Raw genomic sequence first — 57,671 nt, forward strand, 5'->3', positions numbered from 1 at the left:
TTTCATTCATCGCATTTGTCAAAGAGGCGGCAGCAAAAACAGTTATTTTCTCTGCTGCAACCGTATGGCTTGCCATAGAAAGTGTCATCGTGACACCCGCCAACAACGTGATCAAATTTTTTTTCATTTCAGTCCACCCTAATATTAGTTATCACGCTATATATAACAGGATATAACGATAACTTAAAGTCATCGCGTGCAGAAAAGTGTGCTAGCGCAATGAATTGCATCAAAACTTATACCAGAAGCAGAAAAGTGAGGGGAGACTTGCTTTAAAAGCGTATCAACCAAAGACAAATAGATAGAGTTGCCTGTTTCTCAGTATACCACTAAAAAACAGGCGAACTTAAATAGGGAGGAGGGTTATTCCTTCTCTGTATGATGGTGCGGAACGTGAGCTTTAGATAGCAGATTAAAGAAAGCCCCGAGGCCGTAAATTAGCCCCATAATCAAAAACATCACAACGGGAACCATCAACAGGGCAAAGCCCATGCTTTTTAAAATTTCTAACATTAAAGCCTCTTCAGTGATACTGTGCCCACCAGCCAACTGATGCGCTGACGAGGGAAAATAAAGCTGAATTTAAATAATAACGTATATAATAGCGGGATAGCTGTCACTATTGTAGACAAATTCTATTTCTAACGACACACTAAACGTGCTTTTTTATTAAGCGTCGCGATGACAGTTTATTTATATACTCTCACTAATACAAAGTACAACTTGAGTATATTCAATCTGATAGGAAGGGTTATATTTATGCAAGCAGAAATCTTACTGACACTAAAGCTACAAGGGAGTTTATTTGCAGACCCTCGCCGAATTTCATTGCTCAAGCAAATCAAAGCAACAGGCTCTATTAGCCAAGGTGCTAAATTGGCTGGGATCAGCTATAAAAGCGCCTGGGATGCTATCAATGAAATGAACCAGCTTGCTGACGATATTTTAGTGGATAGAGCCACTGGCGGTAAAGGTGGTGGTGGCACAACATTGACCCACTATGGGGAAAGACTGCTACAGCTATACGACTTACTGGCACAAATTCAGCAAAAAGCCTTTGATGTTCTCAAAGAAGACACATTACCTCTTGATAGTCTTCTAGCCGCGATTTCCCGTTTTTCATTGCAAACCAGCGCGCGTAATCAGTTTTTTGGTACTCTGATTGCTCGTGACCATAACCAAGTTCAACAACATGTCCAAGTGTTATTGTCCGACAATAAAACCATCATTAATGCCGCTCTTACAGAACAGAGTGCCAACCGTCTACGCCTTACTGAAGGTAAGGAAGTACTCGCTCTGATTAAAGCACCTTGGATAAAATTGACGAAGCAACCAATAAAAAATAGTGAATTTGACAATCAACTCGCTGGGAAGATAACCGCACTTGAACGTGGTCAAGAAAACAGCGAAGTGATCGTGACCCTATTAGGTGGTGAGAGCCTATGCTCTACCCTCAGTAACCAAGAAGTCGATAGCCAACAATTGCAGCTCAACGATAATGTCACAGCGCTATTTAATGCCGATCAAGTGATTATTGCCACACTATGCTAACCACGTGCACTTATCTAAATACGCCATTTCCTCACCAATAGATAAGTGCAAGCTTGTTTTTTGTGCGCCTTTCTCCAGTGAATGATTGACTTTATCTGTAATCATGATTATTTGTTGAGGTGACAGGTAAATAACGACAAAAATAATGACAAAAATAAGGAAGTGGCATGAAAGCAATCACCCTTCGTCACAGCAGCTTTAAGCTCAGTGACACACAAACACTGGATATTCCTGAATTAGCCATTAATCAGCATGAAAGTTGGGCGTTTATTGGGGCCAATGGTAGTGGTAAGTCATCACTTGCAAAAGCGTTATCAGGGGAACTAAAACCACTCTCAGGTATTGTGGAAAATAGCTTTGTATCTCCCGTACGCCTCTCTTTCGAACAACTGCAAAACATGATTAATGAAGAGTGGCAGCGTAATAACACGGATCTGCTTAGTGAAGATGAAGACGATACCGGATATACCGCCGCTGAAATTATCCAACTCCACCACCGAGACAATGAATACTGTCTTGAACTGGCCACAAAATTTGGCATTCACGATCTGCTTTCTCGACGCTTTAAATATCTGTCAACAGGGGAAACACGCAAAGTTTTACTCTGCCAAACCCTTATGGGGGAACCTGATTTATTAGTGCTTGATGAGCCTTTTGATGGCCTTGATGTCTATTCACGAAATAATCTGAGCGAGTTACTTAGCAGCTTATCTGAAAAAGGGTTAACAATTGTATTGATCCTGAACCGATTTGATGAGTTACCCGACTTTATTGACAATATGGGCGTATTAGCCGACTGCAAACTGACTTTATCAGGCAGCCGTGAGTCAGTACTTGCTAACACGTTAATCACCCAGCTTCAACATAGCGAAAGCTTAAAACATCTCACTATCCCTGAAATGGAAGATCCAACGGCTGAAGCCCCACTTCCTAGCGATATTCCACGGGTTATTTTGAAAAACGGCGTGGTCAGCTATAACGACAAACCGATTTTGCATGGTTTGAACTGGCAGGTTAATCCCAGTGAGCATTGGCAAATTATCGGCGAAAACGGTGCAGGGAAATCCACGCTATTAAGCCTAATTACCGGAGATCATCCTCAAGGCTATAGTAATGATTTAACGCTATTTGGTCGTCGCAGAGGCACAGGTGAGACGATTTGGGATATCAAACGCCATATTGGTTATGTTAGTAACAGCATTCATCAAGAGTACCGCGTCGCGACTAGCGTGATTAATGTGATCATCTCTGGGTTCCACGACTCAATTGGTTTATATCAGACACCTTCTGATCGCCAAATTCAACTGGCTTATGAGTGGCTAGCCCTACTCGGTTTTCCCTCACAAACAGCACAACAACCTTTCCATAGCTTATCATGGGGTCAGCAACGACTTGTGCTTATCGCACGCGCCTTAGTCAAACATCCGGCTGTTTTGATTTTAGATGAGCCACTTCAAGGGCTAGATGGTTTAAACCGTTTATTAGTCCTACGTTTTATTGATGTAATGCTCAGCCAAGGCACGACTCAGCTTCTTTTTGTTACTCACCATCAAGAAGATGCGCCAACTTGCATTACCCATCGATTGAAGTTTGTTCCTGATAACGGCAAATATCGTTATGACATAGAAACTGTCGAGCAACAAACGGTCTAACCGCGCCATCATTGGGGTCGATAATGTTCGATTATCGACCTAAATTAATCTAATGATTAGTTCGCACACTTAATACTCAGCTATATAACCTGTTTATTTATATTAATTTTTTATCATTCCAGACCAATAGCTGTGCTTTTTCCTCGGAAAATAACTGAAAACAATTACACTGTGCCGCTTTAAATAATTCGAATAGATTTTAGGAACAACGTATGGCCAGTTGGTTTATTTTGGCGGCTTCACTCACAACACTTGCAACGCATCGATTTATTGCCACATTTTTACTCTTACTTGCGACAACAATAGCACTATTTACGGGTGTACTAAGTTGGCAAGCAATTCTCTTATTTGTCGCTATTACTGTCATTGGCGTGATAGGTTGGCGCTTTCAATATCATGTCTGGGTCAAAGTTATTAGCGAGGTCACGCTTGTTATCTGCGCTGTAGGCCTATTGATTCATTTTTTCCCAGGATTTCATAACCTCAAATACCTCGATAGCGTGATTGTTGGCGAGCAAAGCAGACCATTTACCATGTACTTTAACTTTGATAAGGCCTTGGTTCCTTTTGTTTTGTTATTTTGTCTCCCCAGCCTATTTTCAGCTCAAGCCCCCAAAACAGCAAAACCTTGGCAATGGTGGTTACTGATCATTGCCGTTCCTATGTTATTGGTTGTTGCTGCCATTGCGGGAGGACTAGGTTTTGAGTGGCATTTGCCGACTTGGTTACCTGCATTCATTATTTGCAATTTATTATTTGTCTCATTAGCCGAAGAAGCATTATTTCGTGGCTATCTCCAGCAGCGCCTCACTCAATGGTTTGGCTCCCCTTATCTTGCATTAGTCGTGTGTGCCTTAGTGTTTGGGGCTGTGCATTTCGCGGGAGGCCCGTTGCTGATCCTTTTTGCGACCCTTGCAGGAATTATTTATGGACTAGCATGGATGTGGAGTGGCAAATTATGGCTTGCTGTATCGTTTCACTTCGGGTTAAATCTATTGCATCTGTTATTTTTTACTTACCCAGTCAAAATGGTTGCTGGATAAAAAACAAGCTGATTAAGGTACGATTTTTATCCAAATAACCGACTGACTATCACTTTTTTGATTTGGTTTGGGTAAAACATCAGTTGTGACTAGCGTTCGGATTGACTATCCCTATAATGTAAGTCAGCAATGATTCATTTTAATTTGAATGTACTGATAGGAGTTTAAGCTATGGCTGTAACTAAACTGGTTTTGGTAAGACACGGTGAGAGCGAGTGGAACAAAGAGAACCGTTTCACTGGCTGGACTGATGTTGAGCTGTCAGACAAAGGCCGTGAAGAAGCAAAAAATGCAGGCCAACTGCTGAAAGATGAAGGCTTTGTCTTTGATTTCGCCTATACCTCAGTTCTGAAACGTGCTATCCATACCTTATGGAACATCCTTGATCAGGTTGATCAGCAATGGCTGCCTGTTGAAAAGAGCTGGAAACTAAATGAGCGTCACTATGGTGCACTGCAAGGTCTAGATAAATCAGAAACTGCGGCTAAATATGGTGATGAGCAAGTTAAACTCTGGCGCCGTGGTTTTGCCATCACGCCACCTGAGCTAACAAAAGATGACGAACGTTTCCCAGGCCACGATCCACGCTATGCAAAACTGTCTAGCGAGGAACTGCCAGTAACAGAAAGCTTAGCAACAACCATTGAGCGTGTTGTGCCTTACTGGGAACAAGAGATCAAACCACGTGTTGCGGCAGGTGAAAAAGTGATTATTGCAGCTCACGGTAACTCACTGCGTGCGCTGGTAAAATACTTGGATAACATGGGCGAAGAAGAAATTCTTAACCTCAATATCCCAACAGCAGTGCCACTGGTTTATGAGTTTGATGAAAACATGAAACCAATCAAACATTACTATCTTGGCAACCAAGATGAAATCGCTGCAAAACAAGCAGCGGTTGCCAACCAAGGCAAAGCAAAATAATTAAAGTTAAATAAAGTAAAGGGTTGGCTAATCGCCAACCCTTTTTGTATGACATATTCCAATGAATAATAATACGTTAAAAATTAAAATAGATATCTAACGCCTAACACAAGCTCTTGTGACTTAAGGTGCGCTTTCATCTGCTCATCCTGTATGCCACGCGCATTGGCAAAACGATTCATACCGCTTTCGATTTTCCCTAAATCAATATAACGATATCCCAAGTCAAAATTTAATTTATCAATAGGCTCGTAACTTACACCAGCGCCAATCGAGTACGCTAAGTTAGTGTCAGTATTGCTACCATATTGACGTGCGGCATTACCTTGCCATCCCGATGATTTCACTTTTGCAACACCCAATCCCACGGTGCCATACACTGAAATCCCTTGGTAGATATCATAATCACGATAAACATTCAGCATTAAACGCTGCGATTCCGTTTTGTGATGATTAAAGCTGGTTGAAAAAGCGGTTGAGCCACTGGTGTACTCTGCTTTTTTATTAAAACTATACTCCCCTTCGGTACGCCAGCCATTACCATACTGATAACCCGCTGCAAGAGAAGCATTGTAGAAATCATCTTTATCATCACCAGAAACAAACTGGCCAATCCCTGGGCGGAGACTCGTATCCATACTATCCGCTTTTTGCCACACTTTAGAAAGTCGTGCGGAACCGTAATATCCCTCTTGGTTAGTTGACGCAAAAGCACTTCCCATCGTGCTGATTAATGCAAATGTTAACGATGCAAGTTGTAACTTCCTCATTAATATTTCCCTTTAGTTATAATATCGAAAAGGGATTATTTACTTTGGCGACTATTAAAGAAAGAGAAGTTTTTTGAATGATTTGTTCATTTTTACTGAAAACAAAAAATATAAAACTAAGATAATAAAAATAAATAAACTATAATAACGAGTAAATACAGTGAATAGCTCGACAAGAAAAATCTTAAATATTGATTTTTCCTTGCATTATTTATTCATGAGCAGAAAGGCCACAAAAACCCCTTTTACAGGTATTTTTAGCGGATCGTGATTTAAGGTATTTTGGCGTTTTATTTTTGGTAGTGCGATTATGTTCATCATGAACTCATCCGAAAATAGCTCAACACAACCAAAAAGTAGGTTTAGATTGCTCTATCGCTATCCACACCATATCGGTCAATAGCTTTAGAGATTCTAATCTCATAATAAGTAATAGGAGAGTGGTATGCTGCCTGTCGGTTTACCAATCTAAAGAGTACGACTCTCCTATCTAATAACGTAAAAAAGCCAGAGCAACAAGACTCTGGCTTCCTATATGAAATACTATCGATTACTTCTGGCGACGAGCAATCACCGCATCAGACAATTGGCGCAATACTTTTTCTGTATCATCCCATCCGATACATGCGTCAGTGACACTTTTCCCATAAACCAGAGGCTCACCTGACTCTAGGCTTTGATTGCCTTCAACAAGGTGGCTTTCGATCATGACACCTGTAATAGAGCGATCACCTTGGCGTAATTGCTCACTGACGTCATCAGCAACTATCATTTGTTTTTCAAATTTCTTGTTACTGTTTGCGTGGCTAAAGTCAATCATAATGCTGGGGGTTAGACCTGCATTCACTAGCCCTTCGCGCACCGCCTTAACGTGTTCCGCACTGTAGTTTGGCTCTTTACCACCACGTAAAATAATGTGGCAATCTGGGTTCCCGCTAGTATTGACGATTGCAGAATGCCCCCATTTGGTGACCGATAAGAAACAATGCGGTGAACGTGCTGAATTAATCGCATCAATAGCGATCTTAATCGTGCCATCTGTTCCATTTTTAAAGCCAACTGGGCAAGAGAGACCAGAAGCCAATTCACGATGTACTTGCGATTCTGTTGTGCGTGCACCAATCGCCCCCCAGCTCATTAGGTCAGCGACATATTGAGGGCTGATCATATCGAGAAATTCACCTGCGGTCGGCAGGCCTTGGTCATTAATTTTCACCAATAGTTCACGGGCAATACGTAGCCCTTCATTGATATTAAAGCTATTGTCCATATTAGGGTCATTAATTAGCCCTTTCCAACCTACTGTGGTACGCGGTTTTTCAAAATACACACGCATCACAATTTCTAGCGAATCTTTGAGTTCTTCTCGTAACTTATTAAGGCGCTCGGCATATTCCAGAGCAGCTTTAGTATCATGAATAGAGCAAGGACCAATCACAACCACAAGGCGATCATCTTCGCCTGACAGTATATTATGGATGGCGAGACGTGCTTCATGAACGGTAAACGCCGCTTTGTCCGTCGCTGGAAACTTCTCCAACAACGCAATTGGTGGCAATAATTCTTTTATTTGTTTAATTCTGACGTCATCGTTCTGATAATTCATACCCGTTAATCCAATGTTTATTTTTTTATATAGATGATTTACATACCCTATGGATTCCAATAGCAGGCCGATGGTAAACACTTACTTTTAAGCGAAGAGAGATTCTCTTACCACTCACAATGCTGCAACTTGAAAGACGACAGGTATCGAAATTTTAATCTAACCGTTCAGCCGCCTTCTGTAAACAGGCAAGCTTAGTATGAAATAGTTAGTTTTAAGCTTTCAGATTATAAAATGAGGCTAAAGGCGATTAAACAGCACAATAGCCCCATATTTAGGGGGAATTTTAGAGTAAAAAACAATAAAAACGGCAAAACATCGATAATGTTACTTTAGCCGTTTTATTGTTAATTTTCGTCACCGTGGTTTATGAGAGGGGCACAGAGCCGTTTTGTTTTGCCGATTTCACCCAAAGCCTTGAACCATTCAGCGCGATACCCAGCAAAATGAGGTACTCTAATGACATCGCATATACCCCTTGCTTATAGAATACGATAATACTAATTACGTTGATGATCACCCATAAAAGCCAATTTTCAACGTACTTACGCGTCATCAGGATCATTGCAACCACAGATAATACTGTCATGGTCGAATCCCAGAATGGAAATGCATCGGGTTCTAACACAGGCATTGTTAGGTTAGCGCCAAACAGATTCAAAATGTTAATTGCCCATTCCGCCAATACCCCAAAGACCCAATCAATATTGTATGTTAGGTAAATGATCACAAATAAAGAGATGATCACTGTTATCGTCGCCTTAGGCAGGCTTAACCAACGAATTTTCAGTTCCGTTTGTTGCTGGTTATCCACTCGGCTCCACGCATACCAACCATAAATATTGGCGATAAAGAAAAATACCTGTAAAAGTAAATTAGCATACAGTTGGATTTGAAAAAAAATCACCCCAAACAGCGTCACATTGATTAAACCAAACAAGTAATTAATGGTTTTTTCAAGACTAGCTAGCAAAATACATAACAAACCAGCCACTGTTCCTACTGCTTCGATGTATGACAATTCATACACACTATCCCATAGAGGAATATTCACTAATACATTACTTGTGCTAAAGAAATCCATCCCAAAATCCTTCTCTCAACCCTATGTCATGCCACATTATGATTCCGCGTGGCCTCGATATAAACAATAGTGCTCTTTTATTTTAGACTCTCTGCAAAATCTAGCATTCTATTTAAAGGTAACATCGCTTTTTGACGTAGCGCTTCGCTCACATAAATTTGATGTTGCTCCCCGTGACTCTCTAAGGCTTGTGCTATTGCTTTTAAACCATTCATCGCCATCCAAGGGCAATGGGCACAAGTACGGCATGTCGCACCTTCCCCCGCGGTCGGCGCGATATACAAAGACTTATCAGGGCACGCTTGCTGCATTTTATAAAAAATGCCTTTATCGGTCGCGACTATCATTGATGGATGAGGCAACGTTTGCGCCGCTTTGATTAATTGGCTTGTCGAGCCGACAGCATCAGCAAGCTCGACAACAGCTTGAGGAGACTCAGGGTGAACCAGCACCGCCGCTTCTGGATACAGCGCTTTCATTTTGCTCAGAGACTGGGTTTTAAATTCATCATGAACAATACAAGCGCCCTGCCAACACAAAATATCAGCCCCTGTTTGTTGTTGAACATAACGGCCAAGATGGCGGTCAGGCGCCCAAATAATTTTCTCGCCTAGGCTATCAAGATGCTCGATTAATTCTACCGCAATACTGGATGTCACCACCCAATCTGCTCGTGCTTTCACCGCCGCAGAAGTATTCGCATAAACCACCACTGTACGATCAGGGTGCTGATCGCAAAAACGCGCAAAATCCGCCTCTGGGCAGCCTAAATCAAGTGAACATTCGGCATCTAATGTTGGCATTAAAACGGTTTTTTCAGGGCTTAAGATTTTTGCGGTTTCCCCCATAAAACGTACCCCCGCGACTAGCAGGGTTGATGCACTATGACGGGCGCCAAAACGAGCCATTTCCAGAGAGTCAGCAACACATCCACCTGTTTCCTCAGCCAATGCTTGGATTTCAGGATCGGTATAATAATGTGCAACTATCACCGCATTTTTTTCCAGCAATAACGCTTTGATGCGCTCACGATAAAATGCTTTCTCTTCTGAGATTAGCAATGCAGGTCTAGCAGGGAACGGATAAACCGACTGGTTAAAATCAATAAACTCGCTCATCTTGTGCCTCTGTTTAGCATAATGCAATTTTACATCTAAAATTGCCTATAAAATGGGTCGAAAACCACATTTTTGTTTTATATACTAAACAAGATACCCCAATTCATTGAGGAAGTCTTCTCGATTTTTGGTGATGATGGCGTGATTTCTCACTATTTCACTAAATAATCATGATAATTATCGAGTTTTTTAGCATTTTAGTCATTTTACAGGTATCTTAGCCACATCAATAAATTCGATGGGTTAGCTATGGAATCACCTGCATCTTTAATCAATAAAATTATTTCCGTTTCTTTGCTCGATCCTAGAATTGATGCCGTCATTTTGACTGGCTCAAGAGGTAGAGAACAACAAATTGATCATTATTCAGACATTGATATTGAATTAGTCGGTTCAGGTGTAACAGCACTTTTTCATGACCAACAATGGATACATCAATTTGGTCAGCCTCTAGTGGCTCTACATCTTACAAATGGTGGTGAAAATGAGCCTGAATGCCCGACTTGTTTAGCGATTTACGAGCAAGGAAGAAAAGTTGATTTTACCTTTGCTGAGCCAAGTCGATTGCAAAAGATGAAGCAATATGGGCTTGATAATACTTATGCCCGTGGCTACACCATTTTACTCGATAAAAGCGGTATCACGGATAACCTTCCCGACAGTGATCAGGTACAACTTCCGCCTAAGCAACTCAGTCAAAACAAATTCACGTTTATTGTGAACGAATTTTGGTATGAATCACATCAAGTTGCGATCGCCCTTTCGCGTAATGAACTCTGGAGCGCTTGGTCAAGAGACGTTGATATGAAAAATGCCCTACTGACGATGTTAGAGTGCTATGTCTCAAACAAAAGTAAAGGGCAGCAAGATGTTTGGTATCACGGCAGAGCATATCAACAATGGATGCCAGAGCACATTATCCAAGCAATGGAAACCTTGTTTGATTACCGTAATGCGCAACAAGCTGCATACAGCTTACATCTGTTGATGAAATGCTTTGATGAAATCACGGTGGAAGTCGCCCAGCAGCTCAATTATACCATCGACCACACTCTTGGCCAGCGCATGCAAACACTGGTAGTTGGCATGTTGCAAGATAACAGTTTATTGCCTGAAGGGATCTGACGCGATTTTACCATATAAAACACAATAAAAAACCGCCCCTCTCGTTGTTGCTGATGGGGCGGTATCGTTTTTAAGTAAAGCTATTTTTTCAGTTTAGCAAATTCGTCTTTGGCTTTTTGTAACTGTTTTTGGAATTCAGGGTTGGAGTGTAAAGTTGCTACCGCACCCGATGCAACGATACGAGCTGCATCAACATCACTTTGCCAATGGTAACCACAGATGACTCGGCTTTGGCCAAGTTCATAACCACGTTTTAAAATTTTATCTTGGTTTTCTGGGTTAATTTCTGACAATACGAGTGCAGATGCCCAGCCAATTGCGGTGTGTCCGGAAGGATAAGAGCCATTCTTAGATAATTTGTCCTGATCTTTCGTGTTACAGGTAGCAACACCGTAGAACGCAAATGGACGAATGCGCATGTATTTCTCTTTGGCTGAGCGAGTTGCTAAATCCCCCGCATCTTCAATCATATTCGTCAGCAATTTATGAATTTCAGGCGCATCCTTTTCGGTAATGGGATAACCAAAAGCTTCAGAAAATGCGTTCGCAACACCGCCCGCAGCCAGATCAGCATCCTTAGCGGCTTGTTCTCCACGCTCAGTATTTCGCAATAAACGGCCTTTTTCATACATCGCTTGGTCGTTTAAAAATAAGATACTGCCCACTTCAGGTGGTGGCGGCAATAACGCTAAACTATCAATAGCCTGTGAGTTTTTTAAATAATAAAGATCGGGTTTAGTTGTCACATCATTGCCGGGAGGGATCGCCGCAAATACACTGGTTGAAACAAAAGCCCCTGCGCAGAATACTGCTAATAGTTTTTTCATCCGCTAGTCCTTTCCTAGTCTTTGCCATAGATAAAATAATTTATATTTTACAAGGTGATCAGTTATTGATGTTTTATTTAGACTAGTCCAAGTAGGTCAGTAATACCTTGCGTAAGTTCTCAAAAAAAGAAGTCAATACCCACACAATAACTCAGGCTGAATGGTTTTTGCTCAAGAGTTAGGTGATGATAGCCACAAGATCGCGACTAAATATCGACTTACTCATACGAAGAGGTTTGAAAATCGGCGTCTACACGTGTCCATTCCCAATGCCGCCCCTTACCCTAATACTGGTATAATTAATCGATTAGGAGAGGATACAGGCGCATTTCTGGAAATCATCGACACATACGAGCCATTGTGGCCAATATAGCGCTATTTTGCTTGATGGGCTTTTAGATTGAATAACACTATTTAACTACGCTAGAAAATGGAAGGATTTGAAGATAATGGCATTTCTATAGATGGTGGGTCGTGCAGGATTCGAACCTGCGACCAATTGATTAAAAGTCAACTGCTCTACCGACTGAGCTAACGACCCATCTAATATGACTGGATTTTGTTATCTTAAGATGGTGGGTCGTGCAGGATTCGAACCTGCGACCAATTGATTAAAAGTCAACTGCTCTACCGACTGAGCTAACGACCCATCTGATATAACTGATTTTTTTATTTTAAGATGGCGGTCGTGCAGGGTGACTCATTGTGTTTGAGGCCTAATACGAACAAGCGTTCAATGAGCTCTTGTTCTACCGACTAAATTAACTCACACATCTTAAAGCACATAACGAAATAGAGGCTGTTAATGGTGGGTCGTGCAGGATTCGAACCTGCGACCAATTGATTAAAAGTCAACTGCTCTACCGACTGAGCTAACGACCCATTAAACTTAACAACTTATTCTTGCGTCAACGGCGGCTTATATTACTCATTTCTGACGATGGTGCAATGATTTTTTTGAAAAAAACGATTGAATGCACACTTATCATACGGTTAACCCCGAAATATTCGGTAATTACTTCTTCGGGGTTAATCATTAAAGTGAGCTAAGCTTTTTCTCTGCAAGTTTAGCACCAGCGCTATTCGGATACTGTTTCAGCACCTGTTGATAAACCGCTTTTGCTTTATCCTTCTGCCCTTTGTCTTGCATGATCAGGCCGACTTTATACAGGGCCTCACTGCTTTTTTGGGATTTAGGATATTCTTTCACAACAGTTGCAAAGTAGAATGCCGCATCATCTTTGCTACCTTTATTATAGTTAAGTTGCCCTAACCAATAGTTAGCATTAGATTGATAGCTGGATTTGGGATAGCTTTTAATAAAGCTTTGTAATGCACCGATGGCCTCATCGATTTGCGCTTTAGATTTGCTTTTCATCGCAAGCGCAACTGCAGCATTATAATCTTCCTTTTCGCCACCACCAGAAGCTTCTGGTGCAGGTGCTGAAGTGGAGGAGTCCGCTGCTGCCGATGAATTTGATGATTCTGTAGTACCGCCACTCACCTGACCTAATTGCATATACAAATCTTTTTGGCGCTCAACAATTTGATTCAGTTTATATTGATTTTCCTGAATCTGACCACGCAATGTATCGATATCGCGTTGGTTGTCAGCAATCTGTTGCTGGATTTGATATAAGATCTGGCCTTGAGAGTTAACTGCCGTCTCAAGCTGAGTAAGACGATCACCGGATGAACCGGATCCGACATTAATGATTGGCGCTTGGGCAATAGCGGCCCAAGGGGCCGCTACGCCAACCAATAACGACAGACCTACAAATAAATGTCTGAAGTTACTGTTCATAAGAGATAATTTCGCTTATCGATTAGTATGCAATAACTGCACGACGGTTTTTAGCGTAATCAGCTTCTGTGTGACCTAACACAGCTGGTTTTTCTTTACCGTAAGAAACCAGAGAAACTTGATCACCCGCTACACCTTTGCTTTGCAGGTACATTTTAACTGCATTAGCACGACGTTCACCCAGTGCGATGTTGTACTCAGGAGTACCACGCTCATCCGCATGACCTTCAACAACAACTTTAACAGATGGGTTGTTACGTAGGAAAGCTGCATGAGCATCTAACATATCAGCGTATTCTGGAGATACGTTGTATTTATCGAAACCGAAGTAAACGATATTGTTATTTTGCAGTTCTTGCATTTGCTGACGTGCCAGCTCTTCCGCAGACAGACCGCTGTTAGTTTGGTTCATTGAAGAATCCGCGCCATTTTGGTCATTGTTTTTGTTAGAGCTACAAGCTGCGACAGCCATGATTGGTAATGCGATCATCAGCCCTTTAAGCACTTTATTCAGTTGCATCGTTTTGATCCTTAATAGTTTGCCACACATTATTATTATGCATCACAGATACGGCGACCAAGCAGGAGATTTAACCTGTCCATCGGTTGCCGGAAGACGCGCTTTGAAACGCCCGTCGGTCGAAACTAGCTGCAATATAGTCCCCAAGCCTTGAGAGGAGCTATAAATAACCATAGTGCCGTTAGGTGCGATACTCGGCGTTTCATCTAGAAACGTTTTCGTTAAATATTCAACGTTACCCGTCGCCAGATCCTGTTTGGCGATATGCTGCTGACCACCGCCGGAGCTGACCATTACAATGAAAGATCCATCCGGGCTAACATCAGCGTCCTGATTTTGTGTACCTTCCCAGGTCACACGTTCAGGGCTACCGCCATTAATATTAATCTTGTAAATTTGCGGACGACCCGCTTGGTCAGATGTATAGACCAATGTTTGACTATCTGGCATCCAGCTTGGCTCTGTATTATTACTACGACCATCAGTCACTTGACGAATTTGGCCGCTCGCTAAATCCATAATATAAAGATTTAAGCTACCTGTTTTTGACAAAGCAAAAGCCAGTTTAGTCCCATCTGGAGAAAACGCTGGAGCACCATTATGACGAGGGAATGATGCAACCTGACGAACGGCGCCAGTCGATAGCGTCTGAATCACCAGTGCTGAACTGCCACTTTCAAACGTCACATACGCCAAACGCTCACCATCAGGTGACCAAGCTGGCGACATCAAAGGTTCCGGAGAACGATGAACCGTAAATTGGTTATAGCCATCGTAATCAGAAACACGTAATTCATAAGGGTATTGACCCCCTTTATTAGTCACAACATAGGCGATACGTGTACGGAATGCACCACGAATACCAGTCAGCTTTTCAAAAACTTCATCGCTTGCGGTATGGGCGGCATAACGTAACCACTCTTTAGTGACCTTATACTGGTTTTGAGATAAGACCGTGCCTGGGCTACCAGCAACATCAACTAATTGGTAGCTAACCACATAGCTGCCATCAGCCGCGGGTTGGATTTGACCGACAACAACGGCATTAATCCCCAATGCTGTCCAAGCCTCAGGAACTACTTCAGAAGCGGTCGCAGGTTGTTGAGGCATACGACTAGGCTCAATAGGGTTAAATTTGCCACTATTGCGTAAATCAGCACCAACAATTTGCCCGATTTCTTGTGGAGGTGTACCTGAGCCAGACCATTTAAAAGGAACAACCCCTATTGGCTGAGCACTATTAACACCTTCCGTGATCTCAATACGGATTTCAGCCTGAGCAACTGTTGCCCATAACATGAGGAACCCGAGAACTACTTTAAAAGCCTGCTTCATCCTTATCTCCCTTACTGTGGTATTCACTGCCACAATAATTCGCTGAATTTTAACAAAGGTATACTAACAAAACTAGATATTGTAAGAACTATTTATGCTATAGCAGACATAAATTCAATACAGACAGCTCCGACTTATCTTATTTTGGGCTAAATACAACTGTACTTCCTTGTTTTTTAAATGCTTCATACACATCCGCCGGTGGGCGTGGTAACGTTGCAAGGTTTGCAGCTCTGATTGCTGCACTACACAATGCTGGGTCATTAGAAGCATTATTTTTAGGGGTAATACTTACTAATAAGCCATCAGGTGCAATTTGTAACTTAAGTTCACACGTACGTCCACGGTAAGTATCTGAATCATAAAACTTACTCTGAATCGCGGCTTTTATTTTACTTGCATAATTTTCAACGTCTGCATTGGATGCCCCAGAACGTTTACCGCCACCTTGGCCTGCGGAAGCCGCTCCACCTTCACGACTTGGCCCTGTAGAGGTCAAATCACCGAGTAGATTATCAATCTCAGCGGAATTTTTTGCAGCCTCTGCTTTCTCTTTAGCTGCTTTGGCTTTTGCTTCCTTATCGGCTTTGGCCTTAGCTTCTTTAGCTGCTTTAGCTTTCGCTTCTTTCTCCGCTTTCTCTTTCGCCTCTTTTTCCGCTTTAGCTTTCGCTTCTTTCTCCGCTTTCGCCTTAGCATCAGCCGCTGCTTTCGCTTTTATCGCTTCAGCTTCTTTTTTCGCTTCAGCCTCTGCTTTTTCCTTCGCGGCAGCTTGTTCTTTAATCAAGCGTTCTTTTTCTGCTTTGGCTTTTGCCGCCGCTTCTTCCGCTATTTTTTGCTCTTCCTTCGCTTTTCTTGCCGCTTCAGCTGCTTGTTTTTGTTGCTGCTCAACTTGTTTTTGCCGCTCCTGCGCTTCTCGTTCACTTTGAATACGCTCTTGCTCAAGCTGTTGCAGACGTTTTTGTTCCTGCTCTTGCTTTTCCCTTAGCTCAGCTTCTTGTTTACGCTCTTTCTCTTTACGCTCTTTAGCTGCTTGTTTAGCGCTATTTTCTTGTTGTTGCATTTGGTTATATTGCTGAACAACCGCGCCGGGATCGACCATCACCGCATCGATGACAGTCCCCTCCTCCCCTCCGCCGCCAAGTTTGACAACGGAAACTAAGGAACCAATTATAATTAGGCCTATCAATAAAACGTGCAACGCAAGCGACGTTAGAAGAGAAAGCCTTAAATTATCTTTTTTCTCTTTTGTCTTTCCCACAATTGGTTTCCAAAAAAAGAATCATTACTCACTCAATTACATGGGTTGAGTCATTAAACCGACCGATTTGATCCCAGCTTGATGCAAAATATTCAATGCCTTAATCACTTCATCATAGGGCACTTCTTTTGCACCACCGATAAGGAAAATCGCCTTTGGATTTTTATCTAGCTGAGCTTTCGCTTCAGCCGCAATCTGTTCTGGTGGTAGTAGCTCTAAGCGCTCACCATCAATTAACATATTGTATTGACCAACTCCCGCAACCTCTAAAATAATCGGTGGATTATCGCTTGATGATACGGTCTGGCTTTCAGCGGCATCCGGCAGATCAACCTCCACGCTTTGTGAAATAATCGGTGCTGTCGCCATAAAAATTAGCAACAGTACCAACAAAACATCCAGCAATGGAACAATGTTGATTTCGGATTTTAGCTCACGTCTGCGACTATTGCGCGCCATTCGCTTATCTCCCCGTATTATTTCTTATCAGCAGAGAATGCTTGGCGATGTAAGATAGCCAGAAACTCTTCCATAAAGTTATCGTAGCTCTGTTCTAGCTTATTGACTCGCTGATTTAATCGGTTATATGCCATTACCGCTGGGATTGCTGCAAATAAACCAATTGCTGTTGCAATCAACGCTTCAGCGATACCCGGCGCTACCATTTGTAGTGTTGCTTGTTTAACCGCACCTAATGCAATAAAGGCATGCATAATTCCCCATACCGTACCAAAAAGACCAATATAAGGGCTAATAGAACCAACCGTCCCTAAAAATGGGATGTGCGCTTCTACGGATTCAAGCTCACGGTTCATCGAAATGCGCATAGCACGAGATGCCCCGGTGACAACAGCATCCGGTGCATGAATATTCGCTTGGTGTAAACGAACAAACTCTTTGAAACCTGCATGGAAAATTTGTTCTGCTCCACTTAGCGAGTCACGGCGAGCCTGACTTTCTTTGTATAAGCGAGATAACTCAATACCAGACCAAAACTTATCTTCAAACGCTTCCGCTTCTCGAGCTGCCGCATTTAAAATTTTTGTTCTCTGAATAATGATGGCCCAAGAAGCAATAGAGAAACCAATCAAAACGAACATAATGATCTGAACCAATAGGCTCGCTTTTAGGAATAAATCCACGATATTCATGTCAGTCACTGTTTAAACTCCGCGACAATAGACTTAGGAAGCGCTGTCGGCTTCATTTTTGATGTGTCCACACAAGCAATCAGGGCCGTAGCCCCGCAAAGCAGGTTACCTTGTGAATCAATTAACCTTTGTTGAAAGGTTAAAGAGGCACGCTTCATCTCAATGATTTGTGTCTCAATTTCCAATAAATCGTCCAGCCGAGCCGCTCTGACAAAGTCCGTTGTCATACTCCTGACAACAAACCCGATATTCTCAGCCAGTAAACTTTGTTGATTGATACCTTTATCCCGTAGCATCTCGGTCCTAGCCCGTTCAAAAAAAGCGAAATAACGTGCATGATAAACCACACCGCCCGCATCCGTATCTTCATAATAGACGCGAACAGGCCAACGAAATAACATAACAATCACTCCATCCTAGGTTAAATTAATTAACGGTGCCACTATACTCAAGACGGTGGCGCTTTGGAATGACCTAGGGGTAAAGTTATCAAAAAAAAATTATGGATCCGCAGACCCATAATTGACAATTAGATTAGCTGAAGACTTTAACCAAGCCCCAGATAAGGATAATGATGGCAGGTAAAGGATGGAAAAGTAGTCGCCAAATCAATTTATTAGGTCGAAATCCGACACCAAAAATCATGCCACTACAGGTTGCCCAAATAAGTAATAACCCTTGCCAGATAAGAAATGAGCTGGTTTTAGCCGCAAATTGGGTTGGATCCCACATGACACTCCCAGCAATCCCTAACGCTAATATAAGGATAAGGATCCGTACCGGACCCTTATCCAATAGCTGATAGCTTTTATCCACCAGCATTATTTATTACTCGCCATCTTTAGCAGCAGCTTTATCTTCTGCATGCTCTAAAGCTAGAGCTGCAATCACTGCAAAACTACAAGCTAACAGCGTGCCAAGAATCCAGGCAAAATACCACATATGTTATGCTCCTTAATACAGTGAATGCTTGTTGCCTTCGATGAAGTTTTTGTCCAAACGGCCAAACATTTTGTAGTAACACCACGCAGTGTAAGCCAATACAATTGGAACAAAAATAATCGCAACAACCGTCATAACTTGCAGAGTAAACAGGCTAGATGTTGCATCCCACATGGTCAAACTTGCATTTGGCATGATGTTTGATGGCATGATGAATGGGAACATTGCAACACCACAAGTTAAAATGATACAAGCGATAGTGAGAGATGAACTCACAAACGCTAACGCATTTTTGTCTGCTTTACTAAACAGCATAGTCAACAGTGGCAATACCACACCTAGAGCAGGTAATGCCCACAGCACAGGATAGTTGTTGAAATTAGTCAACCACGCACCTGAAGCAACTTCGACAGTTTTGTTCAGTGGGTTAGATACGCTTAATGTATCGATAGTTGAAGTCACAACGTAGCCATCGATACCCATAACCAACCAAGCACCTGCACCTGCGAAAGCCAGCAGAGTTAATAATGCTGTTACATAAGTTGCTTTACGAACACGTAGGTGTAGTTCACCAGTCGTACGCATTTGTAAGTATGTTGCACCTTGAGTCACAATCATCATTAAGCTAACAACACCAGCTAACAGACCATATGGGTTCAGTAGGCCGAACAAGTTACCTGTATAAGTCAGATATTGTTGGCTATCGATTTGGAATGGAACACCTAAAAGCAGGTTACCAAACGCAACACCGATAACTAATGGTGGAACGAAACCACCGATAAATAGACCCCAGTCCCACATGTTGCGCCATTTTGGATTCTCCAACTTAGAACGGTAGTCAAAACCGACTGGGCGGAAGAACAGTGCTGCAAGCACTAAAATCATCGCGACATAGAAACCTGAGAATGCCGCAGCATACACTTGTGGCCATGCTGCAAACATCGCACCACCTGCGGTGATCAACCAAACTTGGTTACCATCCCAGTGCGGCGCAACTGAGTTAATCATGATACGGCGATCAGTATCTGTTTTACCTAGAATTGGTAATAAGAAGCCGACGCCCATGTCAAAGCCATCCGTGACAGCGAAGCCAATCAGCAGAACGCCGATTAGAATCCACCACACAAATCGAAGAACTTCATAATCAAACATAAGTGGACTCCTGTTTACTGAACGTCTTGTGCAGAGTTGTTTTTCTGTTCAAAGTGGTAGCGGCCAGTTTTCAGGCTGCTTGGCCCTTTACGAGCGAATTTGAACATCAGGAACAATTCAGCAATTAAGAACAGTGTATACAGACCACAGATCAGAGCTAGAGAGAAAATCAGATCATGGGTTGTCAAGTTTGAGTGTGCAACGGAAACAGGGAGAACCTCACCGATAGCCCACGGCTGACGACCATATTCTGCAACGAACCAGCCTGATTCAATCGCAATCCACGGTAATGGAATACCGAACAATGCGGTACGTAGTAACCATTTGTTTTGACCAATACGGTTGCGTACCACTGACAGGAAGGATAGACCGATGATAATCAGCAGCAGGAAGCCTACGCCAACCATGATACGGAATGCCCAGAACAATGGACCTACATTCGGGATACTATCTTTAACCGCTTTTTGGATCTGTGCTTCTGTTGCATCAACAATATTTGGTGCGTATTGTTTCAGCAGAAGACCATAACCTAAATCTTTCTTGTTCGCTTCGAAAGATTTACGCAACTCAGGGTCTTTATTACCCGCAAGAAGTTGTTGTAACTCACCGTATGCAATCATACCGTTACGAATACGAACTTCGTGTTGCTTCATCAGATCTTTCAGACCTAGAACTGGTGTATCCAGTGAACGCGTTGTGATAAGACCCATCACCCATGGAATTTCAATTGCAAATTTGTTTTCCATTTTTTCGGTGTCAGGCCAAGCGATCAGGTTAAACGCTGCAGGTGGAGCATGCGTTTCCCACTCAGCTTCTACCGCGGCTAACTTGGTCTTCTGCACGTCACCCATTTCGTAGCCTGATTCATCACCAAGAACGATAACAGATAGTACAGCGGCAATACCGAAGCTTGCAGCGATTGCAAATGAACGTTTAGCAAACGCAAGGTCACGGCCCTTAAGCATATAGTAAGAGCTGATACCCAGAACAAACATCGCACCAGTACAATAACCAGCAGCAACTGTGTGAACGAATTTAACTTGTGCAACAGGGTTCAGGACCAGCTCAGAGAAGCTGACCATTTCCATACGCATTGTTTCGAAGTTAAAGTCTGCAGCGATAGGGTTTTGCATCCAACCGTTCGCAACGAGGATCCACAGCGCAGAGAAGTTAGAACCTAAAGCAACTAACCAAGTCACCGCAAGGTGTTGAGTTTTGCTTAAGCGATCCCAACCAAAGAAGAACAAACCAACAAACGTTGATTCAAGGAAGAATGCCATCAAACCTTCGATTGCCAGTGGTGCACCGAAGATATCTCCAACATAGTGGGCATAGTAAGACCAGTTAGTCCCGAATTGGAACTCCATAGTCAAACCAGTGGCAACACCTAGAGCAAAGTTAATACCAAATAACTTGCCCCAGAATTTAGTCATATCTTTATAAATTTGCTTACCAGACAGCACATATACCGTTTCCATGATCGCAAGCAAAAACGCCATACCAAGCGTTAGTGGTACGAACAGGAAGTGATACATCGCAGTTAAGGCAAACTGTAATCTTGACAGTTCGACAATATCAAACATCTTGACTCCTTGCTCCTAGCAGGAAGACACCGACTTGCGGCAACCCAGCTTCCAATACAATTAAAGAAAGCCTCTTAACTACCAGCAAAAAATGCCTCAAAACAACAAATAATTAACAAAATCAAAAACTCTAACGACACTATAATAATAGTACGCTTATCTTCACATACAATAAACTTCTTTTGCGTGATTCAGATTTGAATTCTGAATATATATCAATAATTATACCCTATAATAGAAAAATGAGTATTTGATCGCACACCAATTTAAGCAAATTATAAAAATAATGCTAGTACTAATGAATTGATTTGCGTCAACTTTTTTGATTGTTGTTAAGCGATTATCCTTATCATCAATTAATGGTTATTTAAATGTTAATTGTCTGTTATTGATAATAGTACAAATATTCTTAATTTTCTAAAAGAGAGCCTAAAAAATTAACTTTTTATTTAAAACTTCATAAAAAGATAATTTAATTTATAATATTAGCCTATTTGGTTTTTATTATGAATTTTATTAATTACTAAATAATCTCTGCTTATTTGACTATTTTAGATTTATTAATTAAGACTAAGCATCCGTTATTAAAAATGGCACTTTAGTAGTATATTTAATCACGTTGAGTGAAAAACACCCAATTTAAGACTGGAGTACAACACTTAAGCAGTATAAATAACCGTCAAACGGCGATAATTGGAACCCGTTAAAGGGTAGTTGCATAGTACAATTAAATCTAAAAAAACTAGGCCGCTAAAAAGAGTACGACACTCCATCTCACGTATCCACACTGCGATAATCCGCTAATTTATCGATAACAGCACCTGTGTTATCCCTCTGTGTCTAGCGCGCCACGCACAACAAAAAAGGCCCGTATTCTTTTGGAATACGAGCCTCACTGTTTTAAATGTTTATGCTAAGCGAGAGCTTATTTTGCCAACATTGATTTCACAGCATCGCCAATGTCTGCCAAGCTACGTACTGTTTTCACGCCCGCAGCTTCTAATGCAGCAAATTTCTCGTCAGCTGTACCTTTACCGCCAGCGATAATCGCACCAGCGTGGCCCATACGCTTACCTTTAGGCGCTGTTACACCTGCAATGTAACCAACAACTGGCTTAGTTACGTGCTCTTTGATGTAAGCAGCCGCTTCTTCTTCTGCGTTACCACCGATTTCACCGATCATGACGATTGCTTCGGTTTGTGGGTCTTCTTGGAACATCTTCAGGATGTCAATGAAGTTTGAACCTGGGATTGGGTCACCACCGATACCAACACAAGTTGATTGGCCAAGACCTGCATCTGTCGTTTGTTTTACCGCTTCATAAGTCAGCGTACCTGAACGTGAAACGATACCGACTTTACCTGGCATATGGATATGACCTGGTTGGATACCAATTTTACATTCACCCGGCGTGATAACACCTGGGCAGTTTGGACCGATCATGCGTACGCCAGCTTCATCTAATTTCACTTTCACAGTCAGCATATCCAGCGTTGGGATACCTTCAGTAATAGTGATAATCAGTTTAATGCCTGCATCAATTGCTTCTAAGATAGAATCTTTACAAAATGGTGCTGGAACATAGATAACAGAAGCGGTTGCGCCTGTCGCTTCTACAGCTTCACGAACAGTATTAAATACAGGTAGGCCTAAGTGAGTTGTGCCACCTTTACCCGGAGTCACACCACCAACCATTTTAGTACCGTAAGCAATCGCTTGTTCGGAGTGGAAAGTACCTTGACCGCCAGTGAAACCTTGGCAAATTACTTTGGTGTTTTTATCGATTAAAATAGACATTATTTGGCCTCCGCCGCTGCTACTGCTTTCTTAGCTGCATCCGTCAGGCTGTTTGCTGCGATAATATTCAGACCGCTATCAGCCAGTTTCTTCGCACCTAACTCTGCATTGTTACCTTCTAAACGAACCACTACTGGTACATTCACGCCAACTTCTTCTACTGCACCAATGATGCCGTCTGCAATCAGGTCACAGCGAACGATACCACCAAAAATGTTAACGAAAACAGCTTTAACGCTCTTATCTGAAAGGATAATTTTAAATGCTTCAGTTACGCGTTCTTTAGTTGCGCCACCACCAACGTCTAAGAAGTTAGCTGGTGCACCGCCGTGCAGTTTAACGATATCCATGGTTCCCATTGCAAGACCTGCACCGTTAACCATACAACCGATGTTGCCATCAAGTGCAACATAGTTCAGTTCCCACTGTGCAGCTTGTGCTTCGCGCGCATCTTCTTGAGATGGGTCATGCATTTCACGCATTTCTGCTTGGCGATATAGTGCGTTGCTATCAACACCTAATTTACCATCCAAACAAACTAGGTCGCCTTCAGTATTGATGACTAATGGGTTGACTTCGATTAGAGCAAGGTCACGCTCTAAGAACATAGTCGCTAGGCCCATGAAGATCTTAGCGAATTGGCTAACTTGTTTACCCGTTAAGCCTAATTTAAATGCTAATTCACGGCCTTGGAAAGGCATAGGCCCTGTTAATGGGTCGATAACTGCTTTGTGGATCAGTTCTGGCGTTTCTTCAGCAACTTTCTCAATCTCAACACCACCTTCGGTAGAAGCCATAAACACAACACGACGTGTGCCACGGTCAACTACTGCACCCAAATACAGCTCTTTAGCAATATCTGTCGCATGTTCAACAAGGATTTGGTTAACAGGCTGACCATTTGCATCTGTTTGGTAAGTAACAAGGTTTTTACCTAACCATTTTTCAGCAAATTCTTTGATATCGTTGATATTGCTTGTGACTTTAACGCCGCCAGCTTTACCACGTCCACCTGCGTGAACTTGGCATTTAACAACCCATGGGCCGTTTCCGATTTTTTTAGCCGCTTCTACAGCTTCATCTGCTGATGAGCAGGCATAACCCGTTGGTGCTGGCAAACCGTAGCGTGTAAAAAGCTGTTTTGCCTGATACTCGTGTAAATTCATGATGTTCTATCCATAATTGAGTCTGAAGAGGCGTTTATTCGCCTCCTGCAATTGTTACTGATTTAGCAACCGGCGGGAGCCGGTTGCATCGGTTACTTCAGACCGGACAGGTATGCCCCTGCCCTGTTATGTTGCTATACGTCCAGCAGTAAACGAGTTGGATCTTCCAGCATATCTTTGATAGCCACTAAGAAGCCAACTGACTCTTTACCATCAATTAGGCGGTGGTCATAAGATAATGCAAGGTACATCATTGGAAGAATTTCGACCTTACCGTTAACCGCCATAGGGCGATCTTTAATAGCATGCATGCCTAAGATTGCACTTTGTGGTGGGTTAATGATAGGTGTGGACATGAGAGAACCAAATACGCCGCCATTAGTGATAGTGAAGTTACCACCAGTTAAGTCTTCAACCGTTAATTTACCGTCGCGACCTTTAACAGCCAGTTCTTTAATTGTCTTCTCGATATCAGCCATGCTCATCGCATCAACATCACGCAATACTGGTGTTACCAGACCACGAGGTGTCGATACCGCAATACTGATGTCGAAATAGTTGTGGTAAACCACATCTGTACCGTCAATAGAAGCATTCACTTCTGGATAACGTTTCAGTGCTTCGACCGCTGCTTTAATGTAGAAAGACATAAAGCCTAAACGCACACCGTGACGTTTTTCGAACGCTTCACCATATTGCTTACGCAGATCTTTGATTGGCTGCATGTTAACTTCGTTAAAGGTTGTTAACATCGCAGTGCTGTTTTTCGCTTCCAACAGACGCTCAGCAATACGTTTACGCAGACGTGTCATTGGTACACGTTTTTCGCTACGATGTGCCAGTGGCGCTTGTGGAGCAGCAGGTGCTTGTGCTTTAGCAGCAGGCGCTGATTTGTTCGCTGCTAAATGTTTTTCAACATCTTCGCGAGTCAGACGACCACCAACACCCGTGCCTTTAATATCTGCTGGGTTAAGATCATGCTCTGCAACTAAGCGACGGATCGCTGGAGACAGTGCATCATTGCTCTCTTCTTCCAAGCTCGCCGTTTGACGTTGTGCAGGTGCAGCTTCTTGAGCAGGTTTCACATCCGCTGGCATGCCAGTGCTATCACCCAAACGAATACGGCCTAACAGTTGTTTAGATAACACTGTTGCACCTTCGTCTTCAACGATAGCTTCTAGTACACCCGCTTCACTTGCAGGAACTTCTAGTACAACTTTATCCGTTTCGATTTCAACCAGCACTTCGTCACGTTCAACGCTATCACCTGGTTTTTTATGCCATGTGGCAACCGTAGCATCAGCAACGGATTCAGGAAGATCTGGAACAAGAATTTCTACACTACTCATTTTCTATCCTTTAATTATTCAATGTTCAACGCGTCATTAACCAGAGCTTGTTGCTGCTCTTGGTGAACGGACGTATAACCAACTGCTGGAGATGAAGAAGCAGCACGACCTGCATAACGTAAAGTCGCCCCTGCTGGGATAGCTTCACGGAAGTTGTGTTGGCTGCAATACCAAGCGCCTTGGTTCAATGGCTCTTCTTGACACCATACGAAATCCTTAACATGCGCATATTGCGCCAGCGCTTGCTGAATATCTTCGTGTGGGAACGGATATAGCTGCTCAATACGCACGATAGCAACATCTGTTTGTTCATTCTTACGACGCTGTTCTAACAGATCGTAATAAACTTTACCTGAACACAGAATGACGCGTTTCACGTTTTTCGGATTGATTTCATCTATTTCACCGATTACTGGCAGGAATTTACCATTCGCCAGCTCTTCCATGCTTGATACCGCTAATGGATGACGCAGCAGTGATTTAGGTGACATCACAATCAGAGGACGACGCATATCGCGTAGTGCCTGACGGCGTAACATGTGATAAACCTGAGCAGGCGTTGACGGCACACACACTTGCATGTTTTGGTCTGCGCACAGTTGCAGATAACGCTCTAAACGTGCAGAGGAGTGCTCTGGGCCTTGGCCTTCATAACCGTGTGGTAAAAGCATTACCAAGCCACACATACGACCCCATTTTTGCTCACCTGAGCTAATAAATTGGTCGATAACCACTTGCGCACAGTTTGCGAAGTCACCAAATTGAGCTTCCCAAATCGTCAGAGCGCGTGGTTCTGTCGTCGCGTAGCCATATTCGAATGCCAACACCGCGTTTTCTGTCAGAACTGAGTCCCAAACATTAAACACGCCTTGCCCGTTATGGATATTTTGCAGCGGTACATATACTGAACCGTTCGTTTGATTATGAACAACAGCATGACGGTGGAAGAACGTACCACGGCCAGCATCTTCACCAGATAGACGAACAGGAATACCTTCATCAACCAAGGTTGCATATGCCAATGTTTCTGCTGCACCCCAATCAAGAGGTTTTTCGCCTTTTGCCATTTCAGCACGGTCAGAGTAAATTTTCTCAACACGAGACTGAGTGACAACTTCAGCAGGGATAGTACTGGTTTTAACCGCAAGCTCTTGCAAGCGTTTTAAATCAAATGTGGATTTGTATTCTTCATTCCATTCATGGTTCAGGTACGGTTCCCATGTATAAGAATGTAGCCCCATTTCACGCCACTCTTCAACGACACAGTCGCCTCTATCTAGCGCGTCACGGTACAAATTAACCATCTCAGTGACTTCATCAGCAGTCACAACACCACTTTCAATTAGACGGTCAGCATAGATTTTACGTGGGGTCGGATGTTTTTTGATTTTTTGATACATAATTGGCTGAGTTGCATTTGGCTCATCAGCTTCGTTATGACCATGACGACGATAACAAACGAGGTCAATCATCACATCACGTTTAAAGGTATTACGGAAATCTAGTGCTAAGCGAGTGACAAATGCTACCGCTTCTGGATCATCAGCGTTCACGTGGAAGATAGGTGCTTGGACCATCTTCGCGATGTCAGTACAATACTCTGTTGAACGAGTATCTTTCGGGTTAGACGTTGTGAAACCGATTTGGTTGTTAATGACGATACGTACAGTACCACCAACTTCATAACCACGCGCTTGAGACATGTTCAGTGTTTCTTGAACAACGCCTTGGCCTGCTACCGCAGAGTCACCATGGATGGTGATTGGTAGCACCATATTGCTACGGCCTTCATCAAGACGGTCACGACGAGCACGGACAGAGCCAATAACAACTGGGCTAACTATCTCAAGGTGAGATGGGTTAAATGCCAATGCTAAGTGAACACGTGAGCCTTCGGTTTGGAAATCAGAAGAGAAGCCTTGGTGATATTTAACGTCACCAGCACTTGAGTGGTCTTTGTGTTTACCTGCGAACTCATCGAATAGTTCAGCCGGTTTTTTACCTAAAATGTTGATAAGAACGTTAAGGCGACCACGGTGAGCCATACCTAGTACAACTTCACGCGTATCTTGTTTACCCGCATGGTGAATCAAATCTTTCAGCATTGGGATCAGTGAATCACCACCTTCCAATGAGAAACGTTTTGCACCTGGGAATTTAGCGCCTAAATAACGCTCTAGCCCTTCTGCTGCTGTTAATTCAGCTAAGAAGCGACGTTTTTCTTCTTTCGTAAATTGCTCAGCGACATTCACAGACTCGAGGCGTTGCTGGATCCAGCGTTTTTCCTCAGTATTTGTGATATGCATGTATTCAGCACCAATAGAACCGCAATAAATACGTTTCAGTGCATCATACAGGTCGCTAAGTTTCATGGTCTCTTTGCCAATCGCAAAAGAACCCACATTGAATGTTTCGTCGAAATCTTCTTTCGTTAGATTATGGAATGCTGGATCTAAATCGGGAACAGATTCACGTTTCCATAAACCTAATGGGTCAAGATTTGCATTTTGATGCCCGCGGAAGCGGAATGCGTTAATCAACTGCAAAACTTTTACTTGTTTTGCGTCGATTGCAGGATCGCTAACAGAGGTATGATAACGAGTCGAGTCTTTTGCTAAGCGACGGAAATATTCGCGTGCTTGTGAGTGGAATTGCTCAGCGTTGGTGCCTGCTCCAGGCAGTTGCTGGAAGATTTCTCTCCAGCCAGCATCAACAGAATTGGGGTCAGTTAGATAATCTTCATAGAGTTGTTCTATGTAAGTCTGGTTCGCGCCTGCCAGAAAGCTCGAATCCAGCCAGTCCTTCATTACGCCGTTCTGCATTGTGATCCCTTAAGCTTTTACAGCTTTAGTTTTCGCCGTGGTTAACTAATTGCCGCGTTTAAGCGGCCTCGATAAAGGTTCTTCTGGACGTGCTTTATGCATGTTCTCACTTTGGGTTTCCCTTTATCACTCCGGGCTCCCCTTTTAAGGAACCTTTAAAAACTGACTGCAGTTTTTAAAGGTTCCTCGAGTTTGCTCGCGTCTTCATCATTTGCAGTTTGGCTTATTACTTTCACTTTTTTGCTTTTACTTTTTACTATTTAATAACCTACGGTACTTTCGTACCGCAGGTTAAATCGGTTTTATGCACTATGTTTTAGTAACATAGATTTAATATGCCCGATAGCTTTCGTTGGATTTAGTCCTTTAGGACATACATTGACACAATTCATGATGCTATGACAGCGGAAAACACTAAAAGCGTCGTTCAGATCATCTAATCGAGCATCTGTTTCAGTATCTCTACTATCAATTAGGAACCTGTATGCAGCTAAAAGACCTGCTGGACCAATAAATTTGTCCGGGTTCCACCAGAACGATGGGCAAGAAGTTGAGCAACATGCACACAAAATACACTCATATAATCCATCGAGTTTTTCACGCTGTGCCGGTGACTGTAAATTCTCACGCGCCGGTGGGTTCTTATTATCATTAATAAGATACGGACGAATTTTTTCGTATTGAGTATAGAACTGGCTCATGTCGATAATCAGGTCACGAATAACAGGCAGACCTGGTAATGGACGGATCACAATTTTCTTTCCGCTACGAGTCAACGCAGACAGGGGTGTGATACAAGCCAGACCATTTTTACCATTCATGTTAACGCCGTCAGAGCCACATACACCTTCACGGCAAGAACGACGGAATGACAATGTTGGATCTTTCTCTTTCAGTTGGATCAACGCATCCAGCAACATCATGTCACGCCCTTCAGGCACTTCGAGCGTGTAATCTTGCATACGTGGCGCGTTATCTACGTCCGGATTATAGCGATAAATCGAAAATTCAAGTTTCATAGTTCATTTCTCCGCAACTGGATTAACACCACGCATTAATAAGTACGTACTTTCGGCGGGAAGGGTTCACGCAACTTAGGTTGCATGTTCACTTCACGACGCGTCATCGTTTCAGATTGCGGTAAATACAATGAGTGACACAGCCAATTAACGTCATCACGATCTGGATAGTCGAAACGGCTATGCGCTCCGCGACTTTCAGTACGGAAGTTTGCAGCTTGTGCTGTTGCATAAGCTGTTTCCATCAAGTTATCCAGCTCTAAACATTCAATACGTTGAGTGTTGAACTCGGTCGATGTGTCATCAAGACGTGCATTTTTCAAACGCTCGCGGATGACTTTCAGCTCTTCTAAACCTTTCGCCATTGCATCACCTTCACGGAATACCGAGAAGTTATGTTGCATGCAGGTTTGCAGCGCTTTACGGATTTCAACAGGATCTTCACCCGTACGTGCATTTTCCCAGCGGTTAAAGCGAGCCATTGCAGCATCAATGTCAGATTCAGATGCTTCACGCATTGAACCTTGCTCCATCAGTGACTCTTTCAGGTGTAGACCCGCAGAACGACCAAATACCACTAAGTCGAGCAATGAGTTACCACCAAGGCGGTTAGCACCGTGTACAGATACACACGCAATTTCACCCACAGCGAACAGACCTGGAATGACTTCATCCTCGCCTTTTTCGTTATAACGAATCGCTTGACCTGTAACCTTAGTTGGGATACCGCCCATCATATAGTGACACGTTGGGATAACTGGGATTGGCTCTTTGATTGGGTCAACGTGAGCAAAGGTACGAGATAACTCAAGAATACCCGGTAGGCGTGATTCCAGAACTTCTTTACCCAAGTGGTCCAATTTCAATTTCGCGTGAGGTCCCCAAGGGCCATCACAGCCACGACCTTCACGGATTTCAATCATAATTGAACGAGCAACAACGTCACGACCAGCAAGGTCTTTCGCGTTAGGCGCATAACGCTCCATGAAACGCTCGCCGTCTTTATTCAATAGGTATCCACCTTCACCACGGCAGCCTTCTGTTACCAGAACCCCTGCACCTGCGATACCTGTTGGGTGGAATTGCCACATTTCCATATCTTGTAGTGGCACACCCGCACGGGCAGCCATACCAACACCGTCACCCGTATTGATGTGAGCGTTTGTTGTGGATTGATAGATGCGGCCTGCCCCCCCTGTTGCAAGGATCGTTGCTTTAGCTTTGAAGTAAACTAGCTCGCCAGTTTCCATACAAATTGCCGTACAACCAACGATATCGCCATCTTGGTTTTTAACTAAATCAAGGGCATACCACTCAGAAAAAATAGTGGTGTGGTTTTTCAGGTTTTGTTGATACAACGTATGCAACAGAGCATGACCAGTACGGTCAGCAGCAGCAGCGGTACGAGCCGCTTGCTCACCACCGAAGTTTTTAGACTGACCACCGAATGGACGCTGATAAATACGACCGTCGTCCAAACGAGAGAATGGTAAGCCCATATGTTCTAATTCAAGAATCGCTTCTGGACCCGTTTTACACATGTATTCGATGGCATCTTGGTCACCGATATAGTCAGACCCTTTTACGGTGTCATACATGTGCCACTCCCAGTTATCTGGGTGAGTGTTACCTAGTGCAACAGTGATACCACCTTGCGCTGATACCGTATGAGAACGGGTTGGAAAAACTTTTGACAACAAGGCGCAAGATAAGCCAAGTTGCGAAATTTGCAATGCAGCGCGCATACCTGCGCCACCTGCACCGATAACGATAGCGTCAAATTCTCTTATTGGCAGATTCATTTATGCACCCCACACCACAATTGTTCCGTAAATTAAGTAAGCCAGCAGCGCAACAACAATAACAAGCTGCAACACTAAACGTAGTGCCAATGGCTTAACATAGTCAGTGAGCACCTGCCATAAACCAATCCAGGCATGCACTAAAATCGAGAACAATGTGAGGATAGTAAATACTTTCGTCACAGAAGATGCGAAGAAACCACGCCATGTTTCATAAGTGATATCGTTGATGGCAATAAAGCCAACAAGATACAGTACGTAGAGTACGATAACGATCGCTGAACCACGGATTAACAGCCAGTCCTGAATACCAGTGCGGCCTAAAGCTGAAGCATTACTTACCATACTAATATCCCCGCCAGAATTGCCAGAACGACAGTAATAACAAACGTGATTTTTGCAGATGAGTTACCTGCGGCTAGTGTTTCATCAACCCAGCCGAAGTCCATCAGCATATGACGAATACCACCACAAATGTGGTAAGCCAATGCTGTTAGAATTCCCCAAAGAATGAACTTAGCAAAAAAGCCGGTCATTATTTCGGATACGTATTGAAAGCCTTCTGGAGAGGAGAGAGATGTCCCTAACAACCAAAGCAGAATACCAACTGCGATGAAAGTAATGACGCCAGAGACACGGTGCAAGATCGAAGAGATTGCAGTGATCGGGAAGTGGATCGTCTGCAGATCAAGATTGACAGGTCTTTGTTTTTTCACAATTTTGCCCACACAGCTCTTTATTATTTTCCTTCCTCCGGACCTGGGGCGGAAATGGACAGCGACAGGGGTACAAAATGCAACTTAAGCTAAACGTTAGTCCATCATGTTCAAGTAGAGTTGCATACTGATTACGCTGGAACTCCTACATCAGGGTAATCCGGAGACCTGCTGCCAGTATAAAGTCTTCACATTGCTATTACAATTCCCACACAAAATGTTTGGTGACATTTAGCCCGAACAGTGAGAGGGATCACGATTTAAACATTTTATATAAATGTGCTTATCTTATTTGACAATGATTCAACATTTATCTTACATATATGGCTGGTAGAATTATCTGAACGTCGCCAATATCTCAATCGGCGTGAAAGAAAACTGAAAAGTTATGAAACTAGTTTCCCTTACTAAAAATAATGATATTGTAGGGAAAACAACAAAAAGAACATAACATCTACACACTCGTAAACAACCTAAAAGACATTGTCATCGGTAGTCAGATTTCAGGATTTAATGTGATAGCTAGCTGATTTCCACAACACACCGGTAGAACAATGTGTAAAGACGCAGTATAACGCTGAGTTCTGGTTGTTGGGTGTTGATTATCAAGCGCTAAGGAGACCGTAAATGGCTGATAACAAAGCTAAGCTAACGACTGAGAGTGCAAGTACAATTGAACTAGACATTCTAACCCCAACTCTCGGTCAAGACGTTATCGATGTCCGAACTTTAGGTTCAAAAGGGTATTTCACCTACGACCCTGGATTTACCTCTACTGCTTCATGTGAATCAAAAATCACTTACATTGATGGTGATAAAGGCATTCTGCTGCACCGCGGTTTTCCAATTGACCAATTGGCAACCGAAGCCTCTTACTTAGAGGTTTGCTACATCCTGTTATACGGCGAAGCGCCAACGCAAGAACAATACAATACCTTTAAGAATACGGTAACTCGCCATACCATGATCCATGAGCAAATTACCCGTATGCTTACAGGCTTCCGCCGCGACTCACACCCTATGGCAGTATTGTGTGGTGTGACAGGTGCGCTAGCAGCCTTCTATCACGATGCGCTGGATGTTAACAACCCTCGCCACCGTGAAATCACTGCGTATCGTCTGCTGTCTAAGATGCCAACGGTTGCGGCGATGTGCTACAAGTACTCCATCGGTCAACCTTTCGTCTACCCTCGTAATGACCTGTCTTATGCAGGTAATTTCTTGTACATGATGTTCTCTACACCATGTGAAGAGTATGTGGTTAACCCAGTGCTTGAGCGCGCAATGGATCGTATTTTAATCCTACACGCCGACCACGAACAAAACGCTTCAACGTCAACCGTACGTACTGCTGGCTCTTCCGGTGCAAACCCATTTGCATGTATTGCTGCGGGTATCGCTTCGCTATGGGGACCTGCTCATGGTGGTGCTAACGAAGCTTGTCTACGTATGTTGGAAGAGATCCAAACTGTTGAACACATTCCAGCATTTATTGAGCGTGCGAAAGATAAAAATGACTCTTTCCGTCTGATGGGCTTTGGTCACCGTGTTTATAAAAACCATGACCCACGCGCGACTGTTATGCGTGAAACCTGCCATGAAGTTCTAAATGAGCTTGGCCTGAACGATAGCCTACTCGAAGTGGCGATGGAACTGGAGCGTATTGCACTAAACGACCCATACTTCATTGAGAAAAAACTGTATCCTAACGTTGACTTCTATTCAGGTATCATCCTGAAAGCAATGGGTATTCCATCATCTATGTTCACCGTGATCTTTGCTATTGCACGGACTATCGGCTGGATTGCACACTGGAACGAAATGCATGATGATGGTCTGAAAATCGCACGTCCTCGCCAGCTATATACTGGCTACGGGAAACGTGAGTTTAACTCTAACCTATCAAAAAAATAATATTCTCACTAAAACGATTCGATTCCCTACATACCAAAGCCCCGAAAATCGGGGCTTTTCTATCGCATGATTTAGCTAGTTGATTGGTATTCTTTTGGTGTAACACCACTCATTTTTTTAAAAAAACTAATAAATGCGCTATCACTCGTTAGCCCTAATTCTTGAGTGATAAAATGGTAGGGCTTCCCTTGAGCAAGAAGCTCTACAGCCTTTATAAAACGCCATTGTTGGCGCCAAACCTGATAACTCATGCCTGTTTCACGCAAAAAAATACGTGTAATCGTTTTTTCACTTGCTCCAACGGTTTGGGCCAGCGCGACTAATGGTGGAGGAAGCTGCTCCATATTGACATGTTTCAGTCTGCGATCTTGCGGTATAGCGATAAACATCGGCTCTTTACTCGCATTTTGCAATTCATCGATAAACACAGGTAATAAATTGGCTAACCGCCCTGTTTGCCACTGGCTATCAAAAGGTGCAATAGCAATACGTTCAAGAAGCTCTCTCAATAGCGGTGTTACCGTTAACACCATGACTTCACTACCTATTTGCTGAGCAAACTGTTGGCTTAGATAAACGGAGCGATAGCCAACAGACGCCCGCATTTGCGCACGATGAACAACCTGTGCGGGGATCCAAGCCACTCTGCCAGGAGGAAGTAATGATAAGCGGTTTTCCAATGAAATACGGATACAACCTTGCTGCGTAAACAGTAATTGCCCCATATCGTGAGCATGAAAGCCTGAGTCGTGTTGCCCCATCTCCGCTGCAATCCCTAATATCGGAGCTTGATACCAATGTGTCTCAAACTTATCTTGCTGATTAAGCCATGCCATAACATGTCCTATTTTTGATATCTATTGTCTTTATTATTGTAATAAGACAGTAAAAATACAACTAAACTGCTCGCCATCAGTGACAGATATAGGATTATTAATATGAAACGCCCTCTTTCATTATGGCTGGCTGTTGCCTTAATGATGTTTCCACAAATCGTTGAAACCATATACAGCCCAGCATTAACGGGGATTGCTATCGCTTTCCATGTTAATGCAGAACAAGCTTCACAGACGCTTTCACTCTATTTCTTTGCATTTGCATTCGGCGTCGTATTTTGGGGAAGAATGTGTGACACACTAGGCCGCCGTCCAACAATACTTGCAGGGCTTTTATTGTATGGAGTTGCCTCGATTGGAGCCTTATTTGTAACGCATTTTTATTTATTATTGCTTATGCGCATGTTATCCGCTTTTGGTGCAGCTGTAGGCTCTATTGGCACCCAAACAGCCATGCGTGATTGTTATCAAGGCCATGAATTATCTAAAGTATTCTCTATTATGGGGATCGCTCTAGCCATTAGCCCAGCAATGGGTATGTTAGCAGGTTCATTATTAGTCAGTAGTGGCGGTTATCAAGCCGTTTTTATTGGCTTAGCGGTTTTAGCTATTGGGTTATTGTTGTGGTCTTGTTATCGACTTCCAGAAACTCGACCAGCAAATGTGATACACAGCCCATTTTTAACCACTTTATTCACCATGATTAGGGATAAAGAAATTGTCAGAAATGTGATATTGATAGCATTTTTCAACATTAATTTATTCAGTTATTACCAACTGGCGCCCTTTCATTTTGAACAATTAGGGCTATCTCAACAACAATTTGGCCTAACTGGGATCTTATTAGCGTTAGGTGTAGGAATTGGTTCGACGTTAAATCGCCATTTATTGGGTAAAAATTGGTCACCAGAAAAATTAGTTAAGCTATCAAGCTTTGTTTCACTAATAAGTGGTTGCCTAGTTTTTATCCTAATGCATTCAGTGTGGTTTATCGCGCCTGTAATAGGGGTCGTCATTGGCTATGGTATTGCAATCCCTAATATTCTAGCTCATGCACTTAGCCGCTATTCCGACAATAAAGGCACTGCGGGTGCCATTTTAGGGCTATTTTATTATATAGGGCTTGCGGTAGGTTTGATGGTGGCAGGCTGGAGCCAACATTTAGGTGGGGTTTTGGTAATAGGCAGCATTATTCTCAGCCTATCATCCCTTCGCTATCGCACGCAGTAAATTCAACTCACTGTCTATGTGCAGCACCAATATTGATTGGGCTGCACATGTTTATTTTAAATAACGCTTAAGCAGGATTATCAATATCAATGAATACCGCATCTAGCCCGTGGTTATCTACCAGCCACTGAGTAAGTGCTTTGATCCCATAACGCTCAGTCGCATGATGCCCCGCAGAGTAAAAATGGATCCCCATTTCTCTTGCAATGTGGATCGTCTGCTCAGATACTTCCCCTGTTACAAAAGCATCTACACCAAATTCCGCGGCTTGCAAAATAAAGCCTTGTCCACCCCCTGTGCACCATGCAATTTGGCGAATTTCTTGTTTCCCCGTATCACCACAATGGAGTGCTTTACGCCCAAGGTGCGTTTCCAGTCGTTCAGTTAATTCAGCAGGCGTAATCGGCTGATCAAAGTAACCAAATGGCATTAATGGCTCAATATGACCATCAATTTTAACCCCCATGATATGCGCCAACTGGGTATTATTTCCTAAGTGAGGATGTGCGTCTAAAGGCAAATGATAGCCATATAAGTTAATATCGTTTTCGAGGAGCGTTTTTAGACGCTTTCTTTTCATCCCTTTGATCACAACGGGTTCATTTTTCCAAAAGTAACCATGATGAACAATGACAGCATCCGCATTCATTTCAACGGCTTTATCAAGTAATGCTTGGCAGGCAGTGACTCCCGTTACAATCTTTTGTACATGTGAACGCCCTTCGACTTGTAAACCGTTCGGCGCATAGTCTTGGAATTCGCTGACTTTCAGCTCATTATTAATAAGTTCTTCCAACGCTAAGTTACGCATAATATTGTCCTTTTACTGCATCGGTTTTGCCTGTTCTAGCAAAAATGGTTGGTTTTGTGACAAGCTATCTAGAGTGTCTAGCTTTTGACATCCTCCCCACCCTAAAGGGTAAGATCCCTACTATATTCATAATGGTCGTGAGGATCAGCCATGAAGCCATTTTTGTATACAGGATATCGTTTTTCCTGCCTCATGGTTTTCATTTTGGAGCGCTAAGGAGGCGTGGTTGAAAAAAGCAACAAGCCCTGCAAAGTGCGCTATGTCATGCCATTACTGACTATTGAGTCTTAATTGAAATTTAAAGGCGCGCCGTCGCTTCATAGTTGGCATTATACTTTGGTCCATGAAAAAGGAAAAGTGATGCGCTAATGAGCGCCTCATCGGCATAGAAAAAGAGGGAATGGTGGAGATAGGTCAGGTTAAATAATCTAGCATTTGAAATTAATATTCCCCCCACAACCTAGTGTTGCGGGGAGCAGGACCGCCAATTAGCGATGAGTATTCATGGTCATTTCTGAGCGCTCAAGCCAAATGGGCTTATCACTTGTTTTAGCCCACACTTTATAAAGGTAGCTATAAAACTTTGCGCGTTGTGGATGAAAAACCATAACCGGAAATGCAAGTATGCCAGCGGTTAACGCTGCTGTGCGGCGTAAAAGCACCTGATTCCGGGAGTATTCGTGATATGCGGACATCGATATCCTCCTGTCAGTAGCCACATTATTTGCCGATTTTAGTTTGCCCCTAACTTACACATAGTACCCATTCAAGAGTGACCAAAATCGTACAGATAGTATGAAAGATAAATTAACTGCCTTAATAATACTCTTCTATTGGTAATTTTACTACTGATCTGACCACTTAAAAGATAAAAAAATCGTCAATTTTGAGAAAAAATGTAGGTTTATTACAATAATTAACAGCAAAATGAATAAAAACAACAAAACGATCACAATAAATTAACAACATCGATTAACAAAGCGTCACACTGCCGCTTTTTATCGCGATTTTTATACTTTTTTTACACCCCTAACTGACTTTTTATCAGCTTCTTTACAACGTAATCCTTACCCTACTCCTATGGAAATAATAAGGAGAAACGACTGTGTCATTACTTTCCATTATTGGGGCAGTTTTCGTTGTTTTACTGCTGGTTTATCTCATTTATGCCCTGCTTAACGCGGAGGATTTCTAAGATGGCCACAAGTGCATTACTACTTATTGCCAGTTTTTTACTGGTGCTATTTGTACTCGCGAAACCACTCGGACTATTTATTGCCCGATTAATAGAAAGCGATATGCCACACTTTATCGCCAAAACTGAGACGATCATTTGGCGTTTCAGTGGGCTAAAACAGCCAGGTCGAGAAATGGCAGAGATGAATTGGTCACGTTACGCATTCGCCATTTTGCTGTTTAACGCATTGGGCTTTGCGTTACTTTTTATTCTGCTGCTATTTCAAGGCAACCTCCCTCTTAACCCACAAAAATTTCAAGGGATGAATTGGGATCTCGCTTTTAATACTGCAATTAGTTTTGTAACCAATACCAACTGGCAATCTTACAGTGGTGAAAGCAGCTTAAGTTACCTGAGCCAAATGGCTGGATTAACCGTACAAAACTTCTTATCCGCAGCAACAGGCATCGCAGTCGTGTTCGCTCTGATCCGTGCTTTTGCACGCCACAGCAGTAAGACGCTGGGTAATGCTTGGGTGGATCTCACGCGTATTACGCTCTATTTACTCTTACCGTTAGCGGTTATTTTTGCGCTCTTTTTTGTTAGCCAAGGTGTGATCCAGAATTTCTCGCCTTATGTCTTAAGCAATAATCTAGATAGTTCAGCTCAACTCATTCCAATGGGGCCTGTGGCATCTCAAGAAGCGATAAAACTCTTGGGCACAAATGGAGGCGGATTTTTCGCCGCAAACTCTTCTCATCCCTTTGAGAATCCAACGGCGTTGACTAACTTCGTACAGATGTTAGCGATCTTTTTGATCCCAACAGCCTTATGTTTTGCCTTTGGCCGCTCCGTGGGGGATAACAAACAAGGAAATGCCCTGTTGTGGGTCATGGCGATTATTTTTGTCATCGCGGCTACAACGGTGATTTATGCCGAGTATGTTGGCAACCCTTTTTTAGCTGATTTTGCGGCAAATAGCTCAATTAATATGGAAGGAAAAGAGAGCCGATTTGGGATCCTTGGCTCAGCATTATACGCCGTTGTGACTACCGCAGCGTCATGCGGTGCCGTCAATGCCATGCATGACTCTTTTACTGCGTTAGGCGGTATGGTGCCAATGTGGCTAATGCAGATTGGTGAAGTGGTATTTGGTGGCGTCGGCTCCGGTCTGTATGGCATGTTGCTCTTTGTTTTACTTGCCGTATTTATTGCCGGTTTAATGATTGGCCGTACTCCCGAATATTTGGGTAAAAAAATTGAAGTGAGAGAAATGAAAATGGTGGCTATTGCTATTTTAGTTACACCGACATTAGTACTTTGCGGTACTACACTCGCTTTAATGACAGATGTGGGCCGCGCTGCCATTTTTAACCCTGGTGCTCATGGTTTTAGTGAAGTGCTATACGCTTTCTCTTCTGCTGCCAACAACAACGGAAGTGCTTTTGCAGGGCTTAGTGCAAACACACCGTTCTACAATGTTGCACTGGCAATCACCATGTTCTTAGGCCGCTTTGGTGTCATCTTCCCTGTTCTTGCTATCGCGGGTTCATTAGCAATGAAAAAACCTCAAATGGCAAGTACCGCCAGTTTACCGACGTATGGGCCTGTTTTTATTGGCTTATTAATTTTAACCATTTTACTCATCGGTGCTCTAACTTTCGTGCCCGCACTTGCGCTGGGTCCGATAGCAGAACATTTGCAAATTGGGTTAGCAGCATAATGAGGGAAATAAAATGAACAGTAAAAAAACTCAGCTTTTTGACCGTAAACTCGTTCGTCAATCGATTATTGATGCGATAAAAAAATGTACACCGCAAGCTCAATGGCGAAACCCCGTCATGTTTGTGGTCTATATCGGTAGTCTTATTACCACGCTGTTATGGCTAGCGATGCTCACCCATTATAGTACTGGGGATGCTTGGTTTAGTGGCATGATAACCTTATGGTTATGGTTTACTGTCTTATTTGCTAATTTTGCTGAAGCGCTCGCAGAAGGGCGCAGCAAAGCACAAGCGGCTAGTCTCAAAGGGGTTAAGAAACTCAGCAGTGCGGTACGTCTTGCTAACCCTAGCTTGGATGCCCCGCAAGAAACCGTCAATTCAGACCAGCTACGCAAAGGTGATATCGTTTTGATCCGTGCGGGTGAAACCATTCCTTGTGACGGTGAAGTGCTTGAAGGCGGTGCCTCCGTCGATGAAAGTGCAATTACGGGGGAATCAGCACCCGTGATCCGTGAATCTGGTGGGGATTTCTCCTCAGTGACGGGGGGCACCCGTGTATTGTCAGACTGGCTGATCGTTGAGTGTACCGTTAATCCCGGTGAAACTTTTCTTGACCGAATGATCTCCATGGTTGAGGGAGCGCAACGTCGCAAAACACCTAATGAAATCGCACTGACTATTCTATTGACGGCGCTTACCATTATTTTCTTGCTCGCCTGCGCAACCCTGTATCCTTTTACTCTCTTTGCAGCAGAATATGCAGGTGCTGGCAATGCAGTTTCTATTTTAGTGCTGATTGCGCTATTAATTTGTTTGATCCCAACCACCATTGGTGGATTACTCTCCTCTATTGGTGTTGCAGGGATGAGCCGCATGTTAGGTGCGAATGTCATCGCCACCAGCGGACGTGCGGTTGAAGCTGCTGGGGATGTTGATGTGCTATTACTGGATAAAACAGGCACAATCACATTAGGTAATCGCCAAGCCTCTGCCTTTTTACCGTTATCAGGTGTCACTGAACAACAATTAGCTGACGCAGCTCAACTCTCATCATTAGCCGATGAAACACCTGAAGGTCGCAGCATTGTAGTACTCGCGAAACAAAAATTTAATTTACGTGAAAGAGATATTCACGCCTTAAATGCCACTTTTGTTCCTTTTTCGGCAATGACCCGTATGAGCGGCGTCAATGTTGGTGACAGGATGATCCGCAAAGGTTCAGCCGATGCCATTCGCCGTTATGTTGAAGCTAATCATGGCAAATTCCCACTCGAAGCAGACAAGTTAGTCGAACAAGTTGCTCATCAAGGGGGAACTCCATTGGTCGTCGTAGATAACCAAACTGTTCTTGGTGTCGTTGCCTTAAAAGATATTGTAAAAGGTGGCATCAAAGAGCGTTTTGCTCAAATGCGTAGCATGGGGATCAAAACGGTAATGATCACTGGGGATAACCACCTAACGGCAGCCGCTATCGCTGCAGAAGCGGGTGTTGATGATTTCTTAGCAGAAGCGACGCCAGAAGCCAAATTAGCCTTAATTCGACAATATCAATCGGAAGGCCGTTTGGTTGCCATGACAGGCGACGGCACCAATGATGCCCCTGCCCTTGCCCAAGCCGATGTCGCCGTTGCCATGAACTCTGGTACACAGGCCGCGAAAGAAGCGGGTAACATGGTGGATTTAGATTCAAACCCAACCAAACTGATTGAAGTGGTGCACATAGGCAAACAGATGTTGATGACTCGGGGATCGCTCACCACATTTAGTATTGCAAACGACATTGCCAAATATTTTGCCATTATTCCAGCCGCCTTTGCGGTAACTTGGCCACAACTTAATGCCCTCAACGTCATGCAGCTCCATTCACCAGCTTCCGCATTATTATCGGCGGTGATCTTTAATGCCTTGATCATTGTGTTTCTGATCCCATTGGCATTAAAAGGGGTCAATTATCGCCCTATGAGTTCACAATCGTTATTACAACGCAACCTTGGTATTTACGGCCTTGGCGGTCTGATCGTTCCTTTTGTTGGCATCAAACTTATTGACATGGTCATTAGCCTCTTTGGTTTATAAGGTTATAAGGAATCAATTATGAACACGATCCGTTCATCCATTGTGGTATTAATTTTATTGGCGATTATAACGGGTGTCGCTTATCCTCTATTGGTTACTGGGCTCGCGAATGTTCTATTTCCTTGGCAAGCCCAAGGTTCGCTCATCCAGCAAGAAGAGCGTGTTATTGGATCTACTTTGATTGGTCAAAATTACCAATCTGACCGCTATTTTTTCGGCCGACCTTCAGCGACGGCTGATTATCCTTACAATGCGTTAGCCTCAAGTGGGAGTAATCTTGCAATAAGTAACCCACTTTTAAACGAAGATTTCGCACAGCGTAGTCAACAGTTGAGGATGCAAAATCCAGATGCGGGACAAGCTATCCCTGTCGATCTACTCACCGCCTCTGCCAGTGGCTTAGATCCGCAAATTTCTGTTGCGGCAGCACTCTATCAAGCACCGCGTATCGCAAAGAACAGACAGATCCCACTAAAAGCAGTAGAATCATTGATAGCGGCACAAACAGAAAAGCCACTCCTTGCCTTTATGGGGGAACCCGTTGTGAACGTGTTGCAACTGAACGTGGCATTGGATGAGTTTAAGCAGCAGGCCAATCTCCCTACTTACTGAGGTTAGTTATGGACAATCAAGATCCTGTACGTCCAAATCCAGATGAATTGCTGGCAAAAGCCAATGAAAGTGGTCGTGGCAAACTCAAAATATTTTTCGGCGCCTGTGCAGGCGTCGGAAAAACTTATGCGATGCTACAAGAGGCACAGCGCCTGCGGGCGCAAGGCCTAGATGTCTTAGTGGGGGTCGTCGAAACCCATGAAAGGGAAGAAACCGCCGCGCTCCTTGATGGTTTATCTCAGTTACCGCCGCGCCGCTTAAATCATCGAGGCCGTCGTATGAGTGCTTTTGATATTGATGCTGCTATTGCAAGGCACCCTGCTATCATTTTGATGGATGAGTTGGCATTTAGTAACCCAGCAGGTAGCCGCCATCCGAAACGGTGGCAAGACGTTGAAGAGCTTCTTGATGCGGGTATTGATGTTTTAACGACTATCAATGTGCAACATATTGAAAGTTTGAATGATATTGTGGGTAGCATTACAGGGATCCACGTACGTGAAACGGTTCCCGATCACATATTCGATGCCGCCGATGAAATCGTTTTAGTCGACCTTCCCCCAGACGATCTCCGCCAGCGCCTAAAAGAAGGTAAGGTCTATATCCCCGCACAAGCCGAGCGTGCGATCGAACATTTTTTCCGTAAAGGTAATTTGATAGCCCTTAGAGAGTTGGCTTTACGCCGTACTGCCGACCGAGTCGATGACCAAATGCGAGAGTTTCGCGATGGTAAAGGGCACGTTCCTGTTTGGCATACTCGAGATGGTTTACTGTTATGTATTGGTCACCATAATGGCAACGAAAAACTGGTGCGAGCGGCAGCAAGGTTAGCGGCAAAACTAGGCTCTGTTTGGCACGCCATTTATGTCGAAACACCAAAGTTACATCGCCTTCCTGAAGGGCACCGTAGGGCTATCCTTAAAGCGCTCCGCTTGGCTCAGGACTTGGGAGCCGAGACAGCAACGTTATCCGATCCTTACGAAGAAAAAGCGGTTTTACGCTATGCGCGCGAACACAATCTAGGCAAAATATTGGTAGGTCGGCGCACGAAGCGTCGCCGCTGGCTAGACTTTGGTACTCATACAAACTTTGCTGAACGTTTAGGCGCATTAGGCCCAGATCTTGATTTAGTTATTGTTGCACTCGAGGAGAGAAATGATTGGGTCAAGGAGCCTGAACGTAAGCCTTTTTCTGAAAAATGGCGGAGTGATGTTAATGGGTTTTTAGTGGCTATCGCTATCTGTACGGTGATTACCCTGTTTTCACGTACCTTTTTGCTGGCCCTCGATAAAGCCAACCTTGTTACGCTGTATTTACTGGGTGTTGTATTAGTCGCGCTTTTTTATGGACGTCGCCCATCCATCTTTGCTGCGCTAATCAATGTAATTAGCTTTGACCTCTTTTTTGTACAACCCCATTTTTCACTCGCCATTATGGATATGCAGTACTTGGTCACCTTTACCGTCATGCTAATTGTTGGTGTCGTGGTCGGGAATCTAACTGCAGGTATGCGATATCAAGCGAGGATCGCGCGCTACCGTGAGCAACGAACTCGTCATCTATATGAAATGACAAAAGAATTAAGCCGAGCACTCACAGAGCAAGATATTGGTAAAACTGGCTATCACTTTATCAATAATGCCTTTCAAGCAAAAACCTGTTTATTGTTACCAGATGAAAACAATCAGCTCTCCCCTTTGTTATGTGAAGGTCATAGCCCTATGCAAATTGATCAGGCTATTGCTAAATGGAGTTTCGAGAAGCGGCAACCTGCTGGTGCGGGGACAGATACCCTACCAAGTGTACCTTATCAATTACAACCCATTACAACCGCCGATCAAACACTGGCTGTACTCGCCATTGAACCCAACAATCTCCGTCAGTTGCTGATCCCTGAACAGCAGCGCATGTTGCAAACTTTTACAGGGCTGATTGCTAGCGCTTTAGCGCGTTTGCAATTGTCAAAGCAAGCGGAAAGTGCAAAATTAGATATTGAGCGTGAGCAGTTACGAAATTCGTTATTAGCCGCATTATCTCATGATCTTAAAACCCCCTTGACGGTGCTGTTTGGCCAGGCGGAAATTTTGACCTTGAATCTGAGCGCTGAAAATTCTCCTTATACTGAGCAAGTGAATCAAATGCGCCAGCAGATACTGAGCACCTCACGTTTAGTTAACAATTTATTAGATATGGCACGGCTGCAATCCGGCAGTATTCAACCTAATTTTGAGTGGCAATCACTGCAAGAGATCACAGGCAGTGCGGTTAGAACCCTTGATTACACCTTGCATAGCCACCCTCTATCTATTGATATTCCTGCCAACTTATTGCTCTATTGCGATGGCAATTTAATCGAGCGCGTATTAATTAACTTACTGGAGAATGCGACTAAATACAGTGATAAAGATACCCCGATGGGAATTTGTGCTCAAATAGAGGATAATCAAGTACATATTGAAGTTTGGGATGCGAGCAACGCTATCCCTGATGGGCAGGAAAAAATCATTTTCGATAAATTTTCTCGCGCCCAAAAAGAGTCGGCTATTCCCGGTGTAGGCCTTGGGTTAGCAATTTGTCGAGCCATTATTCAATTGCATGATGGCAACATTTGGGCCGAAAATAATAAAAAAGGTGGAGCTAGCTTCCACTTTGTTCTACCTTTTAAACAACTTCCAGATATTGAAGAGCTAGATAATTATTGTGAATCCCCATCAAATACTGATCATTGAAGATGAAAAAGAGATCCGTCGCTTTGTCCGATTAGCTTTGGAGGGGGAAGGCTGGAAAGTTTTTGAGGCGGAAAACCGTCATCGGGGGTTAATTGAAGCGGGAACTCGCCAACCTGATCTGTTAATACTGGATCTTGGCTTACCGGATGGTGATGGCTTAGATCTGATCCGTGATCTGCGCCAATGGAGTAGTATCCCGATCATCGTTCTCTCCGCTCGCGAAGAGGAGTCACAGAAAGTCGCGGCATTAGATGCCGGAGCAGATGATTACCTGACTAAACCTTTTGGTGTTAGCGAATTACTTGCAAGGGTCAGAGTCGCTTTACGTCGCTTCGGTAAAGTCACTCAAGAAAACGCAATATTCCAATTTGGTGATGTCACAATTGATTTTATCAATCGTCTCGTCACCAAACAAAATGAAGAGTTACATCTCACCCCTATTGAGTTTCGCTTGCTCAGTGAACTCGTAGCAAACAGTGGCAAAGTTCTAACGCAACGCCACCTATTGTTACAAGTTTGGGGGCCTAATTATGTTGAACATAATCATTACTTACGTATTTATATGGGGCATTTACGCCAAAAACTGGAAAATGATCCCGCTCGCCCTATTCATTTATTAACGGAAACGGGGATTGGCTACCGATTTATGCCATAACCTCTTATTCTCAGATTATTTCCTCTAGCTGCTGTAAAGTGACTCGCTATAATCTTCCTTATATCAAATTAAGGAGAGCAAATTTTGCAATCAAACATGACTTATCTAGTCCGCCGTTTTTCTACTGTTTTCGTTTTATTATTAGGTCTGTTTGTGGCCACACAAGCACTGGCACTAAGCCCTGAAGAACGCACGCGCACAGAAGCACTGTTAACTGAACTAGGTAAACAGCAGAATTTAACCTTTACCCGTAATGGCTCTGAGCACAGTGCAACCGATGCGGAGTCTCATCTACGCTTAAAGTTAAGCAAAACACACAAACGCTTGAGCACCACTGAACAATTTATTGATAACGTCGCGTCCAAATCCTCTATCACAGGTGAAGAGTATCAGGTCAAAGACAGCGAAGGGAAAGTCACTTCCGCGAATCAATATTTACATCAATTACTAAAAGAAAAAGTGGATACCCAAAAGCCTTAGTCTTGGTGATATCGGCTATTCTCCCATAAAAAAAGCTTCAGTGGCTGAATATAGCCCTGAAGCTTTTTTATTATACCTAACGTGTTCTCGCATCGAGCCATAGGAAAACCCTATAGACTCGACACACACAAGGGGGCAATTATTGTTTCTCTATCTTCGCCCAAGTATCGCGCAAGCCTACCGTACGGTTAAACACCAGTTTATCTGCGCTGCTTAAACGGTTATCTGCACAGAAATAGCCTTCTCGTTCAAACTGATATGGCTTATCTGTTGCAGCTTCACGCAAGCTCGGCTCAACAAACCCGTGTCGAATAACCAATGATTCTGGGTTAATGACCGATAAGAAATCTTCTTCCGCCGCTGGGTTTGGTACGGTGAATAAACGGTCATATAAACGAATTTCAGCAGGTAGTGCGTGCGCTGCGCTAACCCAATGAATAACGCCTTTCACCTTACGACCATCGGCAGGGTCTTTATTTAGGGTTTGTGGATCATAGGTGCAGTAAATCGTTGTGATGTTCCCTTCTGCATCTTTTTCCACGCGCTCTGCTTTAATAATATAAGCATTACGTAGGCGAACTTCTTTACCTAACACTAAACGTTTGTATTGACGGTTAGCCTCTTCGCGAAAATCTGCGCGATCAATATATAACTCGTTGCTAAACGGCACTTCACGAGTTCCCATCTCAGGTTTATTTGGATGGTTAGGTGCGGTCAAGATCTCTTCGCCTTCTGGCATATTTTCAATGACTAGGCGTACAGGATCGATCACCGCCATCGCACGCGGCGCGTTTTCGTTAAGATCATCACGAATACATGATTCCAGCGACGCCATTTCCACGTTATTGTCTTGCTTAGTCACGCCAATACGCTGACAGAATTCGCGAATAGATGCAGCGGTGTAACCACGGCGACGCAAACCCGAAATTGTCGGCATACGCGGGTCATCCCAACCATCAACTAATTTATCTGTCACTAATTGGTTCAACTTACGCTTAGACATGACCGTATATTCAAGGTTTAAGCGTGAAAACTCATATTGACGTGGATGGCAGTCAATCGTGATGTTATCAAGCACCCAATCATATAAACGGCGGTTGTCTTGGAATTCCAATGTACACAGTGAATGTGTAATGCCTTCTAATGCATCGGAAATACAATGCGTGAAGTCATACATTGGGTAAATACACCATTTATTACCTGACTGATGGTGCTCTGCAAATTTAATACGATACAAAACGGGATCACGCATAACGATAAAAGGTGATGCCATATCGATTTTTGCACGTAAGCAAGCTTTACCTTCTTCAAAGCCACCCGCACGCATTTTTTCAAATAGCGCTAAGTTCTCTTCAATACTACGGTCACGATAAGGGCTATTTTTACCCGGCTCTTTTAGAGTGCCACGATATTCACGAATTTGCTCTGGGCTCAGTTCATCCACATACGCTAAGCCTTTGTTGATAAGCTCAATAGCGTATTGATATAGAATATCGAAATAATCAGAAGAGTAGTGAACCTTACCGCTCCATTGGAAACCTAGCCACTGAACGTCTTCTTGAATCGAGTTGACATATTCAACATCTTCTTTGACTGGGTTGGTGTCGTCAAAACGTAAGTTACACTGACCCTGATAATCCTGCGCTATACCAAAATTCAGGCAAATTGATTTTGCATGACCAATGTGTAAATAGCCATTCGGTTCAGGTGGGAAACGTGTATGCACCGAAGTGTGTTTCCCGCTCGCCAGATCTTCATCAATGATCTGACGGATAAAATTTGTTGGGCGAGTCTCTGCCTCATTCATTGTCATCATTCCTCAATGCCAAAAGCGCGTAATAGCAAAATATATTCTACCATAATCTGTCAAGAAACAACCGTTTGATCAACTATGTATTGATTAAACACATATTGCCCTGTATTTCGCACCTGAAACAATGATATTAAAGCAATACATTAGGTTAATAGCATAACACTTAACACAATAAGAAGGAGCAGTGGATAACTTTGAGCATGGCGCTTATCGCTCAAGTATGGCATCAATAAACTGGCAAAACGAATTCCTAGCCATGATGTCACAATCAGAATTAATGCCCCCTTGATATAAACCATCCCAATAAAGCCAGCACCTAATTGAACATGTTCCGTTAACGCAAAATAAAAGTAGGTCAACGTTCCTGTTATCGCCATCGGTAATGTTAGTGGGTTTGCAAACGCAGCAGCTTGGATCATCGTCGCCCCACGACGTCGCATTAGTGGCACCGTCATCACACTCCCCCCCACACCGAGAAATGCAGCAACCGCCCCTATGACTAAACCAATAGGTATATCAGCAAAAACACCGCCGCCTGAAGGCGTTATGCCCTCAGTGTGTGTTTTCATAAACCCGGGTCTTATCAGGCAATCTAAAATCGTAATAACAAGATAGCCAATAAAGAGCCAACGGATCCATTCACTATCAACAGAGAGCGCAATAAAAGCCCCCAAAATACCGCCTAAAGAGATAGGAATAATAAACGGGCGAATAATGCTCCAATTTAAATGACCTTTCCGATAATGCGCCCTACTTGATAGTGAGGCAGAGAAAATCATCACGCAGGTTGAAGTTGCGACGGCAATTTGCATCGCAACTGCACTTGCTTCGCTCTCTGGCCCCCACACCAAGGTAATGAGCGCATAGAGTAGAGGAACCGTAATAAAGCCCCCACCGAAACCAAAAAGTGCCGTCGTGATCCCAGAAATAAAACCAAAAAGACAAAGTAGTAGAGTCACCAATACATCTCCATTCAAGATAACGTTGTTATCTTATTGTGAAGAGCCGTGATTAACTTACGCATAACGGACAATGTGTTTTGAAATTTCGCCAAATTTAAGGGAATAAAAAAGGGAGGCTTACGCCTTAATGTTGATCAGTTAAGAACTAAATAATGGATTGAATGATCCTACAGTTCTGCAAAAATACGTAATCATCCGAAGATTACAGATTTTTTATGTTACTTAGCCAAGCTTTCGAGACTGTTCTGGCTTTCTCGCCAAAAGAATTTACAGCCCTTTCTGACCTCCTTTCCGCTGAACTCATTGACGAATGTCTCTTTTTCGTTCTCTTTTCATGGCTCAACTCGTTTTTCATCTCGATATTGTTTTACCGAGCAACCGACCTTACGTTGCACCAAGTGCCGTTGTTCAGGCTCGGCAACGGTTAGGGGAAGATGCCGTTCGCAAAGTATTTGAAAAAACAAGCCAGCTCTGGCTTGATAAACTGCCATTATCACACTGGAACGGATTAACCTTGATGGCTGTCGATGGCACATTATGGCGGATACCAGATCCCCACTATGGGTATCTGATGCTGCATGGTTTGCTCAGAGGTGAAGGCCGAGTCCAGAACCGTAAACGTACATATCGCCTCTACATCGAGGAAGGCTTGCAGGTCAGGACGAAGAAGCGCAAGAAGCTAACCCAGTCAAAGCAGCCCATGGAAGTACCAACGGCTCCCAATTAACGTTGGTCTATAGCCTTTGTTTCAGACCAACTCAGCAATGGTCGGTGCTTTCGGGTACTGAATGTCGTGGATGATTATTCGCGGGAAATGGTCGGTCAATTAGTCTCTGTGGCCATCAGTGGCAGGCAGGTCGCCAGATCCTTGGACCAATTGATGGAAGAACGAAGCAAACCCAACAAGGTTACCTGCGATAATGGGACCGAATTTACCAGCAAAGCGATGTTTTTTTGGAGCAAGGAAACCGGTATAACATTGGGCTTTATCCAGCCAGAAAACCCCACGCAAAACGCCTTTGCGGAAAGCCTGAATGGTAAATTCAGAAATAAATGTCTGAACCCTCATGGGTTCAGAACCTTAGACGAAGCCAGATACGAAATCGAGTTATGGCGTGAACACTACAACCATGTTCGCCCACATAGTTCACTGAACGATATGCCGCCTGTTGCGTATGCCAAGCAAGTCACTTCACAAGCTTATTCGCGGTTGGGATATATTTATCAAGAAGGAATTGGCGTAAAGCGTAACCTCGGAATATCAGGACAATATTTTATTCAGGCAAATGTAACGAATACGCTTAATTCATTAAAAGGAAATAAATTTGACTGTGATATTTAAAAAAATTGAGAATTCACAATAATTTGAATACTTCTAAATGTTTTTATGTGAGTCCAAAATCCTCAATGGTTTTAGATTCAGACTCACACTATTCACACTATGGCTTCGTTACATTGGTTTTCTGGTTTATATACATTTCCTTTTCTGAAAGAAAAATCAATACAATAAAATAAATGAATGAAATAACACCGATAACAATCGAAATCCAATTTAATCCAACTAGTGTATAAAAGTAATTAGATACTCTATTCAGTAAGAACATAATGAAACAGATAGCGATAGGATACCGATAGCCAATACTGCGCAATCGCTGGATTTCCAGTAATGAAAAAGTACAATAAGCGAGACCATAAATGATCAGAATAACCAAACCATAGGCAAATGAAATAGAAAACCCCAAATCCAAGTCAATACTTTTTGATAGGGCCTCATGAGTGTATCGATAATTAGCGCTTACAAATAAAGAATTAACCACCTTAATTGATAATGTCAATAAAATTGCAGTTAAAATATAATAACAAAAAAATGAAAGTGACTTTCTTTTAGTATATAAAAATGCGGTACCTATTTTTCCTTCAGTCATAACTTCCTTATAATATTGATTGAGTGTGAAATTTTAAAATTTAGGCCACCCAGTGAATATAAAATCATTACCAACATACAGTGGTGGCTCTGGAGGTGTATTTACTTCAGGTTCATCTGGCGGAAAATCCCCAGAGAGTGGTTCCATTAAACGAATATAAAAATAGTGATAATTTATTCCCTCTGCGCGCTGTATATCGTGGACAAACCAACTATAGAGCTCATTTGAAACAGGAACATATGATATCGGAAATGGCATATTATCATATCCCGCCGTGCCACAGTCGATATAGTATTGTGCCCGACGTTTAGCGGGCCAGTATATTTTATCAAAAATTTCAGGTGGAACAGGGCTAAGCTTTCGTGTTTTGACTTGCCATGCCATTTTTGCTACTTCAGATAACCACCCCCAATCTTTCTTCAATAACGCCATTTTTTCAGAAGCACCGAACGCAGCTTGTCTAGACTTAGCTGAAATATTAAAACCACTTTGATGTGAACCTGCGGATAATAATTCGGCTTTCTCTTGCTCCTCTAATTTTCGTAGCTCATTTTTATATTCATAATGCTTCTGGCCTAACCACGCAAAATAACTGTCGAGGTGAGCATTCAAGGCCGTAAATGTCAATTTTTTTAATGGAATGCCTGATTGATAATAATCTACCCACTCTGTTGCCTTTTTTCCTTCCACCTTTTGTTCATCTTGGAAATAAAGCCACGTATCAAAATCCATCTCGCGCAATGCATCGAGTTCAGGAAATGGAACTCCAGCATGAAATGCGGCTAAATGCATTTTATTTAAGGCGACTTTAGCGAGTTCTTCATTAGGTTTCTGTTCATTGGCTCTTAATCCCCCGCCGATATCCTCACTGCAACCGGGTAATAGCTCTTCCTGATGATGTTCCCCACTTCTGCCCGTTAAATAGAGACAACGCCATTTGCGTTTTTCATGGGCAGCTATCAAATGTAAAGACTTTTTAACTATTGTAGGCAGCGGTGTCATATGGTCAATATATTTACGCCCTGCAACCGTAGTAATTAATGAACCAACCGCAACTTCCGTTACTTTATTGCTTTTCGCCATTATCGTCAGGGCATTCAACCCATAATCCAGTCCATTGTCATTACTTTCAGGCGTGTCACGAGAGCAATCGAATAGGCCCACAAAAAGAATATCCACCCAAGCACCACCGTGAACGCCCCCGTAAAAATAGAGACCCGTATCATAATCTTTTTGGCAAATTTGGTTAATTAAAACGCCAATAAAGTATCGCGCTAATGTCGCGCCCATATCAAAGCCAAACACAGAAACTGATATGCGATGAAGTGGAATGTCACCAGTATTTTTCGCTTCTTGATAAGCCCTTTTTATGACCTCTTTTAAATCATTAATCCGCGTTTCAACACCAGTCACAAAATTATAAGCAATAAACTCGTTATCTCTTAAAAAAGGTGTTCCTCAATGCCTTTTTTGCTTATTTTGGCTGTATAATCGATAAGAGTCTCTCCCATCAATTTCATTTGACCTTTGGGAGACAATAATTCTTCAATATCTTTAACACCACCTTCCCCAAATAAAGAATCAATGCCAATATCTTTAAACGCATCAATCTCAGCACTGATAATTTCATCCAATGCCTCATCTTTAAAATCACTATAGATTTCCGATGCGACTTGACTGGCTTTTTTACCCGCTAGAGCTTGATAAGGAGTCCCTAGACCGGAAATATAAATTCTACTATAGGTATCGGTTTCTGTATTGAAATCATTATTTTTATATATTGCATATAGTTTTGCTATATTGCTCAATTTTTCATCTTATTTATCTTTTTCTAAGTTCCGGCCAACACCATCAAAAAATAAGCCTATATGTAAAGTCCGTGAACAATTCCCCAATTTACATTCTTGTGCTTGCTTTGCTTTGTTTGTTGCTGCAATGATCGAATCAGTACTAGCTCGTTTATCATTATTCATTATGTGTACCCTCAATTTCTTTACTTGAGCTAAAAGGGTTATATGAAGATGAGTTTTTATTATTCCATTCTAGTTTAATTGTATTTTCTGGTAAAAAATGAACATGTAATGTATCGTCCCCTTCTTTACGCTCAGGTAATGGTACCTTAATTTGATAATTTTCAGAACGCATTCCTGCGTCATATTGTGAACCTTTGACACCTAATCGCCACTTTATTACAGCTATTTTTCCTTTTATTATTCCGCAGCATGTCATTGCACCTGAACCATAGGCATAGGGATTGTATTTATAAGCGGGTGCATTCCCCCCCATAATGTTATTTAAACTAAACCATGAAATGGGCCTGTTTTGCCAATTATGAGTAACTAAAGCGACCTCTTTATTATCTAATGCATCATTTACACTTGACTTTGATGCAAACAAAACAGATAGCCCAATTAAAAATGCAAATAAATACAACTTGAACCTCAGTAGCCTTTCGTGATTTTGTTGAATCCATGTCATGTTTTTCTCCTATATTTAATTTTATTGCAATATGCTTGTTAGTTAAATCAATAATTTCATATTGAGCTAAATAATAAATATTTGCTTTTTCATTCAGTGAAAACCCTTACTCGCCCAGCTCCATCAAAAAATAAACCCCGTTCTGTCTTTTGTCCAAAACCATAAAGTCAGCGCAAACCCCATAAACAAGATAATCAATAACACCACTAACCAGCGACGCGTATTGGGACGTGGCACTTTTGCGGCAGCAGGCGGAATGGTATTGAGCCAAACAGGCATGTCAGCCTACCTTGGCGGGCGAAAAGGAGCTGATTAAGGTACAGCCACAACCGCATTTATGCCCCTGAAAAGCGACAGGGATACCGTTATCGAGGTAGTTAGGATTACCTTCAATGATGGTGGTCGGACCGTGTCCTTTTTTTGGGCAAGAAACCTGATCGCCTTTACGTGCCACCCCAATGCCCCCGAATTTCATGGTATCAAAGCCTGTCAGCACGGTGCCACCGTGGGTGGTTTTATCGCCTTTACGAATAATTTGTTGCATGGTTTTAGTCCTTTAAGATTTCAGCTGGTTAATAGCCCGTTTCTTCAATAAGTAATAAGTGCGTTTGTATCTTCATTTCTTCAAATAAATAGGTTGATGACTCCATCTCTTTTTCCGCAACTATTTTAACTCTCTTATCAGTCATCCATTGATAATCAAAGGTTTCATCGCCTTTCGTTTTACTCTCGATTTAGATAGCTTAGATTTTTAGTGGGCAATTTATTTTTAAGTCTAGCATGTCGATAATCATCGAGGTTTATTAATGTGTTATAAGCTTGTGATAGGGTTTGGCTAGGAAAATAATAGGTATATTCTAAAGTACCGTCATATTCCTTTCCTTCGTCTAACTGTCGGCAATAGGATGAAAATGTTGCATTCTTTGATTGAAGTTGCTTTGTTTCAACATTATGATTATTAGCGAAAGCTTGTAATGGAAATTTAATATAAAAATAATCAGAAAAATTTTTTAACAATAAATCAAAAGTATTCCACCTCCACACTTAATTAGACAATTTCAATTACTCCTTGGTTATAATTTAACTTTCATCAACAATCATCATATAATCTTTTTTATTAGCGTAAATTTTGGTGATGGTATATAGCATTGCTCATCATGATTATTCGACTTTTTCTTTATTACTCTGTAATATTAATGAATTAATCTATGCAACCTAGAGCACTTCCTTTATCACACTCAAGGATGTTGAGTAAATCATCAAGTTTATCAGTCTGTGTTTTAATACATTCATATTGATATTCTTTATTATTCGTTAAATGTGTGACTTGCAGGCCGCCGTCATTATTTTCACCTTCAATATTTTTATATAATGAATAATTAGCATCACCACTTGAATAAGTAACCCTATAGTATTCAGTGTTAAATCTAGAGTAATAACTGTACTTAAAATTGCTATTTTTTGATAAGCTTGAAGAGTAGTTAATGACAATGGAATCATTTTTTTTCATTGTCAGCATTAGTTCATCATCAATTGAATACACACTAATTACACCATCCTTCGTGGTGCAATGAAAAAACATCTGATTACTTGCAAAAGCGTTTGAAGATATAAGTGTAATGAAAATTATTTCTTTAAGTTCATTTAAAAATCTCATAATTTTTCTCCATTTTTTTATCATATCCTTTTTGCAAAGGGCCATTATATGTTTTTGCAAAAGTCAACCAATCCTTCTCTCTTATTGATTTAAGTAATTTATTATTTGATTTTATGAAATTAACAAATGCATTTAATTGGTTTTTTTCTGATTCAGACATAGCAAAAACAAAATCTTCCGGTGTTGAATAACCCGCTGATGAATAATTTGAACCCAATATTTGGAATTTTCCCCATGATGCTGATTTCAAAGCGGCAGTTTTATCCAAATTATATGCTTTTAATAATTTAGAATATTGTGTTGATATACCACCATAGCCACCAGCTTTGCCATTAGAGATATCTGCGTACTGATCAAATCTACCTGCTGTATATTTTCTAAAGTGGTGCCTTTCAAATAAGATTGTAGGAACGTAATCATCGTCATTTTGAAATTTAAAGTAGCTGCCATAACTTCCAGTTTCTGTCATTGCTACCGCTTTGATTGCAGCGACTTCACACTCCAAAATTTCAGCCGCAGCTAAGTAATCATTGTCATCAATAATATCGCCATTATAGAAATGTAAAAACTCTAAAGGTGTCAATGTATTTTCAATTGGAGTTACAGGATAATTTTGCATTAGGAAAGGTGCTAAAAACACCAGCGGATGCATATGCCACACTTCAGGACCAATTTTTTCGTTAGTCACATCCTGCATCCAAACCATACTATCGAGAAACTCTTCGCTGTAAGAACGCCATAAGGGAGCCTCTTCACTCAGCATGTTTAGAAAATTTTGCCATACACTATCGTTTTTTTTGTAATACCAATCACTAGGGTGTTTAACGATGGCTTTATTCACGAGGTGGGAGAACATCGGGTTATGAAAAGCGCGACGGTATTCTTCAGGATTGTAGTGCTCCGTTGCACTGCCTTTAATCTTATTGATTAAACGTTGATAATTATGGGCAATAATTCCTTTTTCAGGACGGGGTGACACTTTAGCTTCCGCCAAAATAGTATCAAATATCGCACTGATATAAGTGGCTTTGGGTTGAATGTACCCGTTTAAATAATCAAACGTTTTTGTTTCACTGGTTAAGGTCCTAAAGCCTATTTTCTCTAAATCATAACGCGACAGAAAAAGCGCATGTTGGGTAATATTTTGGTATTCCGCTTGTTTTGTTTCATCGGCTTGAATTTCTTCAACACGCTTTATCAGTGAGCCGATTTTATCTTTATCTGTGTCACTGATATCAATCTGTTTTGGAAAATACCCTAAATGCTCGGGTAAAAAATAGTATTTTTGCTGTTGTTTGTCCGTTTCGACTTTTATCCACTTTTGAATCTTCTTAAATTTTCAAATGCGACTCTATCCGCTTCACTATTTAATAAGATTATTGATTTTTCTAAATCGACCATTTAACTCACCACTTTATTTATATAAATTTTCTTTTAAAAAGATTCTACTGAGTCAATTTTCCAGCCATTTAAATCTTTCGATAAAGTAATGAAATATAGTGAGCTACAGTTTTTTTCACCTAAAATAAGCTTTAGCTTTGCTTTATCATTTGACACTTCGATATATTTTACATTTATATTTTCCAACCAGTCCTCACAGATGGCTTGGGCGTCAATATAATAGTCCCGATCTATATCACTTGCGTTTATTTCACGTCTTAATCGTAGTGTCACATAAGTATTGGTACTGAGCAAGTCAAACAACGGTGGAAACGTATTTTCGAGGTCGTCATGGACATAGGCAGGAATGGTCGCGAGATCATGCTCTAACGAAAAGGTTAATAAACTCCCCGCCAAACGGGTCAATTCAGCCCAAATGATTTCAGGGTGGCGCTGTGGATAGCTTTCATAATTCATGAGAACATTAGCATGGGAGTTTAAGGCGTTTAACAACCAAAATAAGGAAACATCAGCGACGGCAAAATCAGCTAAACGTTCATTGCTCTCACGGCGCATGGACATCAGTCGTTGGCAACGGGAGCGTATTTGGCGATTCAGCAACGCTAACCGTTCCTGTAATTCTCGGCTTGCTGAAAATTGCGTCATGGGGGGAATAAATGTTCTGTCAATTGTCCATCCTCCCTGACCATCACGAGTTAGGCGTGCAATAGGACACGTTTGCCACGCATCATTATTTTCATGCTGAAAACGGACAGCAATATTAAAACGGGCAACTGCCATGGATTCATCATCCTGACCAAACACATCCGGCACATTCACCCACTCTTCCTGATAACGAAGGGAACGTTCAGAAAAGCCCCCTTTTTTCTGAACATTGATGATCCCTTGTTGAAGGAGTGGCAAGGCCAGCACCAGCACAATACTGTCAGTTTGGGATAACGCGGCGGAATTTAACTCTCGGGGCTCTGGAGTGATATCACTGACTTGGGTATCTATTAACGTCCCATCCGGCAACCATGCCCTTAGTTGATGAACTTGTAAACGACCTGACGACAAAAGTAACTCATCCAATTC

Annotated in this window: 54 protein-coding genes, 3 tRNA genes and 3 pseudogenes (2 of these 60 cut by a window edge); 16 read left to right on the plus strand and 44 right to left on the minus strand. The window is 42.5% G+C overall.

Going from position 1 to position 57,671, the window contains the following annotated elements; translation table 11 throughout:
* Positions 1–127, minus strand: partial view of a molybdate ABC transporter substrate-binding protein gene (gene modA, locus PR675_RS01520; RefSeq protein WP_060560667.1) — the 5' end (the start) only. The gene continues 644 nt to the left of window position 1, outside the view; the window shows 127 of its 771 coding nt (coding positions 1–127); the start codon lies at positions 125–127; the stop codon falls past the left edge of the window.
* A 236-nt stretch (positions 128–363) separates the two neighbouring features.
* On the minus strand, positions 364–513 hold the full coding sequence (locus PR675_RS01525) for an AcrZ family multidrug efflux pump-associated protein (protein ID WP_014657766.1): 150 nt from the start codon (positions 511–513) through the stop codon (positions 364–366).
* A gap of 246 nt (positions 514–759) precedes the next feature.
* Between PR675_RS01525 and modE the strand changes: the two genes are divergently transcribed.
* The 4 genes from modE (at position 760) to gpmA (ending at position 5,170) form a co-directional block, all read left to right on the plus strand.
* Positions 760–1,551, plus strand: a complete 792-nt coding sequence (modE, locus tag PR675_RS01530) for a molybdenum-dependent transcriptional regulator (RefSeq protein ID WP_040132922.1) — start codon at positions 760–762, stop codon at positions 1,549–1,551.
* A 167-nt stretch (positions 1,552–1,718) separates the two neighbouring features.
* Positions 1,719–3,203 (plus strand): molybdate ABC transporter ATP-binding protein ModF, encoded by a 1,485-nt coding sequence (gene modF / locus PR675_RS01535; RefSeq protein WP_053110327.1) that lies wholly within the window; start codon positions 1,719–1,721, stop codon positions 3,201–3,203.
* A gap of 212 nt (positions 3,204–3,415) precedes the next feature.
* Complete coding sequence (locus PR675_RS01540) at positions 3,416–4,246, plus strand: CPBP family intramembrane glutamic endopeptidase (protein ID WP_014657763.1); 831 nt, start codon at positions 3,416–3,418, stop codon at positions 4,244–4,246.
* A 171-nt stretch (positions 4,247–4,417) separates the two neighbouring features.
* Positions 4,418–5,170 carry a 2,3-diphosphoglycerate-dependent phosphoglycerate mutase gene (gene gpmA / locus PR675_RS01545; RefSeq protein WP_004917803.1) on the plus strand — a complete coding sequence of 251 codons (753 nt, stop codon included), beginning with the start codon at positions 4,418–4,420 and terminating at the stop codon, positions 5,168–5,170.
* Between the two features lie 83 nt (positions 5,171–5,253).
* Here gpmA and PR675_RS01550 read toward each other — a convergent pair whose 3' ends face one another.
* The 4 genes from PR675_RS01550 to nadA all read right to left on the minus strand — a co-directional run bounded on the left by PR675_RS01550 (position 5,254) and on the right by nadA (position 9,748).
* Positions 5,254–5,940: an outer membrane protein gene (locus tag PR675_RS01550; RefSeq protein WP_004917800.1), complete on the minus strand. Its 687-nt coding sequence runs from the start codon at positions 5,938–5,940 to the stop codon at positions 5,254–5,256.
* A 550-nt stretch (positions 5,941–6,490) separates the two neighbouring features.
* Positions 6,491–7,546 carry a 3-deoxy-7-phosphoheptulonate synthase AroG gene (gene aroG / locus PR675_RS01555; RefSeq protein ID WP_060560666.1) on the minus strand — a complete coding sequence of 352 codons (1,056 nt, stop codon included), beginning with the start codon at positions 7,544–7,546 and terminating at the stop codon, positions 6,491–6,493.
* A gap of 367 nt (positions 7,547–7,913) precedes the next feature.
* Positions 7,914–8,630: a nicotinamide riboside transporter PnuC gene (gene pnuC, locus PR675_RS01560; protein WP_004917797.1), complete on the minus strand. Its 717-nt coding sequence runs from the start codon at positions 8,628–8,630 to the stop codon at positions 7,914–7,916.
* 77 nt (positions 8,631–8,707) lie between these two features.
* Positions 8,708–9,748 (minus strand): quinolinate synthase NadA, encoded by a 1,041-nt coding sequence (nadA, locus tag PR675_RS01565; RefSeq protein ID WP_272582654.1) that lies wholly within the window; start codon positions 9,746–9,748, stop codon positions 8,708–8,710.
* Positions 9,749–9,997: 249 nt separating this feature from the next.
* Between nadA and PR675_RS01570 the strand changes: the two genes are divergently transcribed.
* The gene (locus tag PR675_RS01570) at positions 9,998–10,873 is read left to right on the plus strand and encodes an aminoglycoside 6-adenylyltransferase (RefSeq protein ID WP_004917792.1); all 876 of its coding nucleotides are present in this window, start codon (positions 9,998–10,000) and stop codon (positions 10,871–10,873) included.
* Between the two features lie 80 nt (positions 10,874–10,953).
* Here the strand turns inward: PR675_RS01570 and phoC are convergent, their stop codons facing one another.
* The 23 genes from phoC to sdhC form a co-directional block, all read right to left on the minus strand.
* The gene (gene phoC / locus PR675_RS01575) at positions 10,954–11,700 is read right to left on the minus strand and encodes an acid phosphatase PhoC (RefSeq protein WP_004917790.1); all 747 of its coding nucleotides are present in this window, start codon (positions 11,698–11,700) and stop codon (positions 10,954–10,956) included.
* Between the two features lie 465 nt (positions 11,701–12,165).
* A tRNA-Lys gene (locus PR675_RS01580) sits at positions 12,166–12,241 on the minus strand.
* Positions 12,242–12,273: 32 nt separating this feature from the next.
* Positions 12,274–12,349 (minus strand) — tRNA-Lys (locus PR675_RS01585).
* Between the two features lie 157 nt (positions 12,350–12,506).
* Positions 12,507–12,582: transfer RNA gene (locus tag PR675_RS01590), tRNA-Lys, on the minus strand.
* A 154-nt stretch (positions 12,583–12,736) separates the two neighbouring features.
* Positions 12,737–13,504: a cell division protein CpoB gene (gene cpoB, locus PR675_RS01595; protein WP_004917784.1), complete on the minus strand. Its 768-nt coding sequence runs from the start codon at positions 13,502–13,504 to the stop codon at positions 12,737–12,739.
* A 22-nt stretch (positions 13,505–13,526) separates the two neighbouring features.
* Positions 13,527–14,024 (minus strand): peptidoglycan-associated lipoprotein Pal, encoded by a 498-nt coding sequence (pal, locus tag PR675_RS01600; RefSeq protein ID WP_014657760.1) that lies wholly within the window; start codon positions 14,022–14,024, stop codon positions 13,527–13,529.
* A 42-nt stretch (positions 14,025–14,066) separates the two neighbouring features.
* Entirely contained in the window at positions 14,067–15,359 is a 1,293-nt protein-coding gene (tolB, locus tag PR675_RS01605) for a Tol-Pal system beta propeller repeat protein TolB (protein ID WP_036943517.1), read from the minus strand.
* A gap of 139 nt (positions 15,360–15,498) precedes the next feature.
* Positions 15,499–16,617, minus strand: a complete 1,119-nt coding sequence (tolA, locus tag PR675_RS01610; protein WP_004917777.1) for a cell envelope integrity protein TolA — start codon at positions 16,615–16,617, stop codon at positions 15,499–15,501.
* Between the two features lie 36 nt (positions 16,618–16,653).
* Positions 16,654–17,076, minus strand: coding sequence for a colicin uptake protein TolR (gene tolR / locus PR675_RS01615; RefSeq protein ID WP_004917775.1), 423 nt, complete (start codon positions 17,074–17,076; stop codon positions 16,654–16,656).
* A gap of 17 nt (positions 17,077–17,093) precedes the next feature.
* Positions 17,094–17,777 (minus strand): Tol-Pal system protein TolQ, encoded by a 684-nt coding sequence (gene tolQ, locus PR675_RS01620; protein ID WP_004917773.1) that lies wholly within the window; start codon positions 17,775–17,777, stop codon positions 17,094–17,096.
* Complete coding sequence (gene ybgC, locus PR675_RS01625) at positions 17,774–18,169, minus strand: tol-pal system-associated acyl-CoA thioesterase (RefSeq protein ID WP_442959610.1); 396 nt, start codon at positions 18,167–18,169, stop codon at positions 17,774–17,776. Before ybgC ends, tolQ begins: the two co-directional genes overlap by 4 nt.
* 133 nt (positions 18,170–18,302) lie before the next feature.
* Positions 18,303–18,590 carry a cyd operon protein YbgE gene (ybgE, locus tag PR675_RS01630; protein WP_004917770.1) on the minus strand — a complete coding sequence of 96 codons (288 nt, stop codon included), beginning with the start codon at positions 18,588–18,590 and terminating at the stop codon, positions 18,303–18,305.
* A gap of 6 nt (positions 18,591–18,596) precedes the next feature.
* Positions 18,597–18,710, minus strand: coding sequence for a cytochrome bd-I oxidase subunit CydX (gene cydX, locus PR675_RS01635; protein ID WP_008912071.1), 114 nt, complete (start codon positions 18,708–18,710; stop codon positions 18,597–18,599).
* A gap of 12 nt (positions 18,711–18,722) precedes the next feature.
* Positions 18,723–19,862 (minus strand): cytochrome d ubiquinol oxidase subunit II, encoded by a 1,140-nt coding sequence (gene cydB, locus PR675_RS01640; RefSeq protein WP_004917768.1) that lies wholly within the window; start codon positions 19,860–19,862, stop codon positions 18,723–18,725.
* 14 nt (positions 19,863–19,876) lie between these two features.
* Positions 19,877–21,445 carry a cytochrome ubiquinol oxidase subunit I gene (gene cydA / locus PR675_RS01645; protein WP_004917765.1) on the minus strand — a complete coding sequence of 523 codons (1,569 nt, stop codon included), beginning with the start codon at positions 21,443–21,445 and terminating at the stop codon, positions 19,877–19,879.
* A 925-nt stretch (positions 21,446–22,370) separates the two neighbouring features.
* Positions 22,371–23,243, minus strand: a complete 873-nt coding sequence (gene sucD / locus PR675_RS01650; protein WP_004917763.1) for a succinate--CoA ligase subunit alpha — start codon at positions 23,241–23,243, stop codon at positions 22,371–22,373.
* Entirely contained in the window at positions 23,243–24,409 is a 1,167-nt protein-coding gene (gene sucC / locus PR675_RS01655) for an ADP-forming succinate--CoA ligase subunit beta (protein ID WP_004917759.1), read from the minus strand. The genes sucD and sucC overlap by 1 nt, the downstream gene beginning before the upstream one ends.
* A 134-nt stretch (positions 24,410–24,543) precedes the next feature.
* The gene (odhB, locus tag PR675_RS01660; RefSeq protein ID WP_004917758.1) at positions 24,544–25,758 is read right to left on the minus strand and encodes a 2-oxoglutarate dehydrogenase complex dihydrolipoyllysine-residue succinyltransferase; all 1,215 of its coding nucleotides are present in this window, start codon (positions 25,756–25,758) and stop codon (positions 24,544–24,546) included.
* 14 nt (positions 25,759–25,772) lie between these two features.
* Positions 25,773–28,580, minus strand: coding sequence for a 2-oxoglutarate dehydrogenase E1 component (sucA, locus tag PR675_RS01665; protein WP_004917756.1), 2,808 nt, complete (start codon positions 28,578–28,580; stop codon positions 25,773–25,775).
* A gap of 302 nt (positions 28,581–28,882) precedes the next feature.
* Complete coding sequence (locus tag PR675_RS01670; protein ID WP_004917754.1) at positions 28,883–29,599, minus strand: succinate dehydrogenase iron-sulfur subunit; 717 nt, start codon at positions 29,597–29,599, stop codon at positions 28,883–28,885.
* 35 nt (positions 29,600–29,634) lie between these two features.
* A complete protein-coding gene (sdhA, locus tag PR675_RS01675; RefSeq protein ID WP_004917753.1) occupies positions 29,635–31,401 on the minus strand; it encodes a succinate dehydrogenase flavoprotein subunit in 1,767 nt (588 codons plus the stop codon).
* Positions 31,402–31,746: a succinate dehydrogenase membrane anchor subunit gene (gene sdhD / locus PR675_RS01680; protein WP_004917752.1), complete on the minus strand. Its 345-nt coding sequence runs from the start codon at positions 31,744–31,746 to the stop codon at positions 31,402–31,404.
* Positions 31,740–32,129, minus strand: a complete 390-nt coding sequence (sdhC, locus tag PR675_RS01685) for a succinate dehydrogenase cytochrome b556 subunit (RefSeq protein ID WP_004917750.1) — start codon at positions 32,127–32,129, stop codon at positions 31,740–31,742. The genes sdhD and sdhC overlap by 7 nt, the downstream gene beginning before the upstream one ends.
* Positions 32,130–32,744: 615 nt before the next feature.
* Here sdhC and PR675_RS01690 point away from each other — a divergent pair.
* Positions 32,745–34,031 (plus strand): citrate synthase, encoded by a 1,287-nt coding sequence (locus PR675_RS01690; protein WP_004917748.1) that lies wholly within the window; start codon positions 32,745–32,747, stop codon positions 34,029–34,031.
* Between the two features lie 71 nt (positions 34,032–34,102).
* Here PR675_RS01690 and PR675_RS01695 read toward each other — a convergent pair whose 3' ends face one another.
* Positions 34,103–34,867: an AraC family transcriptional regulator gene (locus PR675_RS01695; RefSeq protein ID WP_004917746.1), complete on the minus strand. Its 765-nt coding sequence runs from the start codon at positions 34,865–34,867 to the stop codon at positions 34,103–34,105.
* Between the two features lie 102 nt (positions 34,868–34,969).
* Here PR675_RS01695 and PR675_RS01700 point away from each other — a divergent pair, with 102 nt between their 5' ends.
* Positions 34,970–36,097 carry a multidrug effflux MFS transporter gene (locus tag PR675_RS01700; protein ID WP_014657759.1) on the plus strand — a complete coding sequence of 376 codons (1,128 nt, stop codon included), beginning with the start codon at positions 34,970–34,972 and terminating at the stop codon, positions 36,095–36,097.
* 67 nt (positions 36,098–36,164) lie between these two features.
* On the opposite strand, the gene PR675_RS01705 is transcribed toward PR675_RS01700, so the two are convergent.
* Positions 36,165–36,908, minus strand: a complete 744-nt coding sequence (locus PR675_RS01705; RefSeq protein WP_004917742.1) for a type 2 GTP cyclohydrolase I — start codon at positions 36,906–36,908, stop codon at positions 36,165–36,167.
* Between the two features lie 488 nt (positions 36,909–37,396).
* The gene (locus tag PR675_RS01710) at positions 37,397–37,603 is read right to left on the minus strand and encodes a YbfA family protein (RefSeq protein WP_060560664.1); all 207 of its coding nucleotides are present in this window, start codon (positions 37,601–37,603) and stop codon (positions 37,397–37,399) included.
* Between the two features lie 410 nt (positions 37,604–38,013).
* Here PR675_RS01710 and kdpF point away from each other — a divergent pair, with 410 nt between their 5' ends.
* The 7 genes from kdpF (at position 38,014) to PR675_RS01740 (ending at position 46,361) form a co-directional block, all read left to right on the plus strand.
* On the plus strand, positions 38,014–38,103 hold the full coding sequence (gene kdpF, locus PR675_RS20955; protein WP_071243399.1) for a K(+)-transporting ATPase subunit F: 90 nt from the start codon (positions 38,014–38,016) through the stop codon (positions 38,101–38,103).
* Position 38,104: 1 nt separating this feature from the next.
* A complete protein-coding gene (gene kdpA / locus PR675_RS01715; protein ID WP_060560663.1) occupies positions 38,105–39,808 on the plus strand; it encodes a potassium-transporting ATPase subunit KdpA in 1,704 nt (567 codons plus the stop codon).
* A 13-nt stretch (positions 39,809–39,821) separates the two neighbouring features.
* Positions 39,822–41,885 (plus strand): potassium-transporting ATPase subunit KdpB, encoded by a 2,064-nt coding sequence (gene kdpB, locus PR675_RS01720; protein ID WP_004917733.1) that lies wholly within the window; start codon positions 39,822–39,824, stop codon positions 41,883–41,885.
* 18 nt (positions 41,886–41,903) lie between these two features.
* The gene (gene kdpC, locus PR675_RS01725; protein WP_014657757.1) at positions 41,904–42,497 is read left to right on the plus strand and encodes a potassium-transporting ATPase subunit KdpC; all 594 of its coding nucleotides are present in this window, start codon (positions 41,904–41,906) and stop codon (positions 42,495–42,497) included.
* A gap of 8 nt (positions 42,498–42,505) precedes the next feature.
* Positions 42,506–45,226: a two-component system sensor histidine kinase KdpD gene (kdpD, locus tag PR675_RS01730; RefSeq protein ID WP_036943513.1), complete on the plus strand. Its 2,721-nt coding sequence runs from the start codon at positions 42,506–42,508 to the stop codon at positions 45,224–45,226.
* A complete protein-coding gene (gene kdpE / locus PR675_RS01735) occupies positions 45,198–45,881 on the plus strand; it encodes a two-component system response regulator KdpE (protein WP_004917729.1) in 684 nt (227 codons plus the stop codon). The genes kdpD and kdpE overlap by 29 nt, the downstream gene beginning before the upstream one ends.
* Before the next feature lie 84 nt (positions 45,882–45,965).
* On the plus strand, positions 45,966–46,361 hold the full coding sequence (locus PR675_RS01740) for a DUF5329 family protein (protein ID WP_223854703.1): 396 nt from the start codon (positions 45,966–45,968) through the stop codon (positions 46,359–46,361).
* A 139-nt stretch (positions 46,362–46,500) separates the two neighbouring features.
* Here PR675_RS01740 and glnS read toward each other — a convergent pair whose 3' ends face one another.
* Positions 46,501–48,168 carry a glutamine--tRNA ligase gene (gene glnS, locus PR675_RS01745; protein ID WP_014657755.1) on the minus strand — a complete coding sequence of 556 codons (1,668 nt, stop codon included), beginning with the start codon at positions 48,166–48,168 and terminating at the stop codon, positions 46,501–46,503.
* Positions 48,169–48,317: 149 nt separating this feature from the next.
* Positions 48,318–49,133, minus strand: coding sequence for a sulfite exporter TauE/SafE family protein (locus tag PR675_RS01750; protein WP_014657754.1), 816 nt, complete (start codon positions 49,131–49,133; stop codon positions 48,318–48,320).
* 218 nt (positions 49,134–49,351) lie between these two features.
* Between PR675_RS01750 and PR675_RS01755 the strand changes: the two are divergent.
* Both PR675_RS01755 and PR675_RS01760 read left to right on the plus strand, forming a co-directional pair.
* Positions 49,352–49,567, plus strand: a pseudogene (locus tag PR675_RS01755) (transposase domain-containing protein); the annotation flags it as partial.
* A 122-nt stretch (positions 49,568–49,689) separates the two neighbouring features.
* A pseudogene (locus PR675_RS01760) lies at positions 49,690–50,325 on the plus strand (IS3 family transposase); the annotation flags it as partial.
* A 250-nt stretch (positions 50,326–50,575) separates the two neighbouring features.
* Here PR675_RS01760 and PR675_RS01765 read toward each other — a convergent pair.
* From PR675_RS01765 to tssK, 10 genes and pseudogenes are all read right to left on the minus strand, one after another.
* Positions 50,576–51,061, minus strand: coding sequence for a hypothetical protein (locus PR675_RS01765; RefSeq protein WP_004917717.1), 486 nt, complete (start codon positions 51,059–51,061; stop codon positions 50,576–50,578).
* Positions 51,062–51,094: 33 nt separating this feature from the next.
* Positions 51,095–52,474: a DUF2235 domain-containing protein gene (locus PR675_RS01770; RefSeq protein WP_081045567.1), complete on the minus strand. Its 1,380-nt coding sequence runs from the start codon at positions 52,472–52,474 to the stop codon at positions 51,095–51,097.
* Between the two features lie 29 nt (positions 52,475–52,503).
* Positions 52,504–52,869, minus strand: a complete 366-nt coding sequence (locus tag PR675_RS01775) for a hypothetical protein (RefSeq protein WP_014657748.1) — start codon at positions 52,867–52,869, stop codon at positions 52,504–52,506.
* A gap of 9 nt (positions 52,870–52,878) precedes the next feature.
* Positions 52,879–53,034, minus strand: a complete 156-nt coding sequence (locus tag PR675_RS01780; protein WP_014657747.1) for a hypothetical protein — start codon at positions 53,032–53,034, stop codon at positions 52,879–52,881.
* A complete protein-coding gene (locus PR675_RS01785) occupies positions 53,027–53,539 on the minus strand; it encodes a DUF3304 domain-containing protein (protein ID WP_060560659.1) in 513 nt (170 codons plus the stop codon). Before PR675_RS01785 ends, PR675_RS01780 begins: the two co-directional genes overlap by 8 nt.
* Before the next feature lie 123 nt (positions 53,540–53,662).
* Positions 53,663–53,818 carry a hypothetical protein gene (locus PR675_RS01790; protein ID WP_004917708.1) on the minus strand — a complete coding sequence of 52 codons (156 nt, stop codon included), beginning with the start codon at positions 53,816–53,818 and terminating at the stop codon, positions 53,663–53,665.
* Between the two features lies 1 nt (position 53,819).
* Complete coding sequence (locus PR675_RS01795; RefSeq protein WP_040132913.1) at positions 53,820–54,083, minus strand: PAAR domain-containing protein; 264 nt, start codon at positions 54,081–54,083, stop codon at positions 53,820–53,822.
* A 657-nt stretch (positions 54,084–54,740) separates the two neighbouring features.
* Positions 54,741–55,196 (minus strand): hypothetical protein, encoded by a 456-nt coding sequence (locus tag PR675_RS01800; RefSeq protein WP_040132912.1) that lies wholly within the window; start codon positions 55,194–55,196, stop codon positions 54,741–54,743.
* Positions 55,180–56,175 carry an N-acetylmuramidase family protein gene (locus tag PR675_RS01805; protein WP_239686436.1) on the minus strand — a complete coding sequence of 332 codons (996 nt, stop codon included), beginning with the start codon at positions 56,173–56,175 and terminating at the stop codon, positions 55,180–55,182. Before PR675_RS01805 ends, PR675_RS01800 begins: the two co-directional genes overlap by 17 nt.
* 578 nt (positions 56,176–56,753) lie before the next feature.
* Positions 56,754–57,671, minus strand: a pseudogene (tssK, locus tag PR675_RS01810) (type VI secretion system baseplate subunit TssK); its annotated part runs 141 nt beyond the window's last position; the annotation flags it as partial.

Origin of the sequence: Providencia sp. PROV261 (assembly GCF_028477945.1) — a bacterium.
Lineage (GTDB): Bacteria > Pseudomonadota > Gammaproteobacteria > Enterobacterales > Enterobacteriaceae > Providencia > Providencia stuartii.

Excerpts from the sequence above, each read along its gene's own strand:
- PR675_RS01795 (WP_040132913.1), bottom strand. The coding sequence starts at position 54,083 with ATGCAACAAATTATTCGTAAAGGCGATAAAACCACCCACGGTGGCACC.
- sucA (WP_004917756.1), bottom strand. The coding sequence starts at position 28,580 with ATGCAGAACGGCGTAATGAAGGACTGGCTGGATTCGAGCTTTCTGGCA.
- pal (WP_014657760.1), bottom strand. The coding sequence starts at position 14,024 with ATGCAACTGAATAAAGTGCTTAAAGGGCTGATGATCGCATTACCAATC.
- sdhA (WP_004917753.1), bottom strand. The coding sequence starts at position 31,401 with ATGAATCTGCCAATAAGAGAATTTGACGCTATCGTTATCGGTGCAGGT.
- PR675_RS01790 (WP_004917708.1), bottom strand. The coding sequence starts at position 53,818 with ATGCCTGTTTGGCTCAATACCATTCCGCCTGCTGCCGCAAAAGTGCCA.
- kdpC (WP_014657757.1), top strand. The coding sequence starts at position 41,904 with ATGAACACGATCCGTTCATCCATTGTGGTATTAATTTTATTGGCGATT.
- PR675_RS01695 (WP_004917746.1), bottom strand. The coding sequence starts at position 34,867 with ATGGCATGGCTTAATCAGCAAGATAAGTTTGAGACACATTGGTATCAA.
- PR675_RS01540 (WP_014657763.1), top strand. The coding sequence starts at position 3,416 with ATGGCCAGTTGGTTTATTTTGGCGGCTTCACTCACAACACTTGCAACG.
- PR675_RS01670 (WP_004917754.1), bottom strand. The coding sequence starts at position 29,599 with ATGAAACTTGAATTTTCGATTTATCGCTATAATCCGGACGTAGATAAC.
- PR675_RS01780 (WP_014657747.1), bottom strand. The coding sequence starts at position 53,034 with ATGAATAATGATAAACGAGCTAGTACTGATTCGATCATTGCAGCAACA.
- kdpD (WP_036943513.1), top strand. The coding sequence starts at position 42,506 with ATGGACAATCAAGATCCTGTACGTCCAAATCCAGATGAATTGCTGGCA.
- aroG (WP_060560666.1), bottom strand. The coding sequence starts at position 7,546 with ATGAATTATCAGAACGATGACGTCAGAATTAAACAAATAAAAGAATTA.
- cydA (WP_004917765.1), bottom strand. The coding sequence starts at position 21,445 with ATGTTTGATATTGTCGAACTGTCAAGATTACAGTTTGCCTTAACTGCG.
- gpmA (WP_004917803.1), top strand. The coding sequence starts at position 4,418 with ATGGCTGTAACTAAACTGGTTTTGGTAAGACACGGTGAGAGCGAGTGG.
- PR675_RS01550 (WP_004917800.1), bottom strand. The coding sequence starts at position 5,940 with ATGAGGAAGTTACAACTTGCATCGTTAACATTTGCATTAATCAGCACG.
- ybgE (WP_004917770.1), bottom strand. The coding sequence starts at position 18,590 with ATGCTGGTGGATAAAAGCTATCAGCTATTGGATAAGGGTCCGGTACGG.
- ybgC (WP_442959610.1), bottom strand. The coding sequence starts at position 18,169 with ATGTTATTTCGTTGGCCTGTTCGCGTCTATTATGAAGATACGGATGCG.
- cydX (WP_008912071.1), bottom strand. The coding sequence starts at position 18,710 with ATGTGGTATTTTGCCTGGATTCTTGGCACGCTGTTAGCTTGTAGTTTT.
- nadA (WP_272582654.1), bottom strand. The coding sequence starts at position 9,748 with ATGAGCGAGTTTATTGATTTTAACCAGTCGGTTTATCCGTTCCCTGCT.
- odhB (WP_004917758.1), bottom strand. The coding sequence starts at position 25,758 with ATGAGTAGTGTAGAAATTCTTGTTCCAGATCTTCCTGAATCCGTTGCT.
- PR675_RS01710 (WP_060560664.1), bottom strand. The coding sequence starts at position 37,603 with ATGTCCGCATATCACGAATACTCCCGGAATCAGGTGCTTTTACGCCGC.
- PR675_RS01700 (WP_014657759.1), top strand. The coding sequence starts at position 34,970 with ATGAAACGCCCTCTTTCATTATGGCTGGCTGTTGCCTTAATGATGTTT.
- tolB (WP_036943517.1), bottom strand. The coding sequence starts at position 15,359 with ATGAAGCAGGCTTTTAAAGTAGTTCTCGGGTTCCTCATGTTATGGGCA.
- PR675_RS01785 (WP_060560659.1), bottom strand. The coding sequence starts at position 53,539 with ATGACATGGATTCAACAAAATCACGAAAGGCTACTGAGGTTCAAGTTG.
- sucC (WP_004917759.1), bottom strand. The coding sequence starts at position 24,409 with ATGAATTTACACGAGTATCAGGCAAAACAGCTTTTTACACGCTACGGT.
- glnS (WP_014657755.1), bottom strand. The coding sequence starts at position 48,168 with ATGAATGAGGCAGAGACTCGCCCAACAAATTTTATCCGTCAGATCATT.
- modF (WP_053110327.1), top strand. The coding sequence starts at position 1,719 with ATGAAAGCAATCACCCTTCGTCACAGCAGCTTTAAGCTCAGTGACACA.
- PR675_RS01525 (WP_014657766.1), bottom strand. The coding sequence starts at position 513 with ATGTTAGAAATTTTAAAAAGCATGGGCTTTGCCCTGTTGATGGTTCCC.
- tolR (WP_004917775.1), bottom strand. The coding sequence starts at position 17,076 with ATGGCGCGCAATAGTCGCAGACGTGAGCTAAAATCCGAAATCAACATT.
- pnuC (WP_004917797.1), bottom strand. The coding sequence starts at position 8,630 with ATGGATTTCTTTAGCACAAGTAATGTATTAGTGAATATTCCTCTATGG.
- modE (WP_040132922.1), top strand. The coding sequence starts at position 760 with ATGCAAGCAGAAATCTTACTGACACTAAAGCTACAAGGGAGTTTATTT.
- sdhD (WP_004917752.1), bottom strand. The coding sequence starts at position 31,746 with ATGGTAAGTAATGCTTCAGCTTTAGGCCGCACTGGTATTCAGGACTGG.
- PR675_RS01705 (WP_004917742.1), bottom strand. The coding sequence starts at position 36,908 with ATGCGTAACTTAGCGTTGGAAGAACTTATTAATAATGAGCTGAAAGTC.
- phoC (WP_004917790.1), bottom strand. The coding sequence starts at position 11,700 with ATGAAAAAACTATTAGCAGTATTCTGCGCAGGGGCTTTTGTTTCAACC.
- PR675_RS01570 (WP_004917792.1), top strand. The coding sequence starts at position 9,998 with ATGGAATCACCTGCATCTTTAATCAATAAAATTATTTCCGTTTCTTTG.
- kdpB (WP_004917733.1), top strand. The coding sequence starts at position 39,822 with ATGAACAGTAAAAAAACTCAGCTTTTTGACCGTAAACTCGTTCGTCAA.
- PR675_RS01765 (WP_004917717.1), bottom strand. The coding sequence starts at position 51,061 with ATGACTGAAGGAAAAATAGGTACCGCATTTTTATATACTAAAAGAAAG.
- kdpA (WP_060560663.1), top strand. The coding sequence starts at position 38,105 with ATGGCCACAAGTGCATTACTACTTATTGCCAGTTTTTTACTGGTGCTA.
- sucD (WP_004917763.1), bottom strand. The coding sequence starts at position 23,243 with ATGTCTATTTTAATCGATAAAAACACCAAAGTAATTTGCCAAGGTTTC.
- cpoB (WP_004917784.1), bottom strand. The coding sequence starts at position 13,504 with ATGAACAGTAACTTCAGACATTTATTTGTAGGTCTGTCGTTATTGGTT.
- PR675_RS01690 (WP_004917748.1), top strand. The coding sequence starts at position 32,745 with ATGGCTGATAACAAAGCTAAGCTAACGACTGAGAGTGCAAGTACAATT.
- cydB (WP_004917768.1), bottom strand. The coding sequence starts at position 19,862 with ATGTTTGATTATGAAGTTCTTCGATTTGTGTGGTGGATTCTAATCGGC.
- PR675_RS01800 (WP_040132912.1), bottom strand. The coding sequence starts at position 55,196 with ATGAGATTTTTAAATGAACTTAAAGAAATAATTTTCATTACACTTATA.